This is a genomic window from Ruegeria sp. AF5, assembly GCF_056541905.1.
Genome location: NZ_JBQFYZ010000022.1, coordinates 1 through 48,501, shown reverse-complemented (window position 1 = coordinate 48,501; position 48,501 = coordinate 1). Strand labels below are relative to the sequence as shown.

General features: G+C 60.1%; 40 protein-coding genes. 18 read left to right on the top strand and 22 right to left on the bottom strand.

All coding sequences use genetic code 11. The features are described from left to right. Window positions 1-257: 257 nt before the first annotated feature. The 10 genes from rfbA to ACR0DS_RS18910 all read right to left on the bottom strand — a co-directional run bounded on the left by rfbA (window position 258) and on the right by ACR0DS_RS18910 (window position 13,512). The gene (rfbA, locus tag ACR0DS_RS18955; RefSeq protein WP_480484785.1) at window positions 258-1,148 is read right to left on the bottom strand and encodes a glucose-1-phosphate thymidylyltransferase RfbA; all 891 of its coding nucleotides are present in this window, start codon (window positions 1,146-1,148) and stop codon (window positions 258-260) included. Next, window positions 1,145-2,011 (bottom strand): dTDP-4-dehydrorhamnose reductase, encoded by an 867-nt coding sequence (gene rfbD / locus ACR0DS_RS18950; protein WP_480560624.1) that lies wholly within the window; start codon window positions 2,009-2,011, stop codon window positions 1,145-1,147. The genes rfbA and rfbD overlap by 4 nt, the downstream gene beginning before the upstream one ends. Beyond that, window positions 2,008-3,051, bottom strand: coding sequence for a dTDP-glucose 4,6-dehydratase (gene rfbB, locus ACR0DS_RS18945; protein WP_480560626.1), 1,044 nt, complete (start codon window positions 3,049-3,051; stop codon window positions 2,008-2,010). Before rfbB ends, rfbD begins: the two co-directional genes overlap by 4 nt. Window positions 3,052-3,054: 3 nt before the next feature. After that, window positions 3,055-3,612 (bottom strand): dTDP-4-dehydrorhamnose 3,5-epimerase, encoded by a 558-nt coding sequence (rfbC, locus tag ACR0DS_RS18940; protein WP_209508312.1) that lies wholly within the window; start codon window positions 3,610-3,612, stop codon window positions 3,055-3,057. A 142-nt stretch (window positions 3,613-3,754) separates the two neighbouring features. After that, window positions 3,755-5,500, bottom strand: a complete 1,746-nt coding sequence (locus tag ACR0DS_RS18935) for a Mur ligase family protein (RefSeq protein ID WP_480560628.1) — start codon at window positions 5,498-5,500, stop codon at window positions 3,755-3,757. 14 nt (window positions 5,501-5,514) lie between these two features. Continuing rightward, a complete protein-coding gene (gene cphA / locus ACR0DS_RS18930; RefSeq protein WP_480560630.1) occupies window positions 5,515-8,316 on the bottom strand; it encodes a cyanophycin synthetase in 2,802 nt (933 codons plus the stop codon). A 15-nt stretch (window positions 8,317-8,331) separates the two neighbouring features. After that, window positions 8,332-9,228: a cyanophycinase gene (locus ACR0DS_RS18925; RefSeq protein ID WP_480484790.1), complete on the bottom strand. Its 897-nt coding sequence runs from the start codon at window positions 9,226-9,228 to the stop codon at window positions 8,332-8,334. Between the two features lie 274 nt (window positions 9,229-9,502). Further along, window positions 9,503-11,014: an L-piperidine-6-carboxylate dehydrogenase gene (amaB, locus tag ACR0DS_RS18920; protein WP_480560632.1), complete on the bottom strand. Its 1,512-nt coding sequence runs from the start codon at window positions 11,012-11,014 to the stop codon at window positions 9,503-9,505. Window positions 11,015-11,017: 3 nt separating this feature from the next. After that, window positions 11,018-12,124 carry a saccharopine dehydrogenase family protein gene (locus tag ACR0DS_RS18915; protein ID WP_480496091.1) on the bottom strand — a complete coding sequence of 369 codons (1,107 nt, stop codon included), beginning with the start codon at window positions 12,122-12,124 and terminating at the stop codon, window positions 11,018-11,020. 134 nt (window positions 12,125-12,258) lie between these two features. After that, on the bottom strand, window positions 12,259-13,512 hold the full coding sequence (locus ACR0DS_RS18910; protein WP_480560634.1) for a cytochrome-c peroxidase: 1,254 nt from the start codon (window positions 13,510-13,512) through the stop codon (window positions 12,259-12,261). 33 nt (window positions 13,513-13,545) lie between these two features. Here ACR0DS_RS18910 and ACR0DS_RS18905 point away from each other — a divergent pair, with 33 nt between their 5' ends. Then, on the top strand, window positions 13,546-14,016 hold the full coding sequence (locus ACR0DS_RS18905; protein ID WP_267365609.1) for a tetratricopeptide repeat protein: 471 nt from the start codon (window positions 13,546-13,548) through the stop codon (window positions 14,014-14,016). A 30-nt stretch (window positions 14,017-14,046) separates the two neighbouring features. Here ACR0DS_RS18905 and ACR0DS_RS18900 read toward each other — a convergent pair whose 3' ends face one another. Genes ACR0DS_RS18900 through ACR0DS_RS18875 form a run of 6 tightly spaced genes read right to left on the bottom strand, consistent with a single transcriptional unit; the run spans window position 14,047 to window position 19,623 of the window. After that, on the bottom strand, window positions 14,047-15,108 hold the full coding sequence (locus ACR0DS_RS18900) for a TRAP transporter substrate-binding protein (protein ID WP_480560636.1): 1,062 nt from the start codon (window positions 15,106-15,108) through the stop codon (window positions 14,047-14,049). A 24-nt stretch (window positions 15,109-15,132) separates the two neighbouring features. Beyond that, on the bottom strand, window positions 15,133-16,422 hold the full coding sequence (locus ACR0DS_RS18895) for a TRAP transporter large permease (RefSeq protein ID WP_480477545.1): 1,290 nt from the start codon (window positions 16,420-16,422) through the stop codon (window positions 15,133-15,135). Further along, complete coding sequence (locus ACR0DS_RS18890) at window positions 16,423-17,010, bottom strand: TRAP transporter small permease (protein ID WP_480521092.1); 588 nt, start codon at window positions 17,008-17,010, stop codon at window positions 16,423-16,425. Between the two features lie 53 nt (window positions 17,011-17,063). After that, window positions 17,064-17,558 carry a flavin reductase family protein gene (locus tag ACR0DS_RS18885; RefSeq protein WP_480616889.1) on the bottom strand — a complete coding sequence of 165 codons (495 nt, stop codon included), beginning with the start codon at window positions 17,556-17,558 and terminating at the stop codon, window positions 17,064-17,066. Window positions 17,559-17,578: 20 nt separating this feature from the next. Continuing rightward, window positions 17,579-18,469, bottom strand: coding sequence for an aldo/keto reductase (locus ACR0DS_RS18880; RefSeq protein WP_480560637.1), 891 nt, complete (start codon window positions 18,467-18,469; stop codon window positions 17,579-17,581). Next, window positions 18,469-19,623 (bottom strand): LLM class flavin-dependent oxidoreductase, encoded by a 1,155-nt coding sequence (locus tag ACR0DS_RS18875; protein WP_480555885.1) that lies wholly within the window; start codon window positions 19,621-19,623, stop codon window positions 18,469-18,471. Before ACR0DS_RS18875 ends, ACR0DS_RS18880 begins: the two co-directional genes overlap by 1 nt. 105 nt (window positions 19,624-19,728) lie before the next feature. Between ACR0DS_RS18875 and ACR0DS_RS18870 the strand changes: the two genes are divergently transcribed. The 8 genes from ACR0DS_RS18870 to ACR0DS_RS18835 all read left to right on the top strand — a co-directional run bounded on the left by ACR0DS_RS18870 (window position 19,729) and on the right by ACR0DS_RS18835 (window position 31,349). Beyond that, complete coding sequence (locus tag ACR0DS_RS18870; protein WP_480560639.1) at window positions 19,729-20,439, top strand: GntR family transcriptional regulator; 711 nt, start codon at window positions 19,729-19,731, stop codon at window positions 20,437-20,439. A gap of 12 nt (window positions 20,440-20,451) precedes the next feature. Then, the gene (locus ACR0DS_RS18865; protein WP_480560641.1) at window positions 20,452-21,552 is read left to right on the top strand and encodes a Gfo/Idh/MocA family protein; all 1,101 of its coding nucleotides are present in this window, start codon (window positions 20,452-20,454) and stop codon (window positions 21,550-21,552) included. Between the two features lie 243 nt (window positions 21,553-21,795). Next, on the top strand, window positions 21,796-23,889 hold the full coding sequence (locus ACR0DS_RS18860; RefSeq protein ID WP_480560642.1) for a hydantoinase/oxoprolinase family protein: 2,094 nt from the start codon (window positions 21,796-21,798) through the stop codon (window positions 23,887-23,889). Further along, a complete protein-coding gene (locus ACR0DS_RS18855; RefSeq protein WP_480560644.1) occupies window positions 23,889-25,541 on the top strand; it encodes a hydantoinase B/oxoprolinase family protein in 1,653 nt (550 codons plus the stop codon). The genes ACR0DS_RS18860 and ACR0DS_RS18855 overlap by 1 nt, the downstream gene beginning before the upstream one ends. Next, a complete protein-coding gene (locus ACR0DS_RS18850) occupies window positions 25,538-26,605 on the top strand; it encodes a pyridoxal phosphate-dependent aminotransferase (protein ID WP_480560646.1) in 1,068 nt (355 codons plus the stop codon). Before ACR0DS_RS18855 ends, ACR0DS_RS18850 begins: the two co-directional genes overlap by 4 nt. Then, a complete protein-coding gene (locus ACR0DS_RS18845; protein WP_480560648.1) occupies window positions 26,602-27,342 on the top strand; it encodes a maleate cis-trans isomerase family protein in 741 nt (246 codons plus the stop codon). The genes ACR0DS_RS18850 and ACR0DS_RS18845 overlap by 4 nt, the downstream gene beginning before the upstream one ends. A gap of 310 nt (window positions 27,343-27,652) precedes the next feature. Continuing rightward, window positions 27,653-28,903 carry an aminotransferase class V-fold PLP-dependent enzyme gene (locus ACR0DS_RS18840; RefSeq protein WP_480560650.1) on the top strand — a complete coding sequence of 417 codons (1,251 nt, stop codon included), beginning with the start codon at window positions 27,653-27,655 and terminating at the stop codon, window positions 28,901-28,903. A 28-nt stretch (window positions 28,904-28,931) separates the two neighbouring features. Further along, on the top strand, window positions 28,932-31,349 hold the full coding sequence (locus ACR0DS_RS18835) for a GcvT family protein (protein ID WP_480560652.1): 2,418 nt from the start codon (window positions 28,932-28,934) through the stop codon (window positions 31,347-31,349). Window positions 31,350-31,466: 117 nt separating this feature from the next. Here the strand turns inward: ACR0DS_RS18835 and ACR0DS_RS18830 are convergent, their stop codons facing one another. Then, the gene (locus ACR0DS_RS18830; protein ID WP_480560654.1) at window positions 31,467-32,048 is read right to left on the bottom strand and encodes a UbiX family flavin prenyltransferase; all 582 of its coding nucleotides are present in this window, start codon (window positions 32,046-32,048) and stop codon (window positions 31,467-31,469) included. Next, window positions 32,045-33,553, bottom strand: coding sequence for a UbiD family decarboxylase (locus ACR0DS_RS18825; protein WP_480560675.1), 1,509 nt, complete (start codon window positions 33,551-33,553; stop codon window positions 32,045-32,047). Before ACR0DS_RS18825 ends, ACR0DS_RS18830 begins: the two co-directional genes overlap by 4 nt. Window positions 33,554-33,689: 136 nt before the next feature. On the opposite strand from ACR0DS_RS18825, the gene ubiT reads away from it, so the two are divergent. The 3 genes from ubiT to ubiV are packed head-to-tail and all read left to right on the top strand — an operon-like array spanning window position 33,690 to window position 36,134. Continuing rightward, window positions 33,690-34,232, top strand: coding sequence for a ubiquinone anaerobic biosynthesis accessory factor UbiT (gene ubiT, locus ACR0DS_RS18820; protein WP_480560656.1), 543 nt, complete (start codon window positions 33,690-33,692; stop codon window positions 34,230-34,232). Beyond that, entirely contained in the window at window positions 34,232-35,209 is a 978-nt protein-coding gene (gene ubiU, locus ACR0DS_RS18815; RefSeq protein WP_480560676.1) for a ubiquinone anaerobic biosynthesis protein UbiU, read from the top strand. The genes ubiT and ubiU overlap by 1 nt, the downstream gene beginning before the upstream one ends. 4 nt (window positions 35,210-35,213) lie before the next feature. Continuing rightward, window positions 35,214-36,134: a ubiquinone anaerobic biosynthesis protein UbiV gene (gene ubiV / locus ACR0DS_RS18810; protein ID WP_480560658.1), complete on the top strand. Its 921-nt coding sequence runs from the start codon at window positions 35,214-35,216 to the stop codon at window positions 36,132-36,134. A gap of 86 nt (window positions 36,135-36,220) precedes the next feature. Here the strand turns inward: ubiV and ACR0DS_RS18805 are convergent, their stop codons facing one another. From ACR0DS_RS18805 to ACR0DS_RS18790, 4 genes are all read right to left on the bottom strand, one after another. Next, window positions 36,221-37,363 (bottom strand): amidohydrolase, encoded by a 1,143-nt coding sequence (locus tag ACR0DS_RS18805; protein ID WP_480560659.1) that lies wholly within the window; start codon window positions 37,361-37,363, stop codon window positions 36,221-36,223. Between the two features lie 170 nt (window positions 37,364-37,533). Continuing rightward, the gene (locus ACR0DS_RS18800) at window positions 37,534-39,552 is read right to left on the bottom strand and encodes a CocE/NonD family hydrolase (protein ID WP_480560661.1); all 2,019 of its coding nucleotides are present in this window, start codon (window positions 39,550-39,552) and stop codon (window positions 37,534-37,536) included. 58 nt (window positions 39,553-39,610) lie between these two features. Further along, entirely contained in the window at window positions 39,611-41,650 is a 2,040-nt protein-coding gene (locus ACR0DS_RS18795) for an oxidoreductase (protein WP_480560663.1), read from the bottom strand. A 286-nt stretch (window positions 41,651-41,936) separates the two neighbouring features. Next, a complete protein-coding gene (locus ACR0DS_RS18790; protein WP_480560665.1) occupies window positions 41,937-42,863 on the bottom strand; it encodes a LysR family transcriptional regulator in 927 nt (308 codons plus the stop codon). 157 nt (window positions 42,864-43,020) lie between these two features. On the opposite strand from ACR0DS_RS18790, the gene ACR0DS_RS18785 reads away from it, so the two are divergent. From ACR0DS_RS18785 to ACR0DS_RS18760, 6 genes are all read left to right on the top strand, one after another. Continuing rightward, the gene (locus ACR0DS_RS18785; RefSeq protein WP_480560667.1) at window positions 43,021-44,037 is read left to right on the top strand and encodes a TRAP transporter substrate-binding protein; all 1,017 of its coding nucleotides are present in this window, start codon (window positions 43,021-43,023) and stop codon (window positions 44,035-44,037) included. A 67-nt stretch (window positions 44,038-44,104) separates the two neighbouring features. Beyond that, complete coding sequence (locus ACR0DS_RS18780) at window positions 44,105-44,641, top strand: TRAP transporter small permease (RefSeq protein WP_480496055.1); 537 nt, start codon at window positions 44,105-44,107, stop codon at window positions 44,639-44,641. Between the two features lie 17 nt (window positions 44,642-44,658). Continuing rightward, window positions 44,659-45,999: a TRAP transporter large permease gene (locus ACR0DS_RS18775; RefSeq protein ID WP_480496053.1), complete on the top strand. Its 1,341-nt coding sequence runs from the start codon at window positions 44,659-44,661 to the stop codon at window positions 45,997-45,999. 17 nt (window positions 46,000-46,016) lie between these two features. After that, window positions 46,017-46,511, top strand: coding sequence for a universal stress protein (locus ACR0DS_RS18770; RefSeq protein WP_480496051.1), 495 nt, complete (start codon window positions 46,017-46,019; stop codon window positions 46,509-46,511). Between the two features lie 26 nt (window positions 46,512-46,537). Further along, complete coding sequence (locus tag ACR0DS_RS18765) at window positions 46,538-46,924, top strand: nuclear transport factor 2 family protein (RefSeq protein WP_480560669.1); 387 nt, start codon at window positions 46,538-46,540, stop codon at window positions 46,922-46,924. Window positions 46,925-46,961: 37 nt separating this feature from the next. Then, window positions 46,962-48,365, top strand: a complete 1,404-nt coding sequence (locus ACR0DS_RS18760) for an NAD(P)/FAD-dependent oxidoreductase (protein WP_480560671.1) — start codon at window positions 46,962-46,964, stop codon at window positions 48,363-48,365. The last annotated feature ends 136 nt before the right edge of the window (window positions 48,366-48,501 follow it).

The window sequence follows — 48,501 nt, the reverse complement described above, 5'->3', positions numbered from 1 at the left end:
ATAAAAGCTCTCACCGACAAGCCGGCCCATATAGCCCGATCGCCACTTGTTCCAGGCGCGCTTCATCATTGCGTTCTCCAAATCCGTGAAACGGTGCGCACGCCCAGATACCCCATATCCCGCCGCGCCTAAAGGGCTGATGCTACCCTGCGGCAGACCAACCCATCCCAACATCCAAACACGCTAAATAAGACCTCACCACCAAACCCACAACCAAAACCAAAAAACTCAATCAAGCCAATACCGCAATTGAACGGCTAATGGTTCAGCAGGTTCTTGAGGTATTCGCCGTAGTCGTTTTTGCCGAATCTTTGGGCGCGGGCTTCGAGGTCCTGGTCGCTGATCCAGCCCAGCGTATGGGCGATTTCGTCGGGTGATCCGGTTTGCAGGCCTTGCCTGTCCTGAAGCGTGCGCACGAAGTTTCCGGCGTCCAGCAGGCTTGCATGGGTTCCGGTATCCAGCCAGGCATAACCGCGTCCCATGCGGTTGACGCTGAGCAACCCGGCCTCAAGGTACATTTCAAGCAAGGTGACAATCTCAAGCTCGCCGCGTGCAGACGGTTTTACGGCGCGGGCCCGTTCAGGGGCAGAGCCGTCCAGAAAGTACAGCCCGGTCACGGCGTAGTTCGATGGCGGCACTTGAGGTTTCTCGACAATCTGGGTGACGGCGCCAGCCTCGTCATAGGCCACGACCCCGTAGCGTTCGGGATCAGCGACCCGATAGCCGAAAACGGTGCCTCCCGTCTCTTTGGCGTCTGCCGATTGCAGGATCTCGGGCAGGCCGTGCCCGAAGAAAATGTTGTCGCCCAGCACCATGGCCGAGGGGGCACCATCCAGAAAGTCTTCTGCCAGAATATAGGCTTGCGCTAACCCGTCAGGAGAAGGTTGAACAATCCAGGTCAGGGACAGGCCCCATTGGCTTCCGTCACCCAACAGGCGCTGAAACTGCTCCTGGTCCTGCGGCGTCGTGATCATCGCGATGTCGCGGATCCCGGCCAGCATCAGCACCGAAAGGGGGTAATAGATCATCGGCTTGTCATAGATGGGCAAAAGCTGTTTCGAGACGCCCATCGTGATCGGATAAAGTCGGGTGCCTGACCCGCCTGCCAGAATGATACCTTTGCGTTTCTTGCCGTTCCGGGTCGTCATGTGCCGAGTTCTCCAAGGTCTTCAAGTATGCTATGCAGGCCCGCCTTCCAATCCGGACGGGGCACGCCCAGTTCCGTTGTCAGTGTCGTGCAGTCCAGGCGGCTGTTCAGGGGGCGTTTCGCGGGGGTCGGGTATGCGCTGGACGGGATGTCTTCGACATTGCAGTCAATACCGGCCTGATCGAAGATCTCGCGCGCAAAATCGGCCCAGCTGACATCAGGGCCACCGCTGCAATGGTAAATTCCGGTCTTTTCATCCGGGTTTGTCAAAAGGGCACGGGCCGCGCCGATACAGGCCCCGGCCAGTGCCGATGCCGGGGTTGGACCGCCAATCTGGTCTGCGACGATCGTCAGGTGGTCACGCTCTTTGCCGAGGCGCAGCATGGTTTTGACGAAGTTATGTCCATGTGACGACACCACCCAAGAGGTTCGTATGATGGCATGGGGTCCGCCCGCCGCAATCACACCGGCCTCACCCGCCAGCTTGGTGCGTCCATAGGCGCCCAGCGGGCCGGTCGCGTGGTTGGGTAAGAACGGGGCCGTGCCCGCCCCGTCAAACACATAATCTGTCGAGACCTGAACAAACGGCAATCCGCGCCCGGCCGCAGCTTTGGCCAGCGCCGTGGGCGTGGTTCCGTTGATCAGCAGGGCAAGGTCTTCCTCCGCCTCGGCCTTGTCGACGGCGGTATATGCGGCGGCGTTGATCACCGCATCCGCATCGGTGTTGCGAACCAGGGCCGCGCACCCTTCGGGATCGGTAAAATCCGCCTTGTCGCGCCCAAGCGCTTCAACCGAGATTTCCCCGCCACACCAGATCAGTTCCCGGCCCAGCTGACCGGTCGCCCCGAAGACCAGAAGTTTCACGCGCTGACCCCCAGCCGTTCGCCAACGCCGGACCGGTTCTGTAAAGACCGCCACCACTCTTCATTGTTCAGGTACCATTCAACCGTTCTGCGCAGACCCTCCTCTACCGTCACGGACGGGCGCCAGTTCATTTCGTTGCGCATCCGCGAGGGATCGATGGCGTAACGCGCATCATGCCCGGGGCGGTCTGTGACAAAGGTGATCTGGTCCGCATAGAGCCCCTGCGGTTTCGGGCGCAGGTCGTCCAGGATCGCGCACAGCGTCTGCACCAGTTCCAGATTGCTGCGCTCGTTCTCGCCACCGATGTTATAGGACCGGCCGACAGTCCCCTTTTGCACCACCAGCAAAAGTGCGTCGGCGTGATCCTCGACATACAGCCAGTCGCGGACATTCGAGCCGTCGCCATAGATCGGCAGCGCCTTGCCCGCGATTGCGTTCAGGATCACAACAGGGATCAGCTTTTCAGGGAAATGATAGGGCCCGTAATTGTTCGAACAGTTGGTCAGCACCACCGGCAGGCCATAGGTCTCGTGCCAGGCCCGGACCAGATGATCGCTGGAGGCTTTCGACGCGGAATAGGGTGACCGCGGATCATAGGGGGTATCCTCGGTGAACTGTCCGGTGGGTCCCAGGCTGCCAAAGACTTCATCGGTCGAGATATGGTGGAACCTGAAAGTGTCCGGTTTTCCTTGTCCGGCCCAATAGCTGCGCGCCGCCTCCAGCATGTTGTATGTGCCCAGGACATTGGTTTCGATGAAAGCCCCCGGCCCGTCGATGGACCGGTCAACATGGGATTCTGCCGCCAGGTGCATCACCGCATCAGGCGCATGTTCGGCAAACACCGCCTTCAGGGCTGCAGGGTCGCGGATATCTGCGTGAACAAAGGCATAGTTCGGGTTCTCTGCAACCTCGGCAACATTGTCGAGGCAGGCCGCATAGGTCAGCGCATCAAGGTTCACGACCTGATGTCCGTCCGCAATGGCACGCCGCACGACCGCGGACCCGATGAAACCCGCACCACCTGTCACCAACAGTTTCATATTCTATCCTTCGTAAACAAACGGGCTGTCAAAATCAGCCAGCGCAGGCGCAATCCTGTCCTTGTCGCTCAGCACCGGGTTCCCCTGCAAGGGCCAATCAATACCACAGCTGTCCCAGCGCACACCCCCATCGGCATCCGCATTGTAAAAGCTGGTACATTTGTAGCAGATTTCGGTGTCGGGCTCTAACGTCACAAAACCATGGGCAAAACCCGCCGGCACCCAAAGCTGTCGCCCGTTCTCAAAGCTGAGCTCGATGCCGAAAGATTGCCCATAGGTCGGCGATCCCTTGCGGATATCGACAGCGACATCATAAAGCGCCCCCCGGCCCGCCCGAACCAATTTGCCCTGCGCATGCGGAGGCGCCTGAAAATGCAGGCCGCGCAATGTCCCCACCGCGGACGACAACGAATGGTTGTCCTGCACAAACTCCGGCAACACAACCCCAGCCTCCTCCAGCCGCGCCTTGTTCCAGCTTTCGGAAAAAAACCCGCGCAAATCCCCATGCCGCTGCGGGCGAATAACCAACACACCCGACAACCCCGTCTGCTCAATCTCCATAACACCTAACCTTAACCACCTGTTGCCTGTGTTGGGCGAGTATTGTCAGGCTGGGTTTCAATGCAAGGGTGTTGCGCAATTTGCTGCTCAGATGACCGCAGCCGGAGATGGCGGCTCGCTGCCTTCCTGCTCCCTCACCCCACTACGTCACCTGCTGGTTCAGCATCTCAAGCACGGCGTCGCGTTCCGACAGAACCAGCAGCAGGGCTAGATCGCCCGGTTCCACCTGTTTCAGGATCATCGCGGCAGCCTCGGACGGGGATGCGGCCCTTTGGATCTGGGTCTTGTCATATCCTTGTTCCAGAGCCGACTTTTCAATCAGGTCCGGTATCTCTCCCAAAGCGCGACCCCGTAGGTACCCTTCCAGTTCAGCAGCAACGACCACGTCGGGTTGGAAATTCAAGGCGGTTGCGGTGACGTCGCGAATGTCCTGGTCCGAGCGGTCTCCGGCATGGCTGAGCATGATGAACCGCCGTTTTGCCGGCAAGGCCGACAGCGCATCGCACACGGCAGAAATCGAATGCGGATTATGCGCGAAATCCACGAAAACCTGAGCGCCGTTGTGCTGGAATTCGTTGCAGCGACCCGGATTGTCCTTGGCATCCGGTTTGAACCCGGCCAACCCATGCCGCACCGCTTCAAGCGGCAGTTTCAAAGCCAGCGCAAGGCACATAGCCGCCAGAGCGTTCAGGATGTTGTATTTCGCGACCCCGCCCATGGTCAGGGGCACGACGGACACGGCAATGACCGTATGCTCGGACCGGCCGTCGAAAAAGACGATATTGCCCTGCGAGACATAGGCGCAGCATGTTCCCGCGTCGCGCGCCCGACGGATCAGATCATTCCCGGCATCCAGTGAAAACCACCAGATATTTGCCGCCGTGTTTTCGGCCTCGGCACGGACAAAAGGATCATCGGCATTCAGGGCCAGAACGCCGCCCTTGGTCAGTGTCCGGTGCACGGCGAATTTCGCCTGAGCCAGCTCGGGCACCGTGTTGACGCCGTATTGCCCCAGATGATCGTTCGCCACGTTGGTGACAGTGGCGGCCATGGCCGCACGCGTCGGCAGGCCGCGACGCAGGATACCCCCACGGGCCACTTCAAGGCAGCCGATTTCAAGCCGCTTGTCGCGCAGCAACATCCGCCCTCCGCCGGGGCCGGAATAGTCGCCGCGATCCAGAATATCGTCGCCCACCCGCACAAACTCGGTCGAGGTCAGCCCTGCGACCTTGCCCGAGGCGCGGGCGATCGCCTCCAGCAACCGGGTCGTGGTGGTCTTGCCATTGGTTCCGGTGATGAAGGCGACGGGGATGTTGTGAAAGGCGGGCCAGTCCACGTCATCCGGGGCGGGCAACGCGTCGACAGGCCAGGTTTGGCTGCCGATTCCATGCCCGATGGAAATCTCATCATCGTCGCACAGGATATCCACACCATGCGCGTTGGCTGCCGCGATCAGGGCGATCAGCGCAGGATTGGCCTCCTTCGCCATGACGCCTTTGACGTCCCGGATCATCTGATCAAAATCGCCCGGCGTGGCCTCCAGCAACTCTGCCGCACAGAAATGCCAGGCGGTCTGCGCCGCAAAGATCGCGGAATAAAGCTGATCCATCGGTGCCGAGATTGCCAGATTGACACCGCCGGTAAAGGTACGGTGGGTCAGCGCCTGATCCTGCCAGCCAAGCGCATCCAGAACGCACCGGGCATGTTTTTCCCACACTGCAATGACCTGCGCGGGGTCGATAACAGTGAAAAACACATCCATCACCGCGCCGGGGTGATCCCATAACAGGCCGGGGCCGGTCAGTCGCCGCGCGTCATCCACCTGAATATGATCAGCGGTCGCGCTTTCGATGGTCAGCGCGGTTTCAAGCTCTTCGATCCGGTCCATTCCGGTACCTCCGCTCAATCCGCGTCTTCGCTGATTTCACGCGCCAGTCTTACACCGCGTTCGTCCCGGATCAGGTTCTGATCGCTGTCGAACATGTCCTCGAACGTGGTGTCGGCAGGGCTGGTCCTGGGTGCTGCCTCGGTTTCAGAGGTTTCTCCATCGGAGTTGAAGTAGATGATCTGTTTCCAGCAGCGTGTGGTGTCATCTCCGAAGATCACCAGCAGATCGCCCGGTGCCGCCATCTCCAGCGCTGTGGTTACGGCCTCAACCTCATCCGGGATGATCGAGATTGCCTCATCCGGCGTCCCGCAATCGATCAGGGCCTGCCGCATCATTTGCGGCACCTCGTCATGCCCGCGACCCCGGCGGCGGTCATCGGCCTTGCAGATGAAGTGGTCAAAATGCCCGGCCAGCGCTGCGGCCCCATCAACAATGTCTTCATCGCGCCGATCACCGGGCATCGCAACAACGCACAGCCTGCGGCCCTTGACTTCCAACTGATCGGCCAAAGCGGCCATCGCCTTCAGCGCGGCAGGGTTGTGGCCGTAATCAAGGATCACCTTGAAGGGATGTTCATCATAGACATTCATCCGCCCCGGTGCCTGGAAATAACTTGTGTCGAAAGTGCGCAGTCCATGCCGGATATTGTCCAGATCGACCCCAAAGCTATAGGCCATCGCCGCTGCGACCATGGCGTTTTGCACGTTGAATATCGCCTTGCCTTCAAGCGTGGCGGGGATCAGATGCGACCACAGAACCGGGATGTGAAGCCCTTTGTCATAGATGGTCAGCATGTCGCCATTCATGCCTTTTTCCAGCACGATGGCCTTGCCCCCTGTCTTGATATGTTCCTTGACCAGACTGTGACCGGGGTTGGTCGTGACATAGAAGATCTGATCCGCCCCGGCGTAATCGGCCATCTTCAGACAATTGATGTCGTCAGCGTTCAGAACGGCCGTATCGGTTGCGCTTTCCACTACCACCCGTTTGACGACGGCCAGTTCCTCGACCGTATTGATCCCGCCCAGGCCCAGATGATCTGCCGAGACGTTCAGACAGGCCGCCACGTTCGAGCGTTGATAGCCCAGACCCGAGCGCACCAGCCCGCCCCGCGCGGTTTCCATCACTGCAAAATCGACCATCGGATCACGCAGGACGATCTGTGCCGATTTCGGGCCGGTCATGTCCCCCTTGACGCTCAACTTGCCATCCACATAGACGCCGTCGGTCGAGGTCATGCCAACGATCTTGCCACTGGTTTTCATGATATGACCCAGCATCCGCGACGTTGTCGTCTTGCCGTTGGTGCCGGTGATGGCTGCAATCGGGATGCGGGTCTGTTCATTGGCAGGGAACAGCATGTCGATGACCTTGCCCGCCACATCGCGCGGCTGACCTTCGGACGGGGCCACATGCATCCGGAAACCGGGGGCCGCATTTACTTCGACAATCGCGCCACCGATATCCTTGTAGGATTTGGTAATATCGTCGATCAGGAAATCGACACCGCCCACATCCAGCCCGACGGCCATGATGGCGCGTTCGGCCATGTCGCGGTTGTCGGGATGCACCACGTCGGTCAGATCGATGGCGGTGCCACCGGTTGACAGGTTTGCGGTCGAGCGCAGATAGAAAACCTCACCCTCGGGCAGGACAGTGTCTTCCGTCACGCCCGCATTCTCCATCAGGCGGTTAGCCTGATTGTCCAGCTCGAGCCTGGTCAGCACTTTTTCGTGCCCGATGCCCCGGCGTGGGTCCTGGTTCACCATGTCGACCAGTTCGGCAATCGTATGGGTTCCGTCGCCTATTACATGGCCGGGGACGCGTTTGGCCACCGCAACCAGCTTGTCGTTCACGACCAGCATCCGGTGATCAAAGCCGGTGATGAAGCTCTCGACCAGAATGGCGCGGCTGCGCGAATGCTCCTTGGCCTCGGCAAAACCCGCCTCGACCTCGGCATCGGAATTCAGATTGATCGAAACGCCGCGCCCATGGTTGGCGTCCAACGGTTTGACCACCACCGGAAACCCGATCCGGGCTGCCGCGCGTACGGCCTCGCGGGCCGAATAGACCATGCGCTGCTGCGGAACCGGCAGGCCAAGATCGTTCAGCAGATTATGGGTGTCTTCCTTGTCACAGGATATCTCGACCGAGATATGCTTGGTCTCGGACGTAATTGTCGCCTGAATGCGTTTCTGAAACTTGCCGTGTCCAAATTGCACAAGCGAGCCGGAATTCAGCCTGATCCACGGAATGTCGCGTTCCTGCGCCGCCTTGACCAGCGATCCGGTCGATGGGCCAAATTCCTTGCGTTGCGCCCGCAGCACAAAGCTGCGCAGTTCTTCATCCCAGTTGAAGTCCGGGTCGAATTCGTAATCCACCTGATCTTTCAGGGATTGCGGCAGCAGGTGCATCAGTAACCGCATCGCCAGATTGCCCGCATCCAGACCGACGTCGCGCTGGCGGTATTCATAGACCATATTGTACTGGCCCGGCTCACCTGTGCCGCGCGTACGTCCAAAGGTCACGTCGGACCCGGCCACGTTCTGAACTTCGATGGCGCAATGTTCCAGCACATGTCCCAGCCAGGTGCCTTCATCCTCGCGCAGGCGGCGGATAAAGCCGCCGGGTTCGCGATAGGAACAGCCGTGTTCCGCCAGACCGGGAAGCGCCTTGATCAAGGCGTCAATAAACTCGGAACCAATTTTTGCCGAGGGCCACTCTTCCAGAACACCCAGATCGATGACGTGGCGAATGACCGGAAAACTTGCCCAGACATTCGGGCCGACAAAGACATTGGTCGAGATTATTTTCATGAGGCTCCCCGTTGGTTAGCTTTTTGTTTTCCCCCCGCTGGCGGCCTCTTGACCGGACATGTCCGGCAATGTGCAGAACGCCAAATGCTCATCCGGCGGAAAAGCCTGGCGAGCCGTCAGATCATAACGGCACCCTTCGCCCAGAACGTCAAGCCGAAGTCCAAGCAGGCTCAGCGCTTCGCCGCGGCGCGCGTCCCACATCGATGAATGGGTCAGATGACTGGCGTCCACGACGGTAACCGATCCGCTGCCCACGACTTCAAGGACATTATCGGGTCCGATGAAGGCTGCCGTGTCTTCGTCGATACCCAGTCCGATCAAAAAAGGGTTGAAAGATGAAGCGGTTAGCAAACGTCCCAGCCGATTGCGCTGTGTGAAGTGCTGGTCGATGATGACGGCGTTGGTCAAACCCATGCCCGGAGCCAGCGTGATATTGCCCTCAGCCGGGGCCGAGTTGCTGCTGCCCCCGGCCACCATATGTTCGGACATGATCGACGCCCCGGCTGAAGTGCCGGCAACCGGCACACCGGCCGCATTCCGGCGGCGTATTTTCTGCGCCACAAGCGTGCCACCCAGAATCGCCGACAGCCGCAGCTGGTTGCCACCGGTCATGAATATCCCTGTGGCGCGGTCCAGCATCTCGGCATAATCGGGATTGTCGCAATCGGCACGCCGCGAGATGGGCAGAAATTCGACTTTGCCTGCACCCAGTTCGGAAAAGATGCGATTGTAGTCCGGTCCGGTTTCTTCCAGCATCGAGGCTGTCGGGATCACGACAATATCGGCGTTCTCACCCCCTGAAAGCTCTACGAACTTGCGGTGAATCTGCATTTCCTTAACGCGGTCTTCGCCGCCGCCGATCGGGATGATGAACCCGCGCGGGGTTTCTGCATCAACGGGTGCAGGGCACATATCTTACTTACCTTCCGGTATGAAAGCAGCCAGCCATCGGGGCCACTTGGACGCTTAACCTGTTCATACATGCCGTGTCGGGCCATCTGACCTTATCGGACATGCCGTTCCCCCCAGCGACATCACATGCCGCACGGCAGGGATTTCGTCAAGAACCACCGGTTTTGTGCCTGCTTCAGCCTGCCTGGGCCAAACCTTTAACGACAAAAGCAATCCCCCCGAAACATCAAAGTTCCGGGGGGGGATCAGATTGTCCGTCAGTTTGCGCGCTGGTTCAGATGTCGAATTTGACACCCTGCGCCAGCGGGAGCTCTGCCGAGTAGTTCACAGTGTTGGTCTGGCGGCGCATATAGGCTTTCCACGCGTCCGAGCCGCTTTCGCGTCCGCCGCCGGTTTCCTTCTCGCCTCCGAATGCACCGCCGATCTCGGCACCCGAGGGGCCGATGTTGACGTTGGCAATACCGCAATCCGACCCCGCCGCAGTCAGGAACTGCTCGGCCTCGCGCATGTTCAGCGTGAACACACACGATGACAGCCCTTGCGGTACATCGTTTTGAAGCTGGATCGCATCGTCAAAGTCGTCATAGCCCATGACATAAAGGATCGGCGCGAAGGTTTCGGTTTTCACGACTGCGCTTTGGCCGGGCATTTCGACAATTGCGGGCTGCATATAGACCCCCGCAGGAAGCCCTTCGGTCACGCGCTCGCCGCCGAACACTGTGCCGCCTTCGGCCCTTGCGGCCTCCAGTGCAGCCGTCATGGCGGCACCCGATGCCTCATCCACCAGTGGCCCGATCAACGTGCCCTCAGACAGCGGATTGCCGATGGGCAAACCGGCATAAGCCTTTTTCAGGCGGCCCACCAGTTCCTCGCGGATCGAGTTGTGCACGATCAGACGGCGCAGCGTGGTGCAACGCTGACCGGCGGTCCCAACGGCCGAGAAGACAATGGCGCGCACGGCCATTTCCAGATCCGCCGAAGGGCCGACGATCATCGCGTTGTTTCCGCCCAGTTCCAGAATGCACTTGCCAAAGCGTGCCGCAACAATGGGCGCAACCGCACGACCCATACGTGTCGAACCCGTGGCCGAGATGATCGGAACATCTTCGCTGGCCACCAGCGCCTCGCCCAACTCCGCGCCACCGATCAGGACCTGAAGCAACCCTTCGGGGGCATCGCCAAACCGCACAAGCGCGCGTTCAAAGATCTTCTGGCAGGCCATCGCTGTCAGCGGGGTCTTCTCGGACGGTTTCCAGACCACCGGATCGCCACAAACCAGTGCCAAAGCGGCGTTCCACGACCAGACGGCAACCGGGAAATTGAAGGCCGAGATCACCCCGACTGGGCCCGCCGGATGCCAGGTTTCCATCATCCGGTGCCCCGGACGTTCCGATGCGATGGTCAGACCGTAAAGCTGACGCGACAGACCAACGGCAAAGTCGCAGATGTCGATCATCTCCTGCACTTCGCCCAGACCTTCGGACGTGATCTTGCCGGCCTCCCAGCTGACAAGCGCGCCCAGATCGTCCTTGGCGGCGCGCAGCTCTTCGCCCAACAGGCGGATCAGCTCGCCCCGACGCGGGGCCGGCACAACGCGCCACGCCTTGAACGCGGTTTTGGCGCGGGCAATGATCGCGTCCATTTCGGTGGCCCGAGTTTCGTGCACTTCGGCCAGCAGGCTGCCGTCAATCGGCGACGTCACTTTCAGGGTGCCGCCCTTCAATGCGGCACCCGTCAGATCCAGATTTGCAAGCGTGGTTTGGGCTGTCATTACGATGTCTTTCATATCTCAGGCCGCCTTGTTTTGCCGGGTCACGTCACCAGCACGATACAGCTGGCCAAATTCTGTTTTCAGGAAGTCGTTCAGTTTGACCTGTTCCTGCCGGACAAACCCTTTCGAAGGCAGCGTGCCGGTACGCATCAGGTCAACGACGCCCAGAATACCCGCAGCTGTGGTGACCTGAATGGCACTCCAGACCTGTCCGTTGATGGTGCGGGCAAAGCTTTTGTTGATCAGGGATTTCTCGCGCAGAACGCCATTGATCATACCCTTGGCCGTACAATAGACCAGCACCACGTCCTGATCGGTGCGGGGCAGGGCGGTCTCGAAGATCTCTTTCAGCAGATCGCGGCGGCGTTCCAGCCCCAGATCGTGCAGCAGCAGTTTCAGGATTTCACAATGGCCGGGATACCGGATCGTGCGATAAGACACGGCCCGCGCCTTGCCTTCCAGTGTTTCCGGCAGCGTGCCCAATCCGCCCGAGGTGTTGAAACACTCGTATTCCACACCATCGTGACCCAGAATCTCGTAATCTTCCAGCGGCGCGGTCTTGACCAGTTTGCCGTTCACAATGGCGTCGCATGGATTGCAGTACTCGTTGATCAACCCATCGGTCGACCAGGTCAGATTGTACTTCAGCGCGTTGGTCGGATAAAGCGGCAGCGCGCCCACCCGCATATGCAGGCTGTCCAGCTCATCGAACTCCGCTGCAAGCGCGGCTCCGGAGATACCCACAAAACCAGGTGCCAGACCACATTGCGGCATGAAAGCTGTCTCACTGCCTTCGGCCAGTTGGCGTACGGCCTCGGTGGCCGCAACGTCTTCGGTCAGGTCGAAATAATGCGCGCCCGCCTCTTTGGCGGCCTTGGCAATGTTCGGGGTCAGAAAGAACGGTGCCGCTGAAACCACGGCGTTAAACCCGGTCAGTTCCTTTGCCAGACTGTCCGCATCCCGGGCATCAATCTGTTTCGTGCCAATACCAAGCCTTGTGATATCACCCAGTGCTTTCAGGTCATGGTCGGCCACGGTCACTGTATAGTTTGGCGAGGCCCTCAGCAGCGTCGCGATCATCTGACCGATCTTGCCTGCCCCGATTACGCAAATATTCCAGGACATCAACGTCTCCGTAAATTTCTGTTCCTGATATTATGGTGCAGGGCTGGCCAGACATTTCATAGGCCGCAATTTGACGAAGTGATCGACTAATCCGACATTTTGCCGGATCAATTGTCATTATGGCGTAACCGCCGTCAGGGGTTGAAATCGGCAGGCACCCCGAAAGGAGGAGAGCCAATACCAGTGCCCGTCAGGGAATGCAGAAATGCGACAAGGGCGGCGATTTCCACATCCGAAAGCGTCACTGGCGCAATGTCGATCCTGCTGCGCTGGCGTTCCATTTCGAACCGGTCTTCCCACACCACGAAATCCGCTTTTTGCAGCCAGGGAACCTTGGGCAACGCAGCCATGTCGGGTTTCCATTTGGCAAGGCTGGTCTGTGGGTCAAGATGGTGACGGATCATGCTTTCGAGGTCCGCAAAAGCACCGTTATGCCCGTAGGGCGCGGTCAGGGCGACATTGCGCAGCATCGGCGTGCGAAAGCGATAGGCGTCTTCCAGACGGTTGCTTTCCGCCATCCGTCCAACGTCCCGCGCATATGGGTCCCATTGCCGGGTCCGGCCCGGCCCGAAAGGGGGCAAACCTAGCGCGTGAAACTCTTGGTCCGACATCAACGGACCCGCATGGCAGGTCGCGCATCGCGCATTGCCATAAAACAGGTTCATCCCGTCTTTCTGGACGTCTGACAGCGCATCCATGTCCCCGGCCAAGTACTGGTCGAACGGGCTGTCGGTGCTGCGCCATTCAATGGCCATGAAGGCCGCCAGCGCGTTGGCGATCTGGGTGATTGTGATTTCTTCGGTGGTCTCGATATCGTCAAAAGCCGCGACTATGGCAGGGCCATAGCGCGGATCGGTCCGCACGCGTTTGGCAAGGATCGGCCAGCCCTTGTCAATCCTGTCGTGAACCGCGCCGGTCACCTGATTTTCAGCGACATTACCGGCCATCTCGAATTGCGCGGTCAGCGGGAATAAAGCCTGCGCCGCCAGAAGCGAGTTCAATCCGCCGGGCAGCCATTCCTGTGCTGGCGAATTGAACCCGTTGCCATAGAGGTCCGAGATGCTCAGGCGGCCATCGTGGAAAACGGTATGGATGTCCTTGGCCCCGAGGTTCCACAACCCCGGCGCATTTCGGGGAATGCGTTTGCGGATCCTGTCCGCCCCGGTGCCCGGCGTGCGCTCCGGGCCAAGACCCTGTCCGCCTTCGCCGATCCCCAGGGACAACCCGTCAGAGGTGCCGAAATCGGGGTGATGGCAATGGGCGCATGAAATGTTCAGATTGCCTGACAGGATCGGATCGTAAAACAGTTGATGACCGATAGCGGCCTGTTCCATATCAAATGGGATAAAGTCATCATCTGTCAGCGGGCGCGGCAGGTCCTGTGCCACCGCGGCCCCCGCCCAAACGAGGACAATCGCCCAATGCGCCAGTTTCTCTTTACCCTTTGTTTTCTTGCGACCCCGGCTCTGGCTGAGCTGGAACAGGCCCGTGACATGATGGAGGCCGGAGAGTTTGAAGCCGCGCGCGCGGAACTGCTGCCCGCCGCCCGGTCGGGCAATGCCGAGGCCGAGGAACTGATTGGTGTGATGTACGGGCTGGGTCTTGGGGTCGAGCAGGACCATGAAAGGGCGTTTGAATGGTATCTGCGTGCCTCGATGAAGGGGCATCCGGGCGCACAGTCGGGGGTCGGCTGGTACTACGAACTGGGTCTGGGAATGCCCGCGCCCGATCTGGTGCGGGCCTATATGTGGTACACGCTCAGCGCCATTGGCGGCGATCCCGATGCGGCGATCAGCCTTGAGGAAGTGATCAAGAAAATGTCGCCGGAGCAGATCGAGAAGGCGCATGTTCTGGTCAACGACTACAAAGGGTGGATGTACCCGTTTCGATAAGGGCCGGGCCACAAGGCCCGACCCGTCCGTTCAGTTCAGGTCCGCATTGCGCGAGGCGTTCACATCCGCCTCAGCCGCCGCGACCGCTTCGGTCAGCGCGGCAAAGATTTCATCACCACGGGCAACATTGGTCTGGAACCAGTCATAGACAGGTGAAGCCGCGGCTTTGAACGCAGCCTTCTGCTCGGGTGTCGGGACATACAGGTCGCCGCCACCTGCGACGAAGTCCTCATAGGCCTGAATCGATTTGCGCTTGGGCGAGGCAAAAGTGGCCTGTTGCAGGGCGTAGAACCCATCGACAACGACCCGGCGCATATCTTCGGGCATCGCCTGGAACTTGGCGTTGTTCATCCACCACAGCGCACCCATATAGGCGTGCCCGTCCAGCGTGACATATTGCAGGCCGGCATCCGGGAACTTCATGCCCATGATGTCGGTGATGCCGTTCTTGGACCCCTCGACGACGCCGGTCTGGAAGCTGGTGAAAAGTTCCGGCCACGGGATCGGTGTAGGTGACGCGCCTAGTGCCTTGACCAGTTCCTGTGGCAGGTCGGCGACGACGGTACGGATTTTCAGACCTTCCATGTCGGCAGGCTCGGCCACCCGGTGTTTTGTATTGGCGAAGTTGCGCCAGCCGCCGGTGTTGCCGATGGTCATCAGGCGGATCGCGCCACCGGAATCCTCCAGCGCCATGTCGCGCATCTTGCGGGTGAAATCGCCCGACAGAACATGCTCGGCGATCCGGTCATCGGCCATCAGATAGGGCAGGTCCAGAACCTGCACATAGGGGAAGATGCCCGAGGCACCGCCCGAGGTAGAGATATAGATATCGATGGTGCCATCCGCCACGCCTTGTAGGCACTCTGCACCGTTCGAACACAGCTGGGTGCCGATGAACAGCTCAACCTCGATGGCGCCGTTCGACGCCGCCTCGACATAGTTCTTGAAAACGATCAGACCGTCGTAATCCTCGTCATTTTCGTTCGAATTGGCAGTGGCGCGCAGCGTATAGTCCGCAGCCACCGCAGCGACCGCAGACGCGGCCACAAGCGATGTGGCAATCGCCGCTGTTTTGATGAAGTTTCCGAGCATGCGTTTCCTCCCTGTGATACTCAGTCAGTTTGCAAATCCCGTTATCCTCGGGATCGTCATGGATAGTGCGGGGATGTAGGTGATCAGAAAGATCACGATGATTTCGACCGCCAGAAACGGCAGGATCGCCTTGGCGATCGTCTCGACCCGCTCCCGCGACACGGCGGCGGCCACGAACAGCACCAGCCCCATGGGGGGCGTTGCAAGGCCGACGGTCAGATTGACGCTCATGATGATGGCGAAATGGATCGGGTCTACGCCGAGGCCAGTGAAAATGGGACCAAGGATCGGGCCAAGGATGATGATCGCGGGGCCTGCGTCCAGAAACATACCGACGATAAACAACAACAGGTTGATCAGAAACAACAGGATCAGCGGATTTTCCGACAGGCTGAGGATCAACGAGGCCAATTGTTCCGGGGCATGGCTCAGGCTGACCACGGTCTTGAACGCCATTGCTGCGCCAACCAGCAGCAGCACCACAGCCGACGTCATACCTGCATTGCTCAGAACATCCGGAATTTCCCTCAGGGTCAGTGTACGCAGAACGAAAAATCCGATGATAAAGGCGTAGCCCACAGCAACAGCGGCGGCCTCGGTCGGAGTAAAGATGCCCCCCAGAATGCCGCCCAGAATGATCACGGGCGTCATCAGCGGGAAGAACGCCTTGAGGCTGGCTTTGCGCCGCTCATCCCATGTGTATTTCCGGCTGGCGACGGGAAAATCGTACTTGTCGGCCATGAACTTGATCATCACCATCAGGCCGACACCCACCATGATTCCGGGCACGATCCCCGCAAGGAACAAGGCGGCCACGCTTTCACCCATGACATAGGCATAGATGATCATGATGCCCGAGGGCGGGATGATTGGCCCGATGACCGAACTCGCGGCCGTAATGGCGGCGGCGAATTTTCGGGTGTATCCCTGTTTTTCCATCGCCGGGATCAGCATCGAACCCAGGGCGGATGTATCAGCCACCGCTGATCCCGAAAGGCCCGCGAACAGGATCGAGCTCAGAACGTTTACATGCGCCAGCCCGCCGCGCAGATGGCCCATCAGCGCCTGGCTGAATTCGACAAGGCGGATGGTGATGCCGCCGCGGTTCATCATTTCACCGGCCAGCATGAAGAACGGGATGGCCATCAGCGGGAAACTGTCCATGCCGTTGTAGACATTACGATAAAGCAGGGTGATGTCGTTCGTCTGTCCGTTCAGCCACAGCAAGATGCCGGGTGCCGCCAGAAGCGCGAAAAAGACCGGCAGGCCAATCAGCAGGAAAATCAGGAACGTAGGCAGGAACCAGATCAGCATCTATTCGGCCCCCACGGCTGCGTCGGGAATGTCCGGCAACAGATGCGCGCCGCCAAGCAGGGTGACCACGGAACGCAGGATAAGCTCGATATTGACCGAGATCAGCAGAATGATCCCCACCAGCAGCGAGGCCATCATCCAGCTGCGCGGAATGCGGTACCACTCGTCAAACCCAAGCGATGTCGGCAGGTACAGGGCGGCGGTTGCAAACCTGCCGCCAAAGCCCGTGACCTCGGACCAGCCGATTTTGACCGCAACCAAAAGCACGGCCAGCGAGATCAGTAGGAGGAACAGATTGAGTGACAGGCCGAGCATACGCGGCAGGAACCGTTGCAGCATGTCGATAGCTACAAAACCGCCGCGCCGAAAGGCCGTCGGTGCCATCAACCCGGTCATCCACAACATGCAGAACCGCGCGGCCTCATCCGGCCAGGGCAGGGCGTTGCCCAGAACGTATCGGAAGAACACCTGAATCAGGATTGCGATGACCATGAAAGCAATCGCAACGACGCCAACCGCGCGGCCCAGACGCAGCGCGGTTTCGTTCACGAATGCAACCGGCGCAAGCACCGATGCCAGTCCGCCCATGCGGATCCTCCCTTGTTCAGCCGCAGGTGTGTCCCGCGGTCGTCAGATCGCGCTTAGTGCTGCGCGAATTGGCCCATTTTCCCGGCGTAGAACGTCAGCGCGTCGCCGTCGCTCATGCTGGCCTTCAGGACTTTGCCCACCACGATCACGTGATCGCCCGCGTCGTGATAGGCATGTTGTTCGCATTCAAATCGTGCCAGGCAATCCGACAGCAGCGGGGTGCCGTTTGCACAGCGCTCATGCCGGATGTCGCGCAGTGCATGGGCATCTTTCGAGCATCCAAAACACAGCTCGGCCTGCGCCGACGATAACACATGCACCGTGAAATGCCGTGCCGCGCGAAAATAGGGGAACCGTCGCGAGTTGCGGTCGCCAGCCCACATGATCAGTGGCGGGTCCAGCGACAGTGACGAAAAGCTGTTGGCCGTGATGCAGATAGGGCCATCACCGCTGTCGCATGTCACGATGGTAACGCCGGTTGCAAACCGCCCAAAAGCATCCCGCAGGGTCCGGGTGTCGTCCTTGGTTGGCACAAAGGTGTGGGTCATGTTTCTTGAGATTGCGTTCATCATGCTACCTCATGCCCCAGCGCCGCCTCGTACAGGCGGAACCAGGTTTCGCGGTCAATTGTGACTTTCAGCGCGTCCGAGATGCGTTTGATACGGTTCAGGTTGTTGGTGCCCAGAACCGGCAGAATGCCCGCCGGATGAGCCAGCAGAAAGGCCACCGCCACAGCGGCCCGGTCTACACCGAACTCCTCTGCGATTTCATCGGCAACAACCCCAACGGGTGGGTTTCCGGCCATCAACAGCCCACCCCCCAGCGGCGACCACGCCATAAGGTGGTGACCGTGCTGTTGGTGAAACGCCAGATCACCATTGGTGAAAGGGGCGATCTCGCCCAGTGAAATCTCGATCTGGTTGGTGACCAGCCGGGTTTTCATCGCCGATTGCAGCAGGGTCCAGTCCCACGGGCGGAAGTTCGAAACACCAACCGCGCCCACCTTGCCACTGGCGACAGCCTCATCCAGCGCAGCCCCGGTTTCGTGGTGGTCCAAGAACGGATCAGGGCGGTGGATCAGCAGCAGATCGATGTGGTCGATGGCCATTTCCGACAGCGACATGTCGATGGACTTCAGGATGTGCGCGCGCGAGGTGTCATAGTATTTGACCTTCGCATCTGAATGCCGCCCCACGGGCGCGACGATATCACATTTGGTGACAATCTCCATCTTTTGGCGCAGGCCGGGATTGGCGCGCAAGGCGTTGCCCAGAACGGCTTCGGCCGCGTATCCGCCATATATGTCGGCCTGATCGAAGGTGGTGATGCCCTGATCAAGGCAGGCTTGAATCTTGGCCTCGACATGCCCTGCCGAGGTGTCGCTATCGTCACCCAGCCGCCACATGCCATAGACAAGGCGGCTCATTTCCAGCGTCGGGGATAGTTTCACGCGTTGCATCAGCGGCGCACTCCGTTGCCCAGCGGTGTGGCCGGGGGTGTCTTGGGCACACGCCCGTAGGCTTCGGGAAGCGAGCAGGTTTTCAGATGCGGCATCACACGAGCACCGAAATGCTTGGCCTCATCCATGTGCGGATAGCCTGAGAAGATGAACGCGCGAATGCCCATCTTCCGGTAATCTTCGATCTTTGACATGACCTGATCGGTTGATCCAACCAGTGCCGCACCACAGCCCGAGCGGGCGCGGCCGACGCCGGTCCACAGACCGGGTTCCACATACCCGTACTTATCCGCCAGATCACGATTCCTGGCCTGATGCGCTACGCCAAGCGACGTTGCATCCAACGCCCGTTCGCGGATCGCGCGGCCATAGTCGTCATCCAGTTTTGAAACGATGTAATCCGCGTATTCCTGCGCCTCGGCTTCGGTATCGCGAACGATCATGTGAACCCGCAAGCCATAGTCGAGCGTACGGTCATAATTTTCGGCCACTGCATGAACAGCTTTCATCCGCTCGGCCAGTTGATCCTTGGTTTCCGGCCACATCAGGTACACATCGCAATGCTCGCCGCACAGCTCCAGCGCCGAGGGCGAATAACCGCCGAAATACAGCAGCGGCCCGCCAGTCTGATAGGGTCGCGCCGGGTCGGTTGTCAGACCTGTAAAGTTGTAGACCTCGCCCGCATGGTTGATTTCCTCCTGCGTCCAGGCCTGTTTCAGGATCTCGACCACTTCGCGCGACCGTTGATAACGATAGGCACTGTCGGCCTTTTCGCCGGGAAAATCGGATGAAATGATGTTGACGGTCAGCCGCCCCTTCAACATGTGATCCAAAGTCGCGATCGTGCGGGCCAGCATGATCGGCTGCATCTCGCCGCAGCGCACGGCGGCCAACAGGTTGATCTTCTGCGTGATCGGCGCGCAACCGGCGACAAAGCTCAGCGTGTCCTGCCCAACCTGATACGATGACGGGCACAGGATGTTGCGGAACCCCTGCGCCTCGGCCTCTTTCACGATGGCCGAGCAATGCTCCCAGCTGGAGCGCAGATCACCATCGGGCACACCCAGAAACTGATAATCGTCCGAACATAAGGCGGCGAACCACGAAACCTCGGCCGCATCCAGATCAGGGGATGTGATGGGGACGATGGTCATTTGATTCACGCTCCGTGCATCTTTTACTTTCCTCTTGCGTAGCAATCACATTGATGTAGATCAATAGTGTAACAATTTTTCCTGCGACCGAATGAAGCGCCTGAAATGCCCCCCAACACCCGAAACCCCAATGCCCTGCCTATCTATGTTCAGATTGCCGAGCTGCTGATCCGCGATATCGCTGCAGGCCGTTTGATCGATGGTGAGCGTCTGCCCCCGGAACGCGACATGGCGGCCAAGCTGAACGTGTCGGTCGGCACGCTGCGAAAATCGCTCGCCGAGCTTGAGAAAAAAGGCATGTTGGAGCGTATTCAGGGGTCAGGAAATTACATCCGCGAGACCGGAACTCAGAACAGCGTCTACGCGATGTTCCGGCTGGAACTGCCCCAAGGGGGCGGGTTGCCGCGTGCGGATATCCTGTCGGTCGATCATCTGAAGAAACCTTCCGATCTGCCGGATTTTGGCACCTCAGACACCGGATCGCGCGTACGTCGGGTGCGCTATCTGAATGACACAATCATCGCGGTCGAGGAGATCTGGCTGGACGAATCAGCCGGCCTGATCAAGCGAAGCCTGCTGTCAGACTCGCTCTATCGCTATTATCAGCACCAGCTGGGCTTCTGGATATCACGGGCCGAAGATCGCGTATCGATTGGTCAGCTGCCCGATTGGACGCCCGTGGCGTTCACCAAAGCCGCCGGTGAAGCGGTGGGCTATATCGAACGGTTCAGCTGGTCGGACAAGGCCGAACCTGTCGAATTTTCCAAGACCTGGTTCGACCCGGACCGGGCCACCTATGTCCAACGTCTGAAGTAAAAGGAAACGCGCATGACCCGGACCATCAATTACGGGCTGATCGGATGTGGCATGATGGGGCAGGAACACCTGCACAACATCGCCCTGCTGGACGGCACGCGTGTCGCAGCGATATTCGAACCCGATCCCGGGATGGCAAAAGCCGCGCAGGCGATTGCGCCGGGTGCGGTTATGGCACGCTCGGTGCAAGAGGTGTTGGATATCGAAGACCTGGACTGCTTGGTCATCGCCAGCCCAAACCACATGCATGTCGACCAGATCTGTGAAATCGCGCAAACGCGCCCCTTGCCGCTATTGGTGGAAAAGCCCCTGTTCACCAACCCCCAGGACGCCGCAAGGCTAGAGAAGGTTCAGCGCGACTATCCACACCCGATCTGGGTCGCAATGGAATACCGCTATATGCCGCCCATCGCGACCCTGATCGACAAGATCGGGGACACTGGCGGGGTCCGGATGCTGTCGATCCGGGAACATCGCTTTCCGTTTCTGCGCAAAGTCGGCGACTGGAACCGGTTCAACCGCAACACCGGCGGCACTTTTGTTGAAAAATGTTGCCACTTCTTCGATCTGATGCGGCTGATCCTGCAATCTGACCCTGTGCGGATCACCGCAAGCGGCGGGCAGGCGGTGAATCATCTGGACGAAACCTACGGGGGTGAAACACCCGACATACTGGATCATGGCTATGTTCTGGTCGATTTCGCCAATGGCGCGCGCGCGATGCTCGAGCTGTGCATGTTCGCCGAAGGCGCCCGTTATCAGGAGGAGATTTCGGCCATCGGACCCAAAGCCAAGGTCGAGGCTTTGGTGCCGGGGCCGGGGCGGTTCTGGCCCGACCATCTGGGAACGCCGCCAGTGCCGCAGGTCATCGTCAGCCCGCGGGACCCCAAGGGGCCAATGTCGCAGGATATCCCTGTCGATCCCCGTTTGCTGGCTGCCGGAGATCACAACGGCTCGACCTATTATCAGCACAGGGGGTTTCTGGATCTGGTGCGTGGGCACAAGGCCGAACCGGATGTGACAGTGCATGACGGTTTGTGGGCGGTGCGAATGGGATTGGCGGCGCAGCAGGCCCTGCAAACCGGCGAAACGGTTCACCTTAAGCACCCTTAGACTGACACCAGGCAGGTTCAGGGCAGAACCCTCTGCGGCGACAAATGTGTCGCTTGCGGGCCAATCTGTCGTAAATCTGCTAGTGAAGCGGGGCGCATTAGGGGACAAAACTGTATGACCTGTCAGTGTATTCCCACCCGCCTTGATCGCCGTGCGACCGGCTGTGATCTGGTCACAACGCGCCGGTAACCGCCCTTCGGGGCCGTTCTGCCTGCCTGCTTTCAGACGACAACGGAATACCTCATGACAACCGCTCTGCGCCTCGCCATCGATATTGGCGGCACTTTTACCGACACGGTCCTCGTCTCGGGTGATGAGACGATACTGGCCTCCACCAAAACCCTGACCACCCACCAGAACCCGGCAGAAGGCGCACTGGAAGGCGCGCGGCGAGTCATGGCGCAGACTGGCCGGTCGCTGAAAGATGTCACCGGATTCATTCACGGAACAACTCTGGCAACCAACGCGCTGATCGAACGGCGCGGGGCGGTCGTGACCACGGTCTGCACCGAAGGATTCCGCGATATTCTCGATATCGGGTACGAACGTCGGTATTCCCAATACGACATCAACCTTGAAAAGCCGGACATGCTGGTGCCGCGCGAACGCTCGTTGACCATATGCGAACGCATGTCGGCAGAAGGCGAGGTGCTGATTGAACTGGATGAAGCGCAAGTAGACCGGTTGCTGGCCGAGATTGACGCCAGCGGGGCCGAGGCGGTGGCCATCTGCCTGATGCACTCCTACGCCAACCCGACCCACGAACGGCGTTTGCGCGATCTTCTCGCGCGACACCGCCCCGGTTTGACCGTCTCGATCTCGTCCGATGTCAGCCCCGAAGCGCGTGAGTTTGACCGGCTCTGCACCACTGTGGCCAACGCCTATATTCAGCCGCTGATGGATAGCTATCTGACCCGGTTTGTGGATCAGTTCACGGCCGAGGGCGTAACCTGTCCGATCCTGATGATGACGGCAGGCGGTGGTATGTGCACGATCGACACCGCCACGCGTTTCCCCATTCGTCTGGTAGAATCCGGCCCTGCCGGTGGGGCCATTCTGGCCGCCCGCATCGCCGCGCGTGCCGGGTTGGATCAGGTCCTGTCATTTGACGTCGGTGGCACCACGGCCAAGCTCTGCCTGATCGACAAGGCGCGCCCTCAGACATCCCGCTCTTTCGAAATCGCCCGCGCGGCACGGTTCATCAAGGGGTCGGGAATGCCGGTGCGCATTCCGGTGATCGAGATGATTGAAATCGGTGCTGGCGGCGGTTCGATCACGGGTGTTGACCGTCTCGGGCGTCTGACAGTCGGGCCGAAATCGGCAGGCTCGGAACCCGGACCGGTCGCCTTCATGCGCGGCGGCATCGATCCGACCGTGACCGACAGTGACATCACTCTGGGCTATATTGTGCCCGACACCTTTGCCGAGGGGCATATCCAGCTAGACGCTGCTGGCGCCAAGGCCGCCCTGAGACGTGTGATCGGGGAAAAACTGGGGCTGGATGCGACAGGTGCGGCAGATGGGGTCAGCCGCATCGTTGTCGAAAGCATGGCCAGCGCCGGGCGGATGCACGCGGTCGAAAGCGGCAAAGACCTTGGCCCGCGTACCATGATTGCCTTTGGTGGCAACGGGCCGCTGCATGCCACCCGCGTCGCCCGGTCCGCCGGTGTTTCGCATATCGTGATCCCGCCCAATCCCGGCGTCGGTTCGGCGGTTGGGTTCCTGTTTGCCCCGGTGTCCTTCGAAATCGTCCGCTCGCGCTATTCCCTGCTCGACAGCATGGACATGGACGGGTTGAACGCCCTGTTCGATACGATGATTGCCGAAGCAAAAGAGGTCGTCGCCCAAGGGGCAGGGGATGCACCCACCGAAACCCTGCGCACCGCCTTCATGCGCTATAGCGGGCAAGGGCATGAGATCGAGATTACCTTGCCGGATCGCGCCCTGACGCGCCAGGATATCGCCCCGCTGACAGCCGCATTCGAAAGGGAATACCGCAAACAATTCTCACGCCCTGTGCCGGGGATGAAGATCGAGATCCTCAACTGGGCCGTTCGCGTTGCTACCCCGGACAAAGCGGTGCCCACGGTGTCAGAAACGCCGGGCAAAACCGCATTTCAGGTCACGCAGACACGCCCCATCACCTGTGATCTGGATGGCACGGTAAAACAGGCCGCCTTTCTCGCTCGCGCCGATATGCGCCCCGGTGACCATGTGGCAGGCCCCGCGCTGATCCATGAACCGCAAACAACCACACTCGTATCCGCCGATTTCTCGGCCCAGATGGACGCAATCGGCAACCTTGTCCTGAAACAGGACCAGAAAGGAGGCGCATGATGACCGCTGATCTGTCCCCCGCCCGCCTGCAAGTGATGTGGAACCGCCTGCTGGCTGTGGTCGAAGAACAGGGCCAGACCCTGATCCGCGCGGCTTTCTCGCCCATCGTGCGCGAATGCGGCGACATTTCCGCGGGGATATTCGACGTGAATGGCCGGATGCTGGCGCAGGCCGTGACCGGAACACCGGGCCATATCAACACCATGGCCGAGGCCGTGCTGCACCTGCGCGCCCGTTTCGCGGTGCAGAACATGCGCCCCGGCGACATCTACATGACGAACGACCCATGGCTGGCCTCGGGGCATCTGAACGACTTCCTGCTGATGATGCCCGCGTTCAAGGATGGCAGGGTGGTGGGCTTTACCTCCTGCACCTCGCATCTGGTGGATCTGGGCGGTCTGGGTATGGGGCCTGAAGGCTCGGACATCTATGACGAAGGCCTGCTGATCCCGCCTTGCAAACTGGTCGAGGCCGGAACGCCCAATGCGCTGCTGATGGATATCATCCGCGCCAACTCGCGCGAGCCTGTGGCGAATGAGGGCGACATCTACGCCCTGATCGCCTGTTGCGAGGCCGGGGTGAACCGCCTTGTTGCGATGATGGACGAGTTCGGGATCGATGATCTGGACAGGCTTGGCACCTATATCATCGACACCTCGCGTAAAGGTGCGTTGCAGGCCATCGCCGAGGTGCCCGAGGGCGTTTACAAAAACGTGCTGCGCATGGACGGCTATGAGGCCGAGCTGGAGCTGCACGCAACGCTCACTGTGACCAAAGACGGGATGCATGTCGATTTCACGGGCACGTCAGGGTGTTCGAAGAAGGGCATCAACGTGCCTTTGAACTATGCGACCGCCTATACGGTCTTTGCCCTGCGTTGCATCGTCGGGCCGGATATCCCGAACAACGCGGGCTCGCTGGAACCTTTCACGGTGGACGGCCCCAAAGGTTGCATCCTGAACGCCCAGCATCCGGTGCCTGTGGCCATGCGGCATACGCTGGGACAGGTCACACCGGATCTGGTTCTGGGCTGCCTGCATCAGGCGCTGCCCGATCAGGTGCCCGCTGAAGGGGCGTCGTGCATGTTCGACCTGCCAATGCGCCACGCGCCCGAAGTGGCGGCGAATGGCGGGCGCGAATTTGCCATCGAACCCGTTCACAATGGCGGCACCGGGGCGCGGCCCCACGCGGATGGCCTGTCTGCGACGGCCTACCCTTCGGGGGTGTTCGGCTCGCAGGTCGAAATAACCGAAAGTGTCGCCCCGGTGATCATGTGGCGACGAGAATTGTTGCCCGACTCGGGCGGCGCGGGCCAGTACAGGGGAGGATTGGGTCAGCGGATCGAGATGACGTCTGCCAACGATGCCCCCTTCATCGTCTTCCTGTCGGTCGAACGTCTGAAATTCCCGGCTCTGGGTCGTATGGGCGGCCTGCCCGGCGCGCCGGGACGTATCCGGTTTCGCGATGGCGGCGGCGACATTCCGGGCAAGGGTGAGCTACGTGTGGAAAGCGGCGATTACCTGATCTTTGACACCCCCGGCGGCGGCGGCTTTGGCGATCCGGCCGTGCGCGACCCAAAGGCGCTGGCGCTGGACCTCAGGCGCGGTCTGGTCACGGAAGAAGGGGCCAAAGCCTATGGGGGTGCTTCATGATCCGCGCGGTTGATCACATTCGAGCCATGGCAGCCTATGCGCTGGCCGATCTGGGCGGGCAGGACACTGTATCGCTGGCCCAGAATGAAAGCGCCTTTCCGGTCAGCCCTGCCGCAATTGCGGCGGGGCAGGCGGCATTGCACCGGATGCCGCTTTATCCCGATCCCGACTGGTCGGACCTGCGCGCCGCCATCGCTCAGGGGCACGGGGTACCAGCCGACAACATCCTGTGCGGTGCCGGGTCGATGGAGTTGATCGGCTGCCTGATCCGCGCCTATTCAGGGCCGGGCGACCATGTATTGGGCACGGATTACGGCTATGCCTATGTGGCCTCAGCCACGGCGCAGGTGCGGGCAGACTATGTGAAAGCGCGCGAGGTCGATCTGACCGTCTCGGTCGATGACATTCTGGCCGCTGTCACGCCTGATACCCGGATCGTCTTTGTCTGCAACCCCGGCAACCCGACCGGCACCCTGATCCCGAATGCCGAGGTCATCCGCCTGCGCGACACCCTGCCCGGGAACGTGCTGCTGGTGGTCGATCAGGCCTATGCCGAATTCACCGATCGCGATCACGACCCGGCTGAAATCTTTGCCCTCGTCGCACGTGGGGATACCGTGGTCATACGCACCTTTTCAAAGGCTTACGGTCTGGCGGGCGCGCGCGTGGGTTGGGGTCTTTTCCCGTCAGAGGTTGCGATTGAGCTGCGAAAGCTGCTCAACCCCAACAACGTATCAACCCCCTCTCAGGCCATGGCAACAGCAGCGATGCAGGATCAGCCCCACATGCGCGACACGGTTGCCAGAACTGCCGCCATCCGGGATCGCTTTGCCGATGAGTGCCGGGCGCTGGGATTATCTGTTCCGCGCAGCCACACCAATTTTGTCCTGATCCGCTTTGCCGATGCCGCGACGGCGCAAAAAGCAGATACCGCGTTGCGCAAAGCGGGTTTGCTGACGCGCGGAATGGGCGCCTATGGCCTCGCGGATTGCCTGCGCGCCACGATCTGCGACACGGCGGTGATGCAGCGCTGCCTGACTGTTCTGAAAGAGGTGACGTCATGACCTTTGAAACCCGGACACGGGCCAAAATCGGGGTGCTGGTGCCCTTTACCAACACCAATCTCGAAGCCGACATGATGCTGATGCGCTGCCCGGACACGACGGTGCATTTTCAGCGAATGGGTGGCTATGACGTGGATGAGATCCCCGGATCGGATCAAATGGCGGGTCTGGGGGCCTCGGATATCAGCCATGACCTCAAGATGATCTCGGGCGTTCGGCCCGATGCGGTGCTCTATGGCTGTACCTCGGCCACGCTGACCCATGGCCCGTCCTTTGACCACCAGCTGTCGCAGGACATCAGGGCCGCGTCGGGGGCGGTGTGTATTACCGCCGCTGGGGCGCTTGTTGCTGCGATCCATGCGCTTGGCGTGTCCCGGGTCGGTTTTTCTTCGCCCTATCTGGGCGAGATCAACACGCAGGCCATGGATTTTCTGTCGCATAACCGGATCACAACGGTGAAATGCGCCGATATCGGCCGCGAGCTGGGCAATTACGGGCAGGGCGAACTGACCCCGGACGAGGTTTTCGACCTTGCCAAGCAGGCCGACCACCCAAAGGCCGAGGCCATCATACTCAGCTGCACCGACATGCGCGCAGTCGAGGCCATAGACCGGATCGAAGCGGCCCTTGATAAACCTGTTGTGACGTCCAATCAGGCCATGATGTTTGCCCTAATGCGGGCGCTTGACCTGCCAAGGCACAGAAATGTTCCGGGGCGGTTGTTTGATCTGCTATAGCCGCGGATCAGGCAAAAGCATGGAACCCACGTCGGATGGCTGTCTGCCTCAAAGGCAGGTTCGCCCCGACACATGGGGCGGGTATTCTGGCCTACTCAACACGCCGTGTCGCAGACGTGACTGTATTTACGTCGCAAAAGAACAAGATACCGCGCCCTCGACGCCATAGTCGGAATAAGGGCCGCTCGGGAATGAAGCACATGTTGAACCATCCGCACGGTTACGGGAGATTTGGCCAGCCCTGCGGGGAAACCATCTTAGGCTTGTCTGAAACATCATACGTTCACAAAACACAAAGGTGCCGCTTTTCATGAGTCAAATTTCGGAAAACCTGCTGAACCAGATCCGCAACCGTTTTGCCCAGATCGATCACTGCCCCGAACAGGGCGAGCGGATATTTTTCGAAAACGCCGGTGGGGCTTTGACACTGAAATCCGTGCTGGACAGCTCGGCGCGTCATGCCGCAATCCCCGACAATCAAGGGCGCGACAATCCGGGGTCTCATGCGCTGGTTGCCACGATCAACGCGGCCAAGGCCGATATGCGGGATTTCATGAATGCACCCGGTGGTCAGTTCTTTGTCGGTGAAAGCGGCACCGAACTTCTGTTCCGGCTGATCATGAACGCCTGTCTGGGAACCGGTCCGGGCGTTGTGCTGGGATCGACACTGGAACACCCCGCCACACGGTCAGCCTGTGATCGTTGGGCTCGCATCGCCGGGCAGACCCATGTGCTGGTGCCCCACGATGACGATACCGGCACCGTGACAGCCGACGCCTATGCTGCGGCCGTCACCCCCGACACCAAAGTGGCGACAATCCTGCACACCTCACCGGTGACGGGCATGGGCGTCGATGTGGCCGCTGTTTCGCAGGCGATCCGCGCCGTGGCGCCAGACTGTTTCATCATTGTCGATGGCATCCAGCACGCCGCCCATGGCCAGATCGACCTCAGCGCGTATGACGTCGACGGCTACGTGATCTCGCCCTACAAGATGTTTTCGCGTCATGGCTACGGTGTGGCGTGGATTTCCGACCGGCTGACCCGACTTGAACACAATGCCCTTTTGGACGGCCCGGCAGATAACTGGGAAATGGGCACGCGCGACACCGGGGCTTATGCGACCATGTCCGACGTTGTGTCTTATTTCGAATGGCTTGGCAGTCAAGTCAGCGACGCCACCGACCGGCGTGCCAGATTTCTGGCAGCGGGCGAAGCCATCCACGCGCAGGAAAAGGCGCTGACCGACGCGATGATCCACGGCACCGGCAACCTGAGCGGTCTGGCCGAGATGGAGAAGGTCACCATTCTGGGCGGTGCCGACAACCCCGCACGCGAAGGGCTGGTGTCGCTTCGCGTTCAGGGTGTGGCCTCGGCAGATGTCGTCAAACGGCTGAACGATGAAAGTATTCGCACCCATTTGCGCAAAGCCGACCATTACTCTGGCAACATATTGACACCGCTGGGTTATGACGCCTGCGTCCGGGTCTCGATGTGCCACTACAACTCAATCGGCGAAATCGCCAGATTTCTGGCTGTCATGAAAGAAATCGCCACCTGAGCTACGGCGGACCAAGGGACATGCACTCATGAAAACTCATGCACAAGCTGTCGTGATCGGAGGGGGCCTTGCGGGCTGTTCGATCCTGTACCATCTGGCCAAGCTTGGCTGGACCGACGTTGTCCTGCTGGAACGGAATGAGTTGACCTCCGGCTCGACCTGGCACGCAGCGGCGAATATCCACGGGTTGCACGACAACAACAACATCACCCGTATCCAGCATTATACGATGAATCTGTATAAACAGCTGGAACAGGAAACCGGCCAAAGCTGCGGCGTATTCCAGCCCGGCTCGCTCTATCTGGCCCAGACCGAAGAGCGTGAGCAGCAGTTGCGCCTGCAAGAGGCGAAAGCCCGGTTTTATGGTCTGAACTTCTACGAAGTCAGCCGTGAAGAAGCCAAGGAACTGCACCCGCTGGCGCAGTTCGATGACATCCGCTGCATCATGTATGAACCCGATGGCGGCAATGTCGACCCGTCGGGCGTGCCGCACGCCTATGCCGCCGGGGCCCGCGCCATGGGGGCCACCATCGAACGGTTCTGCCCGGTGACGGGAACCGAACAACAACCCGACGGCAGCTGGATCGTGCGCACGCCCAAAGGCGACATTCACACCCAGTGGGTTGTCAACGCCGCCGGTCTCTGGGGGCGCGAGGTGGCGGCGCTTGCGGGTCTGACCCTGCCGCTGCAACCGACCGAGCATCAGTATTTCGTGACCGAAAGCATCGACGAGGTCGCCAGTCTGGGCCGTCGTTTGCCCTCGATCGCTGACCGCGACGGCGAATATTACTTCCGGCAGGAAGGCAACGGCCTTCTGATCGGGGCCTATGAGAAAGATATGAAGTTCTGGGCCGAGGACGGCACGCCGCTCGACTTCGCGCATGATTTGTTCCCCGACGATCTGGACCGGATCATGGAAAACGTCATCCGCGCCACCGAACGCGTGCCAGTTGCGGCCACTGCCGGGGTGAAACGCGTGATCAACGGCCCGATGATCTGGTCGCCCGACGCCAACATGCTCTGGGGGCCGGTGCCCGAGCTGAAGAACTATTTCCTCTGCGGCGGTCTGATCCCCGGCTTCTCGCAATCCGGGGGCTTGGGTCTGCTGGCGGCGCAATGGATGATCGAGGGCGAGCCGCAATACGACATGTTCGCCTGGGATCTGGCCCGGTTTGGCGACTGGGCCGACAAGAAATTCACCAAGGCCCGCGTTCGGGATGCCTACACCCACCGCTTCAAGATCCATTTCCCCAACGAGGAACGCAGCGCAGGCCGCCCGGCCCGTATACGCCCCGCCTATGAGATGCAGAAGCAGATGGGCTGCGTCTTTGGCCTTAATTGCGGCTGGGAACATCCGCTCTGGTTCGCCGATGAGCCCGAGGTGGAAGAGACCACCGGCTTTACCCGCCAGAACTGGTGGAAGCCCGTGGGCCGAGAGGTGCAGATGCTGCGCGACAGCGTGGGCCTGATCGACATTTCGAACTTCGCCAATTACGTGATCAAGGGCCCCGGTGCCCATGACTGGCTGGACCGTCTGGTGGCCAATCGGGTGCCTGCCGAAGTGGGGCGCAGCTGTCTGACGCCGTTGATCTCGGTTCGCGGTGGCGTGGCGGGCGATTTCACCATCACCAAGCTGGCCGAGGATGAATACATGATGATCGGGTCAGGCATGGCCGAACGCTATCATCAGCGCTTCTTTCAAATGGTGGAAATGCCCGAGGGCACAACTCTTGAGGTCGCCACCGACCGCATCGCAGGGTTCAACATCGCAGGCCCCAGGTCACGCGAAGCGCTGGCACGCCTGACCAATGCCGATCTGTCGAACGAGGCGTTCCGCTTCATGCGGTCGCAGAAAATCACGGTCGCCGGCGTCGAATGCGTGGCCATCCGGGTCAGCTTTACCGGCGATCTGGGCTGGGAACTGCACTGCGCCGAGGGGGATCAGGTGGCGCTCTACACCGCCCTGCTTGAGGCCGCCAAAGACTGTGGTGGCGGTCCGGTGGGCGGGCGCGCGCTGGGGGCGCTGCGGATCGAAAAGGGCTATGGCTCGTGGGGTCGAGAGTTTTCTCAGGAATACTGGCCGCAAGAGGTCGGGCTGGCCGGCCTGATCAAGCTGGACAAGGATTTCCTGCACAAAAACGCCTATCTGTCCATCAAGGACAACCCCGCGCGCGAGGTGCTGTCCGTCTTCGAACTGGATGTGACCGCAGATGCCGACGCAACCGGGGGTGAGCCGATCTTTACCCCCGACGGCGCGCCCGTGGGTCGTGTCACGTCGGGGGCGTTCGGCTATTCGGTCGGGAAATCGCTGGCGCTGGGGTTCCGCAACCCAAACAGGGCACAGCCGGGCGATGAGGTGGTCATTCAGGTCATCGGCAAACCGCACAAGGCGCGCGTACTGGCCGAGGCTCCGTTTGACCCGACAGGCGCCAGACTGCGGTGCTGACGCTCATAACCCGTCTACAGGCAGGCAAGGCCAATAAGACGCTCCAAAAGATGTCTCGTCTCGGCACTTCAGGCGACTTCATCTTTTTCCAAATACTCCCGCCGGAGGCGTCCGAACTCACCCACCAGCGCATTGCGGGCGCCACTCTTGCGCCACCGGGTCACAAATGCGCAGGCAGTCCACCGCGCGTGCAGCGATCTGGGACACGATATCCATCAGGGTGTCGGGCTTCAGATAAAATGCAGGAACCGGGGGCAGGATGACGGCCCCCATTTCTGCCGCCGCCGTCATGTTGCGCAAATGGGCCAGCGTCAACGGTGCTTCGCGTGTCAGTAAAACCAACGGCCTGCGTTCCTTGAGCTGAACACTGGCGGCGCGCGTCAGCAGGTTATCGTCCAGCCCATGCGCAATTGCGGCAAGCGTTCGCATGGAACAGGGCGCAACGATCATGCCGGATACCGGAACCGACCCGGACGCAATGCTGGCACCGATATCGGCGCTCGGGTGATGCCGCGTCACCAGTTGCCGCAGGTTTGGCAAAGCGTCCGGGCCGCATTCCTGCGCAAGGGTCCGCATCCCGGCTGCGCTGACCACAAGATCGGCCTCGATATCCGATGACGCCAGGCACCGGGCCACGGCAAGGCTCAACGCCGCGCCTGACGCACCGGATACCCCCAAAACAACACGGGCGTTTGTCATGCTCTCAGCTCCGGCATCAATCGGTTTACAAGGTCTTCTGCAAAGGCGTGATCTCCATCCGCGGTGTGCATCACAGTCCCCCATTCCCGCAGCGTTTCACTGCCCAGTTTCGTCGTCGCGTCGATGCCGATTTTTCCGGCCAGACCGGGTTCGGGTGATGCAAAATCCAGATAATCCATAGGTGTCCTGTCCAGCACCATCACATCCCGGCCCGGGTCCATGCGAGTGGCAAGCGCCCAGGCAATATCCTCCCAGTTTCGGGGATCGATATCGGCATCGACCGCGATGATCATTTTCGTATAGCTGAATTGCGGCAGCATTCCCCACAGGGCCATCATCACGCGCCGGGCCTGCCCCGGATACCGTTTGTCGATGGCAACGATTGCGATGCGATAGGAACAGGCGGCGGGCGGCAGCCAAAGATCGTGGATTTCGGGGATTTGCGCGCGGATGGTCGGCAAGGCCAGACGGTTGAACACCTCGCCAATGATCGACGGCTCGTCCGGTGGCCGCCCGGTATAGGTGGAAAGATACAGCGGCGCGTCCCGATGGGTGACAGCGCTGACCTGCATCACTGGAAAGGGTTCAGCCGGGTTGTAATAGCCGGTGTGATCCCCAAAAGGCCCCTCGGGGGCGGTCTCGCTTGGTGAAACCCAACCTTCCAGAACAATCTCGGCATCAGCAGGGACCAGCAGGGGGATGGTTCTGGCCGGGATCAGATGTGGTCGCTTCTGGTTCAGGGCTCCGGCAAATGTCAGCTCGGATACCGCCTCTGGCAGTGGCAAGGCCGCCGACAACAGCGTCGCGGGGTTTGCGCCCAGCACAATTGCGACGGGCATCTTTTCGGCGCACCTCGCCCAGCTCCTGTGATGCGCCGCGCCGCCGCGATGAGGCAGCCAGCGCATGATGACACGGTTCCGGTCTAGCACCTGAATGCGGTAAACACCCGCGTTATAGCCTTGCGCCGCGTTGGCATCGCTGCCGTAGGGCCGGGTAAGGACCACGGGCCATGTGATCAACGGCCCCACATCACCGGGCCAGTGGGTCTGGACCGGCAGTGTGGTCAGGTCCACATTCGCCCCGCTGTGGCAGTGGCTTTGAACCGGGGCCGTTCTGACCAGTTTCGGTCGGGTCGACAGGGCCGCCTTCAGCATCGGCCATCTGGCCAGCGCGTCCCGCACCCCGTCCGGCGGCGTCGGGGTCCGCAGTGCGGCCAGAAAGGCGCCCAGATGGTCCAGCCCGTCGGGTGTGACACCCAGCCCGGCAGCAACCCGCTCTGCCGTTCCGAACAGGTTGACGACGACCGGGGTATCGAGCCGATCAGTGGACACGTCTGTCGGGTGGTCAAATTGCAGAACCGGTCCGCCCGCCTCAAGCACGGCGCGGTGAACAGCGGTCATCTGATGGCGTACGGAAACCGGATCAGGGATGCGCCTGAACTGTCCGGTGTCCTCGCACCATTTCAGGAAATGCCGTAGGCTGGGATATTGCGGCAGGGTGCGAATGGGGCTGCTCCGACGGTGGTGTCCACCCTCTAGCAACGAAAGCGAGGGGTCGAATTGACAACCGTCAAGTCACCCCTGCCGCGATCGTCCTAGGAAGGCATCCAAGGTCACAATGTTGAGACAGCAGGAGGTCTCATTGCCCGTTCCTGAGAACACGATACCGCGCTGCCCGGCGGCTTTGGCGGCCACGCTTCGGATAGCGCCGCTTGCCCCCTTGTCACTGTCGCTGACGGTCTTCACGCGCCAGTTGGCAAAGAAAAACCCAGAAATGTTTCAACGGCTTGGCCCATACGGAAGATCAGTTTTCGTTCTTGATCCGACGGATTTGCCTGTTGCCCTGCTGCTTGATCCGAATGGCGGTGCCCCAAAGGTGACACTGACCCGGCGCGGCGGGACAGGGGTTGCGCGTATTTCCGGCCCTCTGGCGGCCCTTCTTGGGCTGGTTCACGGCGCGTTTGACGGCGATGCGCTGTTCTTTTCGCGTGATCTGGTGATCGAGGGCGATACGGCTGCGGCGCTGGCGCTACGCAATGCAATCGACGACGCGGAACTGGACCTCGCGCACGAGGCCGCAACCCTCTCCGGCCCGCTTGCGCGCCCGCTCAAGCAGCTCATCGCGTTGGTGGAACGTCGAACCGGCCTGTACCTGACCCGACCGGAAGACGCTGTACTATGGTAATGGAAATCGTCTGCCCGGCAGGAACGCCCGCCGCCTTGCGCGCAGCCGTCAAGGCCGGGGCGCATACGGTCTATTGCGGCTTCAATGATGAAACCAATGCGCGCAACTTTCCCGGTCTGAACTTCGACCGGGCCGAAATGCGCGCGGGCGTTGCCGTTGCCCATGACCACGGGGCCAGGGTACTGGTCGCGATCAACACGTTTCCCCGCGCCGGCAGCGAAGCAATCTGGCACCGCGCGGTGGCCGATGCGGAAACCTGCGGCGCGGATGCCGTGATCCTCGCCGATATAGGGTTGCTGGATTATGCTGCGCGCAACCATCCGGGGCTGCGCAGGCACCTGTCCGTGCAGGCCGCAGCCGCCAATGCCGATGTGATCAACTTCTATGCCGAAACCTTCGGCGTCAAACGCGTGGTCCTGCCGCGCGTGCTGTCGGTTCCCGAAATCGCCGCCATCAACGCCGAAACAGAAGTCGAGACCGAGGTTTTTGTGTTCGGCGGGCTTTGCGTGATGGCCGAAGGCCGTTGTTCGCTGTCCTCTTATGCCACCGGGCTGTCTCCGAATATGAACGGCGTGTGCTCGCCCGCCAGCCATGTCGAATACCAGAACGATCAGGGCGCGTTGAACACGCGCCTGGGTGGCTACCTGATCCACCGGGTCGAACGAAACCAGCCCGCACCCTATCCGACCTTGTGCAAAGGGTGCTTTTCCGCAGGTGAAAAGACGGGCCACCTGTTCGAAGACCCGGTCAGCCTGAACGCGGAACGGCTGATCCCGCAATTGCAGAAGGCCGGTGTCACCGCGCTGAAGATCGAAGGGCGCCAGCGCTCGAAATCCTACGTTGCGCAGGTGGTTCGGAATTTCCGTGCCGCTGTCGACGCGCTTGAGGCCGGGCGCCCTCTGCCCGAGGGGATGCTGGCCCGTTTGTCCGAAGGCCAGGCCATGACAACCGGCGCATACAAAAAGACCTGGAGATAGCGCGATGGAACTGACCGTTGGCCCCAACCAGTTTTTCTGGCCCGCCGAGAACTGGATGACTTTTTATGGGGATCTGGCCCATGCCTCCGTCGATCGCATCGTGCTGGGCGAGCTGGTTTGTTCCAAGCGCCTGCCGTTTTATCAGGACCGGATCCCCGACGCGATAACCCGACTGGTTGAGGCTGGCAAACAGGTTGCGCTGACCAGTCTTGCTCTGGTCACGCTCAAGCGCGAACGGAAACTGACCGCCGATCTGGCAGATCTGGGGGTCACGGTCGAGATCAACGATCTGACCGCGCTGGCGCATCTGCCCCAGAATACGGCTTTCGATGTCGGACCCCTGATCAATGTCTATAACGAAGGCACATTGGCATGGCTGGCGTCACGTGGCGCGCGCCGCATTTGCCTGCCACCGGAACTGCCAATCGCCTCGGTCAGGGTTCTGGCACAAGCCGCCGCCAGTCTGGGTGTCGCAGTCGAGGTTTGGGGCCATGGTCGCCTGCCATTGGCCATCTCCGGCCGGTGTTACCACGCGCGCCTGCATGGGCGCAGCAAGGATAATTGCCAGTTTGCCTGCGAAAACGATCCCGACGGGCTGGAAGTGCTGACCGGCGATGGACAGCCATTCATGGCCATGAACGGTGTGCAGACCCTGTCAGACAGCTATGCCTGCACGGATCATCAGATCGAGTTGCTGCAAAGCGCGGGCGTCGCGGCCCTGCGCCTGTCGCCGCAATCTCAGGGGTTCCCAAGGCTCTGCGCGCTCTACCGACAGCGGCTGGATGGGCAACTTGACCGGGGCGATCTGGAACATGCGCTGCGCGCCGCCGATCCCGGTATAAGGCTAAGCGATGGGTTCCTGACCGGCGCATCCGGTGCTGAATGGTCGGGTTCGGCACGCGTGTCCACCGAAGCGGCACGCTGATCATTCTGGAAAAGTCCGGCATCCGTGGGCGAATTTTAGCACGACCTGAACGGCGACCCGGAAAATCCAAGGATCGACCCGCGCATTCAGGTGGGAACTGGCAGACGTTGCCGCACCAGTTCGGCCCACAGATTTGCCCCCAATGGCAGCAGCGCGTCGTTGAAATCATAATCGTCCGCGTGCAGGGGGCGGCCATTCGACCCCTCGGTTCCATTGCCGATCAGCAGAAAACACCCCGGAACCGCAGCCGCAAATTCCGCGAAATCCTCGGAAAACGACATGGCGGTCCGGTCGCCGTCAACCTCCAGACCCAGCGTTTTTGCTGCTGAAACCACATGGGTTGCGGCGTCGGTATCGTTGATTGCCTCGATGAATTCGGTCCGGAATTCCACCGTCACCGCGACACCGTGGCTTTCCGCCACGCCCGCCGCGATCTGCCGCATATGGTGTTCAATCCGCGCGCGGTCATCGGGGGACATCGCCCGTGCGTCCCCTTTCAACACCGTTCGGCTTGGCAGGACGTTGCGCTGCCCATCGGTGATGAACTCGGTCACGGAAACGACCGCGCCAGACGCCGGGGCAAGCTTACGCGAAACGATGGTTTGCAAGGCCAGAACAAGCTCTGCTGCGGGCGTAAGTGTCTCGCGCCCGACATGGGGCATCGAAGCATGACCGCCCTGACCGGTGATGGTGATCTCGAATAGGCTTTCGCTGCAACAAATGACACCGGCGCGGGTTGAAACCCGCCCGACGGGTTCGCCCGGCAGATTGTGCGCGCCATAGATTTCGTCAATCGGAAAATCCCGCAGGACGCCTTCCTCAATCATCGCCCGCGCGCCCAGCCCGTGCTCCTCGTTGGGCTGGAACAGGAAGACAACGGTGCCGTCAAAGCCCTGATCCCTGGCCAAAAGCTCGGCCGCGCCCAGCAGCATCGTCGTATGGCCGTCATGGCCGCAGGCATGCATCACGCCCGGGTTCCGAGACTTGTAGGCAAAGCTGTTGGCTTCGGTAATGGGCAGCGCGTCGAAATCCGCGCGCAGACCGATGGACCGGTTGCCATGGCCCGCGCGCAGAACACCAACAACGCCGACACCTTCATGCACCTCGATGCCAAGGCTTCTCAGGTGATCGGCGATCCGGGCCTTGGTCCAGTCCTCCTGAAAGCCAAGCTCGGGGTTACGGTGAAACTCATGCCGCAGGGCGCGCAGGTTTTCGGAAAAACTCGTCATGGCAACACTCCTTCATCCTGCTTTCTTGCGCCCTTGCTACAGGATTTTGCAATCTCGCTCAAAGATCGGTTCCGATTGATGCAAGTTGTCCCCGGATGAGCGCCCTGAACAGTTTCGATCCTGTGAACCCACACACCTCAAGACGGGCAGGTCTGTAAAACATTCTGCGCCTACATCCCGTTGCGGGGGATGACATAAGACTGTTCGTCCTCAAAGATCAGATCGGCACCCGACCACGCCTTTAGGCGAGCGGTCAGGTGAAATTCGGTCGCTGTCGCCCTTTGTTCGGAATGGGTCCAGATCTTGGCTGACCACCCTTCGCGGTCGAAACCGGCGGTTTGCTCCATTGTGGCCACTGCCGACAACGGATCACCCGGCTGGATGGTATAGCGTCGATCCGACATATCGCTCAGCACCGTGCCGATATCGTCAAGGCGAATATCGCCCACCGGCCCAAAGACACCCCCGTCAAGGAAATACCTGTGTGTCACCGCGCCATTGGTCAGATCGGTGTGAACCGAACGCTCCATCGAGCCGGAGCGAACGTTCGTCTTCCGCGGGGCGACGTCGGAACCCTGAGGTTCCGGCAGCGGGCGTGGGGCTGGCGCGTCATCTCGCTGGCTGCGCGTGGGCAGGATCAGCCGCGACGTGCCGGGTCGGATCGTCAGCGTAACCGGCTCCGGCGCTGGCCACAGAACCGGCCAATAGGCAGACGCGATTTGCAGAACGATGCGATGACCCGCCAATACCCGATAACCGGTTCCATAAAGCGGGACAGTCACGTGCAAATCTTCGCCGGGTGTAATCGGTGTCGGTTCAGTGTCGCTGATCCGGTGCGTCAGGTTGCAGAACCCGCGTGCAATCAGCGTCTGTGCGCCGTCCGGGGCCTCATCCACCAGCAGGGCCGCAACAAAGCCCTGCGCCCGATCGGCAGAAACTGTCAGGTCTACCGAGGGCTGGCCCAGAATATCTATGGGCTTTTCCAAGGGCTTTGCTTTGAATTGCAGCGCCCCTGCGGCCTCGATCCGGCAATCTGCTGCCATATCTCCGGGTATTGCAAAGGAACACATGTCGCCCGCTGCGGCCCCGAAATTCTGTGGCGAACAGACCGACATCTCCCCGCCCGACCCGGTGGAGGCGTCCAGCGTTCCGTCATTCAGCCACAAGGGCTGGTCCTTGACATTTGGCGATGGCCAGCTCGGCTCTTCGATCCACCGCCCCTCGCGGTGTACATGAGTTCCGGACGGGGCGGCACTGTCTTGCAGGAAAAACCGCAGCGGCGGCTCGTCCATCAGGCCGGTGTCGATCCCCTTCAGCCAATGGTCCCAGAACCGGATTACCTCGCCGACGAAATCGACCCGGGGCCCCGGCACCCCTTCTTGCGGATACAGATGCGCCCAGGGGCCCATCAGGATCTTGACCGGCCCGCTCAGGTGTTCCGCGATGCGGAACGGCGTGTCGCGATACAGGTCCATCCATCCGCCAAAGAAATACACCGGCACATCGACATCCGCATAGTTTTCGCAGATCGAGCCGCGCCGCCACATGTCATCATGGGTCTGATGTTCCAGCCACATGGCGGGCCAGAATTCGACCCCCTCCAACCGTGCGCGCCACATGTCGATCCAGCGATCCGCGCCCACAATCTCGGGGTCGGGCGGCATGGCATTGTACAGCTGCATGATCGAGCCCCACCAGAAATTGTCATTGGCCAGACAGCCGCCGTAAAAGTGAATATCCTCGCGCCAGCGGTCATCCGTTCCCATCACCGGCGCAATCGCCTTCAGCGCAGGCGGGCGGGTCGCGGCCACCTGAAAGGCGTTATACGCCCCCCAGCTTTTGCCGAACATTCCGACATTTCCGTCGCACCAGTCCTGATCGGCAATCCACTGGATGATGTCGTGCCCATCCTGAATCTCCTGATGCGAATACTCGTCTTCGGGAATCCCGTCGCTGTCGCCATAACCGCGGATATCTACCCGGATCGACGCATAGCCCGCCGCGGCGAAATGCGGATGCATACTTTCATCCCGCATCCGGGTGCGATCCCGGCGGCGATAGGGGATGTATTCCAGAACACAGGGAACAGGCGTTGTTCGCGCCGATCCGGGCAGCCAAAGCCGGGCCGCAAGTTTTGCGCCGTCCGGCATGGGAATCCAAACGGTTTCGATGACCTCTGTGTTGCTCATGTCCGGTCCTTTGACTGACTGTCAGGTGAAAGGCTGCTTGTGGTGTGCTTCATTGATCTCACCACCGAAGCCCCAAGCGCAGCGCATCGTAAATGGCGGCATGCGTGTTACGTGATGAAACGGCATCTCCGATCCGGTACAGATCAAACCCGGCCTCTGGGACAGATTGCGGAAACACGGGGCCGGACCCGCTAACCAGCGCTTCATAATCCACGGCGCCCAGGTTGCGCGACAGCGGTTTCAGGTCGAAGTACAGATCATCCAGCGGCAAAACACCCTGATTGACAACCACCTGATCATACAGGCGCTTTTCTGTCAGGTCCGAGTAATCCGTTCCAATGGCTGCCTCCAGCTGATTGCCTGATCGCACCAGTGATTTCAGCGTCCGGGCGACTGTGAACACGGCTCCGGTCTTTTGCAGGGCCCGCATGTAGGGCACCAGGTTCATTCCCATGATTTCGGGGGCAAAACTTCGGTCGCGGGTCATGATTTCTACCCGCCCGCCCGCTTTTGCGATAGCCTCAGCCGCCATCAGGGCCGGGTGATCCCCCGCATCGTCATAGATAAGGACATTGTCGCCGGGGCGCACATCACCGGTCAGGATATCCCAGGCAGTAACCGCCAGATCGTTGCCCGCCTCCAGAACCGTCACCTCGGGCAACCCGCCGGTTGCGATCACCACCATGTCCGGCGCAAGCGCGGTTACAGCATCGGCGTCCGCAAAGGTGTTGAACCGAAATGTCACGTCGCGCGCCGCGCATTGGGCCATGCGCCAGTCGATGATTCCGATCATCTCGGACCGGCGTCGGGATTGCGCGGTCAGCCGCACCTGACCGCCGGGTTCGGGCGCGGCCTCAAGAACGGTGACGTCATGCCCGCGCTCGGCCGCGACCCGCGCGGCCTCAAGCCCGCCGGGGCCTGCGCCCACAATCACCGCGCGGCGGCGCGTTTCAGCAGCAGGGATCACATGCGGCATCGACAATTCGCGCCCGGTGGCCGGGTTGTGGATGCACAGCGCCTCACCCGCCTGATAAATGCGGTCAAGACAATAGGTGGCGCCAACGCAAGGCCGGATGTCCTCTTCCCGTCCGGCCCGGATTTTGGCAACGATCATCGGATCGGCCATATGTGCGCGGGTCATGCCGACCATGTCCAGCAGTCCCGAGGCCACCGCATGCCGTGCCGTTGCCACATCGGGAATGCGCGCGGCGTGAAAGGTCGGCATCCCAACCTCGGCCCTCACGCGCCCGGCGAAATCCAGATGGGGTGCGCTTTTCATGCCCTGAACCGGGATCACGTCCGTCATGGCCGGGTCGGTATGAATACGCCCGCGAATAATGTTCAGGAAATCGACCTGACCACTGTCACGCAGCCTTCGGGCAATCTCCAGCCCTTCCGCTTCGGTGATGCCGCCCTTTTCCACCTCGTCGGCGGTGTAACGGACCCCTATGATGAAATCGCGCCCGACGCGGTCGCGGATTGCATCCAGAACCATGAAGCCAAAGCGCAACCGGTTGTCCAGATTGCCCCCAAAAGGCGCGTCCATCCGATTGGTCATCGGCGACCAGAACTGATCGATCAGATGGCCATAGGCCTGCAATTCAATTCCATCCAGCCCGGCGGCCTGCATCCGTTCGGCAGCATCGGCGTAATCGGTCACAATCCGCGCGATGTCGAAATCTTCCATCTTCTTGGCAAAGGCCCGGTGCGCCGGTTCCCGGTCGTGCGACGGCGACAGGGATGGCAGCCAGTCACCCTTGTTCCAGCCCGTGCGCCGCCCCAGATGGGTCAGCTGGATCATCACCGCACAGCCATGGGCATGGCAGGCATCCGTCAGCTCCGCCATCCAGCGGACTACCTCGTCCTTGTAAGCTAGGATATTGTTGAACGCAGGCGGGCTGTCGCGGCTGACAACGGCCGACCCCGCCGTCATGGTCATCGCAACCCCCGCTTTGGCCCGCACCTCGTGATAGGCACGATAACGTTCCGTCGGCATCCCATCTTCGGGATAGGCGGGTTCGTGACTGGTCGTCATGATCCGGTTCTTCAGCGTCAGGTGCTTTAGCTGATAAGGTTGCAGCAAGGCATCGCGGCTCATGATAGCGCCTCGTGATCGGTTTGAGTGCGCAAGGCGGCAACAGGGTCGGATGACATGCGGCTCTCCGGTTGTCTGGGGGCAAGAGGTGTGGGTCTTTGCTGATTGAAATCAAACTGGAATTGCCAAGTCAAACTTGTTTTCAATCAGACGTTTTGGACCCATTTTCCTCATGCCTTACGCCCGAGTGGACAGGACAAGCGTGGCCGCGCGCACCCGGTTGGCGCATGCCTTCGGTGAACAAATCCTCTTGCGGGGTGCCACGCGCAAACAGGCGGCGAGGCCGGGCTCAGGGCACTTCGGAATGGACGCTCAGCAGGGTTTCCAGAAACAGTTTGGCCGCGCGTGTCGGATCCGGCTGTTTCCGCGTCACTGCCGCAAAGCGCGTTCTGTATTTGATGTCCTGCGGCATCACCTGCCTCATAAGCCCCTTATCAACAAATTCCTGCGCCAGATGGTCCGGAAGAAAGCCCAGATAGCTGCCTGACAGAATAAGTATTGCAAGGGCTTGTTCGTTTTGCACTTTGGCGGCGCGCCGAAACCCCAGTTGCTGGCCGTAGATCAGGTTGGGCGAGTTCACGTTCAGACCCGCATAGTTGAAGGCCTGAATGTCCCGCAAGCTCAGCGTGTCAGCGGACTGGCTGAACAACGGATTGGCCTGCCCGCAATACAGAAACATGTTTTCCCCATAAAGCGGCGCATAATGCAGGCTTGCCGAGGGGCGGTGCAGGGCGATGATCCCGACATCCAGCTGCCCGCTGATAACCATGGTCTCAATGACGTTGGGCGGTTCAATCGACAACTCGATCTGGATGGCAGGGGCGGCTTCGTTGAACCTGTGAATGGCGCGGGCAAGGCGCGCTTCTGGGTTCGTGGTGCATTGATCGAACAGCGCCACGCGGATACTTCCTGCCAGTTGCTGCTTGATCTCGTTGACTTCGGTTCTGAACTGCGAAACCGAAATCAGCAGGTCTTCTGTCGCGGCCAGCACTTTCTCGCCGTCTTCAGTCAGGGAAAAACCCGCCGGGCCACGGTTGCACAGCTTCAGATCCAGCCGAAGCTCCAGATCCGATATGTGTTTCGAGATTGTTGATTTCCCGATGTTGAGCTCAATTTCTGCTGCCGAAAACCCTCCGCTTTCCGCAACGGTTTTGAAAACCCGAAGAAGGCGAATGTCCGTGTCCCCGATGCGGGTGGCCAGTGGGTTCTGTCTCATATTATAAGTTCGACATTTGTGAAACCTTTCGCGCAAATATTAACAACGACGAAACCATGTTGGCAAGATAGCCTCTTGTGGCCGAGGCAGAATCGGACTGGCCACCTTCTCCCCAGGCCATCGCGCACCTCGAAACACGACAAATGGGAGGACATCCATGTCATTTATCAAAAAGCTTGGCACCATCAGCGCCGCCGTTTCCGTTGCTGCACTGATGGTCGCAGGCGCGGCTGATGCGAAGAACTTCAAGATCGCGGTGGGCGATAGCGCAGGAAGCGCACAGGAAGCTCTGGGCATCGCCTTCGTCAAGGCGCTGGAAGAGAAATCGGGCGGTGCCCACACCGCCACGCTGTTCCTGAACGGTCAGCTGGGGTCCGAACAGGACACCGTGAACGAGGCGGCGATCGGCACGCTGGATATGTCGCTGCTGGCGATCAATAACATCACGCCGTTCTCGCCCTCGGTCGGTGTTTTCACGCTGCCTTACGTGATCCTCAGCCTGGAAGATGCCGAAAAGCTGACTCAGGGCCCAATCGGTCAGGAACTGGTCGAAAACACCATCCGTGATGCCGGCGTGCGCATCATCGGCTGGACCTATACCGGTTTCCGTCGCTTGACCAACTCGAAAAAGCCGGTCAAATCGGTTGCCGACCTTCAGGATCTGGTCATCCGCGTTCCCAAGAACGAGATCATGATCGAAACCTACAAGGCATGGGGCATCAACCCGACGCCAATGGCCTGGTCGGAAACCTTCACTGGTCTGCAAACCAAGGTGGTTGACGGGCAGGACAACCCTTACCTGACCATCAACGCGATGAAGTTCTACGAGGTTCAGGACCACGTCACCAACCTGCGTTACATCTTCTCGATCGAACCGCTCATCGTTTCAGAAGCGGTCTTCCAGGACCTGTCCGCAGAAGATCAGGCAATTATCCTTGAAGCGGGACAGGAAGCCACCCTGGCATCCGCACAGTTCCTGCGGGATTCCGAAGCCGCCATAAAGGAAGAGCTGACCGCCAAAGGTATGGAGATCATCGATCCCGAAAACGACGAAGCCGAGTTCATCGAACTGGCGACAGGTGCCGTATGGCCCCAGTTCTACGACTCCATCGGTGGCGTCGAAAAACTGAACACCGTTCTGGAAGCCATTGGCCGCGAGCCGGTGCAGCAATAATCGCCGCAGAGCGATACCGGGAAGAGCGCCACGGCGCTCTTCTCATCTCAGGGAGGAGTGAAACCACATGTTCTGGAAATTTCTGGACAACATAGAAAGTGTCATCTGCCGGATACTCTTATCCGGCTTTGTCTGCCTTTTATTCGTGCAGATCATCGCGCGCGAAGTCTTCGGCTTTTCGGTCAGCTGGATCGAAGAACTCTCGGTCTACATGTTCGTATGGTTCGTCTATTTCGGCGCAAGTTACGCCGCCTTGAAAGGGGCGCATAACCGCGTGACATTCCAGTTCAAGTTCCTGCCTGAGGGGGCGATCAAGTACATCGAAGCCTTCGCCGATCTCTTCTGGCTCTTCTTCAATGTCTACTTCCTCTATCTGGCGACAGATTTTGTCTTCAACAAGATGAACAAGTTCTGGAAATCCCAGACCCTGGGTGTCGAGATGAAGTATATCTACATGGTGCTGCCCATCGCGTTTGCGCTGATGACCGTCCGCATCATTCAGGTGAATTACCTACGCCTTGTCAAAGGCGAGGACATTCACGATCCCGATCAGATCGACCTCGACGAAATCAAAGCTGCGACCGAAGCAGCAAAGAAATCCTAAGGGCAGGGGGTTAAATCATGGAATCCGAAATCGTCACGGTCCTGTTTGGATCATTTCTGTTCTTGCTGCTCATTGGCGCGCCGATCACGGTGGCGCTGGGTGTCGCGTCGCTGATCTCGTTTCTCTATCTGGGCGATAACCCGATAAAATTCGTGCAGATCGCCTTTACATCCGTGGGCTCGTTCCCGCTGATGGCGCTGCCAGCCTTTATCCTCGCCGGGGCCCTGATGGAGGCTGCCGGTATCTCAAAACGCCTGATCAACGTTGCCGAAAGTCTGGCCGGTCCTTTCACCGGTGGTATTTCGGCCGCAACGGTCATGGCCTGTCTGTTCTTTGGTGCAATTTCGGGCTCGGGCCCGGCAACAACCGCGGCTGTTGGGATGCTGATGATCCCGGCAATGATCGACCGCGGCTATGAGCGCGGCTATGCCTCGGCGATCACTGCGTCCTCTGGCGGCCTCGGGATTATCATTCCTCCCTCCATCCCGATGGTGATCTTCGGCATTGCCGCGCTCGGTATGGCCCCGCCACCCGAAGCGGTCGAGAAATTCGGCACCTTCCAGTCGGTTTCGATTTCGAAACTGTTCATTGCCGGGTTTGTACCCGCCTTCCTGATCGCCACCAGCCTTTTGATCCTGAACTACTTCATGTCGAAAAAGCGCGGCTACAAAGGCGTCGCCGAAGGCTGGTCGATCCGCCATGTGGGCTGCGAAATGTATCGCGGGTTCTGGTCTTTGATGGCGCCGCTGGTGATCTTGGGTGGTATCTATACCGGCTTCTTCACCCCGACCGAGGCTGCAATCGTCGCGATCTTCTATACCCTGTTCGTGGGGGTAGTCATCTATCGCGAACTGACCTGGCAGTCGCTGTTCCAGTCGCTTGAAGCCACCACATGGCTGACCGGTCGCGTCCTGCTGATCCTGTTCACCGCTACGGTGTTCGGACGTCTTTTGGTGGAAAACCAGATCCCGGCGATCATCGCAGATTCGATGCTCAGCTTCACCGACAACCTCTATGTAATCTGGGCGCTGATCATCTTCTTCCTGCTGTTCGTCGGCATGTTCATGGAAACACTGGCCACCATCCTGATCCTTGTTCCGGTAATGCTGCCGGTGGCGTATTCGGTGGGTATCGATCCGATCCACTTTGGCGTGGTGATGGTCTGTACGCTGGGCATCGGGTTCCAGACCCCGCCGCTGGGCGAGAACCTGTTCATCGCATCGGGTATCTCGAACATCTCGATCGAACAGATCTCGTTGCGCGCGCTGCCTTTTGCGGCGGCAAACACGGTGGCGATCTTCATTATCGCCTTCTTCCCTGAACTGTCGCTGTGGCTTCCACGGCTGTTTGGCTACTGATCTGAAAGGATGACGACATGAAACAGATGGTCTCCAACATCCTGTTTGCCACCGACCTGTCCGAAAACTCGGGTCACGCCATGCGCCATGCCGCAAGCATCGCGCAGGCCACCGGGGCGGAGATTCACGTGTTACACGTGAATGAACCCTTGTCGGACGACGCCAAGATCACGATGGAAATCTTCATCATGAACGAAGAGACCCGCAAGACCGCCATTGAGCGTCGTCACGAGATGGTGCGCAAGGTTCTGGCCGAACGGCAAGCCAAGTTCTGGGCGCAGTTCGACGGCGACGACGGGAAAATTCGCGATCAGGTCACCTCGGTCGAGGTGACTGACGGCCATCCCGCAGAAGTGATCCTGCGCCGCTCGGTCGAACTGGGTTGCGACCTGATCGTATTGGGCGCGCATGATCACGGCTTTTCGCACACCTTCCTGGGCACGGTCGCAAAACGCGTTTTGCGGCGCTCGAGGATCCCGACACTGATCGTTCCGAACCCGGACGAAATGTAACAACCCCACTGACAAGGAAGTACAAAATGAACAAAACCCTGACCGCGCAGGACCTGGCGGATACGTTTGACGCGTTCAACCGCCACGACATCGACGGCGTGATGACCCACTTCGCCGACGACTGCGTGTTCTACACCGTGGCCGGTGACGAGAAATATGGCAACAAGGTTGAAGGTGCCGAAGCCATCGCCGCCGCGTTTTCGGGCGTCTGGGCAGGCATGAAAGACGCCCATTGGGACCATCACAGCCACTTTGTCCACGGTGATCGTGCCGTATCCGAGTGGACCTTCTCGGGAACCGACGCAAACGGAATGCGGATCGAAGCCGAAGGTGCAGATCTGTTCACCGTTCGTGACGGTAAAATCATTGTAAAACAGGCGCTTCGCAAAACGCGCCCAATGTTCAAAGCCTGATCCGCCGCCCTGCGCGCAGCCTCGGAGAAAAACAAGAATGGTGGATAACAGCATCCCGCGTCACTGGCCCAAGGCCAGCTATGACCCCAAATATGACCCGATCATTGATGCGGGTCCGGGTCACAATCGCGACCACGCGCCCACATATTGGATTGGAACGGCCGGAACACCTCCGGCCGATGATGGACCTGTGTCCAGCGATATGGATGCAGATGTGGTGGTGATCGGATCGGGGTATACCGGCCTGTCCACCGCCATCCATCTTGCCAAGGAACATGGCATTCAAGCCGTTGTTTTAGAAGCAAATACCGTCTCCTGGGGCTGCTCCACCCGCAACGGCGGGCAGGCCCAGATTTCATCCGGGCGGCTCAAGCGGTCGCAATGGATCGAACGGTGGGGAACGGACGTGGCCAAGCGCATGCATGCCGAGGTCACAGAAGCGTTTCAGCTGTTCAACGATCTGATTGCGACCGACGATATCGATTGCGACCCCCAGCCAGGCGGCCACTACTACATCGCGCATCGCGACAAGGTCATGCCGTCCCTCAAGAAAGAGAGCAAGCTGCTCAACGATGTGTTCGGCTATGGCTCGCGCATCCTCTCCCGGGAAGAACTGCACGAAAAGCACGTGCGCGATATGGAGGCCGCAGGTGCCATGTGGGAACCTGACGGGACCTGCATCCATGCGGGTAAACTGGCGTTCGGCTACGTCAACATGGCGCGCCGTCTGGGGGTGAAAATTCACACCGGCAGTCCGGTCATGGGATGGCAGACGAAAAACGGCGTGCATCACCTGCGCACACCGGGCGGCATCGTCCGCGCCAAAACGGTGGCCCTGGCAACCGCGGGCTATACCCCACCGGGCCTGAACACGCGCACAAAGCACCGCCTGATGCCTATCCTGTCAAACTCGATGGTGACACGGCCGCTGACCCAGGCCGAACTGGATGAGTGTGGCATTCAGACCAAATCACCCCTGACGGACACCCGCACCTTGCGCCACTACTATCGTTTATTGCCCGACAACCGGATGCAGATCGGCAGCCGCAGCGCGGTAACGGGGCGGGATGCCGAGAACGAAAGACATCTGGAGCTTCTGAAAAAGGGTCTTGCCCGAAAGTTCCCGGCGCTGACGGATATCAACCTCGATTACTCGTGGTGGGGCTGGGTCGATGTCAGCCACGATATGATGCCGCGTATCTTTCAACCAGACCCGCAACAGCGCGTGTTCTACGCGATGGGATATGGTGGCAACGGCGTGATGTACTCGGCTCAGGCCGGGCGTCGTATGGCACAGCTGATCGCGGGCAAGAAAGACAAGGCCTTTGCCCTGCCGATCTTCACGTCCCCGCTGCCCAGCCATGGCATCCTGACACCCTTCCGCCGCCTCGGCCAGCGCATAGCCTATGTCGGCTATTACCTCAGAGACGAAATACTCTAATTTACCAACGCTTTGGCGTTCTGAAGATAAGGAAACACCCCTATGAAGATGACGACGGAAGAGGCCTTTGTTAAGGTTTTGCAGATGCATGGTATTGAACATGCGTTTGGGATCATTGGCTCTGCGATGATGCCGA

Coding starts and splice junctions, on each gene's coding strand:
- ACR0DS_RS18795 (WP_480560663.1), bottom strand. CDS start 41,650: ATGAGCCGCGATGCCTTGCTGCAACCTTATCAGCTAAAGCACCTGACG.
- rfbA (WP_480484785.1), bottom strand. CDS start 1,148: ATGACGACCCGGAACGGCAAGAAACGCAAAGGTATCATTCTGGCAGGC.
- ACR0DS_RS18935 (WP_480560628.1), bottom strand. CDS start 5,500: ATGGACCGGATCGAAGAGCTTGAAACCGCGCTGACCATCGAAAGCGCG.
- ACR0DS_RS18775 (WP_480496053.1), top strand. CDS start 44,659: ATGGAATCCGAAATCGTCACGGTCCTGTTTGGATCATTTCTGTTCTTG.
- rfbC (WP_209508312.1), bottom strand. CDS start 3,612: ATGGAGATTGAGCAGACGGGGTTGTCGGGTGTGTTGGTTATTCGCCCG.
- ACR0DS_RS18890 (WP_480521092.1), bottom strand. CDS start 17,010: ATGGGCGGACTGGCATCGGTGCTTGCGCCGGTTGCATTCGTGAACGAA.
- ACR0DS_RS18840 (WP_480560650.1), top strand. CDS start 27,653: ATGAGTCAAATTTCGGAAAACCTGCTGAACCAGATCCGCAACCGTTTT.
- ACR0DS_RS18805 (WP_480560659.1), bottom strand. CDS start 37,363: ATGACGAGTTTTTCCGAAAACCTGCGCGCCCTGCGGCATGAGTTTCAC.
- ACR0DS_RS18880 (WP_480560637.1), bottom strand. CDS start 18,469: ATGCAACGCGTGAAACTATCCCCGACGCTGGAAATGAGCCGCCTTGTC.
- ACR0DS_RS18900 (WP_480560636.1), bottom strand. CDS start 15,108: ATGCTCGGAAACTTCATCAAAACAGCGGCGATTGCCACATCGCTTGTG.
- ACR0DS_RS18765 (WP_480560669.1), top strand. CDS start 46,538: ATGAACAAAACCCTGACCGCGCAGGACCTGGCGGATACGTTTGACGCG.
- ACR0DS_RS18790 (WP_480560665.1), bottom strand. CDS start 42,863: ATGAGACAGAACCCACTGGCCACCCGCATCGGGGACACGGACATTCGC.
- ACR0DS_RS18850 (WP_480560646.1), top strand. CDS start 25,538: ATGATCCGCGCGGTTGATCACATTCGAGCCATGGCAGCCTATGCGCTG.
- ACR0DS_RS18780 (WP_480496055.1), top strand. CDS start 44,105: ATGTTCTGGAAATTTCTGGACAACATAGAAAGTGTCATCTGCCGGATA.
- ACR0DS_RS18925 (WP_480484790.1), bottom strand. CDS start 9,228: ATGTGCCCTGCACCCGTTGATGCAGAAACCCCGCGCGGGTTCATCATC.
- ubiU (WP_480560676.1), top strand. CDS start 34,232: ATGGAAATCGTCTGCCCGGCAGGAACGCCCGCCGCCTTGCGCGCAGCC.
- ACR0DS_RS18770 (WP_480496051.1), top strand. CDS start 46,017: ATGAAACAGATGGTCTCCAACATCCTGTTTGCCACCGACCTGTCCGAA.
- rfbB (WP_480560626.1), bottom strand. CDS start 3,051: ATGAAACTGTTGGTGACAGGTGGTGCGGGTTTCATCGGGTCCGCGGTC.
- ACR0DS_RS18895 (WP_480477545.1), bottom strand. CDS start 16,422: ATGCTGATCTGGTTCCTGCCTACGTTCCTGATTTTCCTGCTGATTGGC.
- ubiV (WP_480560658.1), top strand. CDS start 35,214: ATGGAACTGACCGTTGGCCCCAACCAGTTTTTCTGGCCCGCCGAGAAC.
- ACR0DS_RS18885 (WP_480616889.1), bottom strand. CDS start 17,558: ATGACCCACACCTTTGTGCCAACCAAGGACGACACCCGGACCCTGCGG.
- ACR0DS_RS18865 (WP_480560641.1), top strand. CDS start 20,452: ATGACCCGGACCATCAATTACGGGCTGATCGGATGTGGCATGATGGGG.
- ACR0DS_RS18870 (WP_480560639.1), top strand. CDS start 19,729: ATGCCCCCCAACACCCGAAACCCCAATGCCCTGCCTATCTATGTTCAG.
- cphA (WP_480560630.1), bottom strand. CDS start 8,316: ATGAAAATAATCTCGACCAATGTCTTTGTCGGCCCGAATGTCTGGGCA.
- ACR0DS_RS18845 (WP_480560648.1), top strand. CDS start 26,602: ATGACCTTTGAAACCCGGACACGGGCCAAAATCGGGGTGCTGGTGCCC.
- ACR0DS_RS18830 (WP_480560654.1), bottom strand. CDS start 32,048: ATGACAAACGCCCGTGTTGTTTTGGGGGTATCCGGTGCGTCAGGCGCG.
- ACR0DS_RS18915 (WP_480496091.1), bottom strand. CDS start 12,124: ATGTCCTGGAATATTTGCGTAATCGGGGCAGGCAAGATCGGTCAGATG.
- ACR0DS_RS18760 (WP_480560671.1), top strand. CDS start 46,962: ATGGTGGATAACAGCATCCCGCGTCACTGGCCCAAGGCCAGCTATGAC.
- ACR0DS_RS18835 (WP_480560652.1), top strand. CDS start 28,932: ATGAAAACTCATGCACAAGCTGTCGTGATCGGAGGGGGCCTTGCGGGC.
- ACR0DS_RS18860 (WP_480560642.1), top strand. CDS start 21,796: ATGACAACCGCTCTGCGCCTCGCCATCGATATTGGCGGCACTTTTACC.
- ACR0DS_RS18800 (WP_480560661.1), bottom strand. CDS start 39,552: ATGAGCAACACAGAGGTCATCGAAACCGTTTGGATTCCCATGCCGGAC.
- amaB (WP_480560632.1), bottom strand. CDS start 11,014: ATGAAAGACATCGTAATGACAGCCCAAACCACGCTTGCAAATCTGGAT.
- ACR0DS_RS18785 (WP_480560667.1), top strand. CDS start 43,021: ATGTCATTTATCAAAAAGCTTGGCACCATCAGCGCCGCCGTTTCCGTT.
- ACR0DS_RS18855 (WP_480560644.1), top strand. CDS start 23,889: ATGACCGCTGATCTGTCCCCCGCCCGCCTGCAAGTGATGTGGAACCGC.
- ACR0DS_RS18905 (WP_267365609.1), top strand. CDS start 13,546: ATGCGCCAGTTTCTCTTTACCCTTTGTTTTCTTGCGACCCCGGCTCTG.
- ACR0DS_RS18875 (WP_480555885.1), bottom strand. CDS start 19,623: ATGACCATCGTCCCCATCACATCCCCTGATCTGGATGCGGCCGAGGTT.